General features: G+C 56.1%; 55 protein-coding genes and 1 other RNA gene (1 of these 56 cut by a window edge). 27 read left to right on the forward strand and 29 right to left on the reverse strand.

Annotation, left to right across the window (positions count from 1 at the left end):
• Window positions 1-139: 139 nt before the first annotated feature.
• The 5 genes from ABLV12_RS00005 to ABLV12_RS00025 are packed head-to-tail and all read right to left on the reverse strand — an operon-like array spanning window position 140 to window position 3189.
• Window positions 140-796, reverse strand: a complete 657-nt coding sequence (locus tag ABLV12_RS00005; RefSeq protein WP_004115325.1) for an ATP-binding cassette domain-containing protein — start codon at window positions 794-796, stop codon at window positions 140-142.
• Complete coding sequence (locus ABLV12_RS00010; RefSeq protein WP_032729251.1) at window positions 790-1467, reverse strand: ABC transporter ATP-binding protein; 678 nt, start codon at window positions 1465-1467, stop codon at window positions 790-792. The genes ABLV12_RS00005 and ABLV12_RS00010 overlap by 7 nt, the downstream gene beginning before the upstream one ends.
• Complete coding sequence (locus tag ABLV12_RS00015) at window positions 1455-2162, reverse strand: energy-coupling factor transporter transmembrane component T (RefSeq protein ID WP_064397237.1); 708 nt, start codon at window positions 2160-2162, stop codon at window positions 1455-1457. The genes ABLV12_RS00010 and ABLV12_RS00015 overlap by 13 nt, the downstream gene beginning before the upstream one ends.
• On the reverse strand, window positions 2163-2741 hold the full coding sequence (locus tag ABLV12_RS00020; protein ID WP_023321620.1) for an ECF transporter S component: 579 nt from the start codon (window positions 2739-2741) through the stop codon (window positions 2163-2165).
• Window positions 2742-2763: 22 nt separating this feature from the next.
• Entirely contained in the window at window positions 2764-3189 is a 426-nt protein-coding gene (locus ABLV12_RS00025; RefSeq protein ID WP_049101581.1) for a PPC domain-containing DNA-binding protein, read from the reverse strand.
• A gap of 378 nt (window positions 3190-3567) precedes the next feature.
• Between ABLV12_RS00025 and epd the strand changes: the two genes are divergently transcribed.
• The 7 genes from epd to ABLV12_RS00060 all read left to right on the forward strand — a co-directional run bounded on the left by epd (window position 3568) and on the right by ABLV12_RS00060 (window position 10673).
• Complete coding sequence (gene epd / locus ABLV12_RS00030) at window positions 3568-4587, forward strand: erythrose-4-phosphate dehydrogenase (RefSeq protein ID WP_064397240.1); 1020 nt, start codon at window positions 3568-3570, stop codon at window positions 4585-4587.
• A 51-nt stretch (window positions 4588-4638) separates the two neighbouring features.
• Window positions 4639-5802, forward strand: coding sequence for a phosphoglycerate kinase (gene pgk, locus ABLV12_RS00035; protein WP_004105627.1), 1164 nt, complete (start codon window positions 4639-4641; stop codon window positions 5800-5802).
• 97 nt (window positions 5803-5899) lie between these two features.
• Complete coding sequence (gene fbaA, locus ABLV12_RS00040; protein WP_004105626.1) at window positions 5900-6979, forward strand: class II fructose-bisphosphate aldolase; 1080 nt, start codon at window positions 5900-5902, stop codon at window positions 6977-6979.
• A 189-nt stretch (window positions 6980-7168) separates the two neighbouring features.
• The gene (locus tag ABLV12_RS00045; RefSeq protein WP_004115311.1) at window positions 7169-8026 is read left to right on the forward strand and encodes a small-conductance mechanosensitive channel MscS; all 858 of its coding nucleotides are present in this window, start codon (window positions 7169-7171) and stop codon (window positions 8024-8026) included.
• Window positions 8027-8174: 148 nt separating this feature from the next.
• Window positions 8175-8810 carry an arginine exporter ArgO gene (argO, locus tag ABLV12_RS00050; protein ID WP_016809856.1) on the forward strand — a complete coding sequence of 212 codons (636 nt, stop codon included), beginning with the start codon at window positions 8175-8177 and terminating at the stop codon, window positions 8808-8810.
• 90 nt (window positions 8811-8900) lie between these two features.
• On the forward strand, window positions 8901-9656 hold the full coding sequence (locus tag ABLV12_RS00055) for an oxidative stress defense protein (protein WP_004105619.1): 756 nt from the start codon (window positions 8901-8903) through the stop codon (window positions 9654-9656).
• A gap of 120 nt (window positions 9657-9776) precedes the next feature.
• Window positions 9777-10673 carry a LysR family transcriptional regulator gene (locus tag ABLV12_RS00060; RefSeq protein WP_004105617.1) on the forward strand — a complete coding sequence of 299 codons (897 nt, stop codon included), beginning with the start codon at window positions 9777-9779 and terminating at the stop codon, window positions 10671-10673.
• Here ABLV12_RS00060 and ABLV12_RS00065 read toward each other — a convergent pair.
• The 5 genes from ABLV12_RS00065 to argP form a co-directional block, all read right to left on the reverse strand.
• A complete protein-coding gene (locus ABLV12_RS00065) occupies window positions 10670-12136 on the reverse strand; it encodes an acetyl-CoA hydrolase/transferase family protein (protein WP_004105615.1) in 1467 nt (488 codons plus the stop codon). The genes ABLV12_RS00060 and ABLV12_RS00065 overlap by 4 nt on opposite strands.
• 23 nt (window positions 12137-12159) lie before the next feature.
• The gene (scpB, locus tag ABLV12_RS00070) at window positions 12160-12945 is read right to left on the reverse strand and encodes a methylmalonyl-CoA decarboxylase (protein WP_004105613.1); all 786 of its coding nucleotides are present in this window, start codon (window positions 12943-12945) and stop codon (window positions 12160-12162) included.
• A gap of 10 nt (window positions 12946-12955) precedes the next feature.
• Complete coding sequence (gene meaB / locus ABLV12_RS00075) at window positions 12956-13951, reverse strand: methylmalonyl Co-A mutase-associated GTPase MeaB (protein WP_348866699.1); 996 nt, start codon at window positions 13949-13951, stop codon at window positions 12956-12958.
• Window positions 13944-16088, reverse strand: coding sequence for a methylmalonyl-CoA mutase (scpA, locus tag ABLV12_RS00080; protein WP_004115300.1), 2145 nt, complete (start codon window positions 16086-16088; stop codon window positions 13944-13946). Before scpA ends, meaB begins: the two co-directional genes overlap by 8 nt.
• Window positions 16089-16286: 198 nt before the next feature.
• Window positions 16287-17180 carry a DNA-binding transcriptional regulator ArgP gene (gene argP, locus ABLV12_RS00085; RefSeq protein ID WP_004105608.1) on the reverse strand — a complete coding sequence of 298 codons (894 nt, stop codon included), beginning with the start codon at window positions 17178-17180 and terminating at the stop codon, window positions 16287-16289.
• A 169-nt stretch (window positions 17181-17349) separates the two neighbouring features.
• Here argP and rpiA point away from each other — a divergent pair, with 169 nt between their 5' ends.
• Complete coding sequence (rpiA, locus tag ABLV12_RS00090; RefSeq protein WP_004105606.1) at window positions 17350-18009, forward strand: ribose-5-phosphate isomerase RpiA; 660 nt, start codon at window positions 17350-17352, stop codon at window positions 18007-18009.
• A gap of 269 nt (window positions 18010-18278) precedes the next feature.
• Window positions 18279-19511, forward strand: a complete 1233-nt coding sequence (gene serA, locus ABLV12_RS00095) for a phosphoglycerate dehydrogenase (RefSeq protein ID WP_004115297.1) — start codon at window positions 18279-18281, stop codon at window positions 19509-19511.
• A 377-nt stretch (window positions 19512-19888) separates the two neighbouring features.
• On the opposite strand, the gene ABLV12_RS00100 is transcribed toward serA, so the two are convergent.
• From ABLV12_RS00100 to zapA, 3 genes are all read right to left on the reverse strand, one after another.
• Window positions 19889-20485 (reverse strand): 5-formyltetrahydrofolate cyclo-ligase, encoded by a 597-nt coding sequence (locus tag ABLV12_RS00100; RefSeq protein ID WP_016809852.1) that lies wholly within the window; start codon window positions 20483-20485, stop codon window positions 19889-19891.
• A gap of 100 nt (window positions 20486-20585) precedes the next feature.
• Window positions 20586-20769, reverse strand: a non-coding RNA gene (ssrS, locus tag ABLV12_RS00105) — 6S RNA.
• Between the two features lie 41 nt (window positions 20770-20810).
• The gene (gene zapA, locus ABLV12_RS00110) at window positions 20811-21140 is read right to left on the reverse strand and encodes a cell division protein ZapA (RefSeq protein ID WP_004105598.1); all 330 of its coding nucleotides are present in this window, start codon (window positions 21138-21140) and stop codon (window positions 20811-20813) included.
• Window positions 21141-21305: 165 nt separating this feature from the next.
• Between zapA and ABLV12_RS00115 the strand changes: the two genes are divergently transcribed.
• The 8 genes from ABLV12_RS00115 (at window position 21306) to ABLV12_RS00150 (ending at window position 31366) form a co-directional block, all read left to right on the forward strand.
• Window positions 21306-21884, forward strand: a complete 579-nt coding sequence (locus ABLV12_RS00115) for a YecA family protein (protein ID WP_016809851.1) — start codon at window positions 21306-21308, stop codon at window positions 21882-21884.
• Window positions 21885-21912: 28 nt separating this feature from the next.
• Window positions 21913-23229 (forward strand): Xaa-Pro aminopeptidase, encoded by a 1317-nt coding sequence (gene pepP / locus ABLV12_RS00120; RefSeq protein ID WP_004105594.1) that lies wholly within the window; start codon window positions 21913-21915, stop codon window positions 23227-23229.
• Window positions 23226-24404, forward strand: coding sequence for a 2-octaprenyl-6-methoxyphenyl hydroxylase (ubiH, locus tag ABLV12_RS00125; protein ID WP_064397242.1), 1179 nt, complete (start codon window positions 23226-23228; stop codon window positions 24402-24404). Before pepP ends, ubiH begins: the two co-directional genes overlap by 4 nt.
• A 10-nt stretch (window positions 24405-24414) precedes the next feature.
• A complete protein-coding gene (gene ubiI, locus ABLV12_RS00130) occupies window positions 24415-25617 on the forward strand; it encodes an FAD-dependent 2-octaprenylphenol hydroxylase (RefSeq protein ID WP_064372035.1) in 1203 nt (400 codons plus the stop codon).
• Window positions 25618-26037: 420 nt separating this feature from the next.
• Window positions 26038-27132 (forward strand): glycine cleavage system aminomethyltransferase GcvT, encoded by a 1095-nt coding sequence (gcvT, locus tag ABLV12_RS00135; protein WP_348866700.1) that lies wholly within the window; start codon window positions 26038-26040, stop codon window positions 27130-27132.
• 22 nt (window positions 27133-27154) lie between these two features.
• Complete coding sequence (gene gcvH, locus ABLV12_RS00140) at window positions 27155-27544, forward strand: glycine cleavage system protein GcvH (protein WP_004105585.1); 390 nt, start codon at window positions 27155-27157, stop codon at window positions 27542-27544.
• Between the two features lie 144 nt (window positions 27545-27688).
• Entirely contained in the window at window positions 27689-30562 is a 2874-nt protein-coding gene (gene gcvP / locus ABLV12_RS00145) for an aminomethyl-transferring glycine dehydrogenase (protein ID WP_004105583.1), read from the forward strand.
• A gap of 60 nt (window positions 30563-30622) precedes the next feature.
• Window positions 30623-31366 (forward strand): SDR family oxidoreductase, encoded by a 744-nt coding sequence (locus ABLV12_RS00150; protein ID WP_348866701.1) that lies wholly within the window; start codon window positions 30623-30625, stop codon window positions 31364-31366.
• A gap of 109 nt (window positions 31367-31475) precedes the next feature.
• On the opposite strand, the gene ABLV12_RS00155 is transcribed toward ABLV12_RS00150, so the two are convergent.
• The 3 genes from ABLV12_RS00155 to ABLV12_RS00165 all read right to left on the reverse strand — a co-directional run bounded on the left by ABLV12_RS00155 (window position 31476) and on the right by ABLV12_RS00165 (window position 34438).
• The gene (locus ABLV12_RS00155) at window positions 31476-31967 is read right to left on the reverse strand and encodes a protein disulfide oxidoreductase (RefSeq protein ID WP_348866702.1); all 492 of its coding nucleotides are present in this window, start codon (window positions 31965-31967) and stop codon (window positions 31476-31478) included.
• A gap of 188 nt (window positions 31968-32155) precedes the next feature.
• Window positions 32156-33589 carry a 6-phospho-beta-glucosidase gene (locus ABLV12_RS00160; protein WP_049128113.1) on the reverse strand — a complete coding sequence of 478 codons (1434 nt, stop codon included), beginning with the start codon at window positions 33587-33589 and terminating at the stop codon, window positions 32156-32158.
• 120 nt (window positions 33590-33709) lie between these two features.
• The gene (locus ABLV12_RS00165) at window positions 33710-34438 is read right to left on the reverse strand and encodes a MurR/RpiR family transcriptional regulator (protein WP_064352017.1); all 729 of its coding nucleotides are present in this window, start codon (window positions 34436-34438) and stop codon (window positions 33710-33712) included.
• Window positions 34439-34488: 50 nt separating this feature from the next.
• On the opposite strand from ABLV12_RS00165, the gene yqfB reads away from it, so the two are divergent.
• Both yqfB and ABLV12_RS00175 read left to right on the forward strand, forming a co-directional pair.
• Window positions 34489-34800: a N(4)-acetylcytidine aminohydrolase gene (gene yqfB / locus ABLV12_RS00170; protein ID WP_224313978.1), complete on the forward strand. Its 312-nt coding sequence runs from the start codon at window positions 34489-34491 to the stop codon at window positions 34798-34800.
• Between the two features lie 161 nt (window positions 34801-34961).
• Window positions 34962-35621 carry a hemolysin III family protein gene (locus ABLV12_RS00175; protein ID WP_004105569.1) on the forward strand — a complete coding sequence of 220 codons (660 nt, stop codon included), beginning with the start codon at window positions 34962-34964 and terminating at the stop codon, window positions 35619-35621.
• A 159-nt stretch (window positions 35622-35780) separates the two neighbouring features.
• Here ABLV12_RS00175 and ABLV12_RS00180 read toward each other — a convergent pair whose 3' ends face one another.
• The 8 genes from ABLV12_RS00180 to ygfZ all read right to left on the reverse strand — a co-directional run bounded on the left by ABLV12_RS00180 (window position 35781) and on the right by ygfZ (window position 44257).
• The gene (locus tag ABLV12_RS00180) at window positions 35781-36524 is read right to left on the reverse strand and encodes a 2-dehydro-3-deoxy-phosphogluconate aldolase (protein WP_016809672.1); all 744 of its coding nucleotides are present in this window, start codon (window positions 36522-36524) and stop codon (window positions 35781-35783) included.
• Entirely contained in the window at window positions 36511-37620 is a 1110-nt protein-coding gene (gene dgaE / locus ABLV12_RS00185; RefSeq protein WP_064397248.1) for a D-glucosaminate-6-phosphate ammonia lyase, read from the reverse strand. Before dgaE ends, ABLV12_RS00180 begins: the two co-directional genes overlap by 14 nt.
• Window positions 37621-37623: 3 nt before the next feature.
• Window positions 37624-38484, reverse strand: a complete 861-nt coding sequence (locus ABLV12_RS00190; RefSeq protein WP_348866703.1) for a PTS system mannose/fructose/sorbose family transporter subunit IID — start codon at window positions 38482-38484, stop codon at window positions 37624-37626.
• Window positions 38481-39230, reverse strand: a complete 750-nt coding sequence (locus ABLV12_RS00195) for a PTS sugar transporter subunit IIC (RefSeq protein WP_348866704.1) — start codon at window positions 39228-39230, stop codon at window positions 38481-38483. Before ABLV12_RS00195 ends, ABLV12_RS00190 begins: the two co-directional genes overlap by 4 nt.
• A gap of 25 nt (window positions 39231-39255) precedes the next feature.
• A complete protein-coding gene (locus ABLV12_RS00200) occupies window positions 39256-39741 on the reverse strand; it encodes a PTS system mannose/fructose/N-acetylgalactosamine-transporter subunit IIB (RefSeq protein WP_004854068.1) in 486 nt (161 codons plus the stop codon).
• Between the two features lie 12 nt (window positions 39742-39753).
• Complete coding sequence (locus ABLV12_RS00205) at window positions 39754-40179, reverse strand: PTS sugar transporter subunit IIA (protein ID WP_348866705.1); 426 nt, start codon at window positions 40177-40179, stop codon at window positions 39754-39756.
• Window positions 40180-40299: 120 nt separating this feature from the next.
• A complete protein-coding gene (gene dagR, locus ABLV12_RS00210) occupies window positions 40300-43098 on the reverse strand; it encodes a transcriptional regulator DagR (protein ID WP_142448279.1) in 2799 nt (932 codons plus the stop codon).
• A gap of 175 nt (window positions 43099-43273) precedes the next feature.
• On the reverse strand, window positions 43274-44257 hold the full coding sequence (ygfZ, locus tag ABLV12_RS00215) for a tRNA-modifying protein YgfZ (RefSeq protein ID WP_004115279.1): 984 nt from the start codon (window positions 44255-44257) through the stop codon (window positions 43274-43276).
• A 243-nt stretch (window positions 44258-44500) separates the two neighbouring features.
• Here ygfZ and sdhE point away from each other — a divergent pair, with 243 nt between their 5' ends.
• Together sdhE and ABLV12_RS00225 are read left to right on the forward strand one after the other, a co-directional pair.
• On the forward strand, window positions 44501-44767 hold the full coding sequence (sdhE, locus tag ABLV12_RS00220) for an FAD assembly factor SdhE (protein WP_004105561.1): 267 nt from the start codon (window positions 44501-44503) through the stop codon (window positions 44765-44767).
• Window positions 44748-45158 carry a protein YgfX gene (locus ABLV12_RS00225; protein WP_004105559.1) on the forward strand — a complete coding sequence of 137 codons (411 nt, stop codon included), beginning with the start codon at window positions 44748-44750 and terminating at the stop codon, window positions 45156-45158. The genes sdhE and ABLV12_RS00225 overlap by 20 nt, the downstream gene beginning before the upstream one ends.
• A gap of 8 nt (window positions 45159-45166) precedes the next feature.
• Here the strand turns inward: ABLV12_RS00225 and fldB are convergent, their stop codons facing one another.
• Window positions 45167-45688, reverse strand: a complete 522-nt coding sequence (fldB, locus tag ABLV12_RS00230) for a flavodoxin FldB (RefSeq protein ID WP_004105557.1) — start codon at window positions 45686-45688, stop codon at window positions 45167-45169.
• Window positions 45689-45809: 121 nt separating this feature from the next.
• On the opposite strand from fldB, the gene xerD reads away from it, so the two are divergent.
• The 5 genes from xerD to lysS all read left to right on the forward strand — a co-directional run bounded on the left by xerD (window position 45810) and on the right by lysS (window position 51892).
• Window positions 45810-46706, forward strand: coding sequence for a site-specific tyrosine recombinase XerD (xerD, locus tag ABLV12_RS00235; RefSeq protein WP_004105555.1), 897 nt, complete (start codon window positions 45810-45812; stop codon window positions 46704-46706).
• A 22-nt stretch (window positions 46707-46728) separates the two neighbouring features.
• Entirely contained in the window at window positions 46729-47442 is a 714-nt protein-coding gene (dsbC, locus tag ABLV12_RS00240) for a bifunctional protein-disulfide isomerase/oxidoreductase DsbC (RefSeq protein WP_004105554.1), read from the forward strand.
• A 5-nt stretch (window positions 47443-47447) separates the two neighbouring features.
• On the forward strand, window positions 47448-49181 hold the full coding sequence (gene recJ / locus ABLV12_RS00245) for a single-stranded-DNA-specific exonuclease RecJ (RefSeq protein ID WP_024274698.1): 1734 nt from the start codon (window positions 47448-47450) through the stop codon (window positions 49179-49181).
• Between the two features lie 85 nt (window positions 49182-49266).
• A protein-coding gene (gene prfB, locus ABLV12_RS00250; RefSeq protein WP_097365639.1) for a peptide chain release factor 2 occupies window positions 49267-50365 on the forward strand; the annotation gives its coding sequence in 2 pieces (ribosomal slippage) (window positions 49267-49341 and window positions 49343-50365; 1098 coding nt in all).
• A 9-nt stretch (window positions 50366-50374) separates the two neighbouring features.
• Window positions 50375-51892 (forward strand): lysine--tRNA ligase, encoded by a 1518-nt coding sequence (lysS, locus tag ABLV12_RS00255; protein ID WP_004105551.1) that lies wholly within the window; start codon window positions 50375-50377, stop codon window positions 51890-51892.
• A 106-nt stretch (window positions 51893-51998) separates the two neighbouring features.
• Here the strand turns inward: lysS and idi are convergent, their stop codons facing one another.
• From idi to ABLV12_RS00275, 4 genes are read right to left on the reverse strand one after another with little or no spacing between them, the layout of a single operon-like run.
• Window positions 51999-52547 carry an isopentenyl-diphosphate Delta-isomerase gene (idi, locus tag ABLV12_RS00260; RefSeq protein WP_004105550.1) on the reverse strand — a complete coding sequence of 183 codons (549 nt, stop codon included), beginning with the start codon at window positions 52545-52547 and terminating at the stop codon, window positions 51999-52001.
• Window positions 52548-52599: 52 nt separating this feature from the next.
• Window positions 52600-53316: a DUF554 domain-containing protein gene (locus ABLV12_RS00265; protein WP_004105549.1), complete on the reverse strand. Its 717-nt coding sequence runs from the start codon at window positions 53314-53316 to the stop codon at window positions 52600-52602.
• A gap of 14 nt (window positions 53317-53330) precedes the next feature.
• Window positions 53331-53909, reverse strand: coding sequence for a UbiX family flavin prenyltransferase (locus ABLV12_RS00270; protein WP_049591568.1), 579 nt, complete (start codon window positions 53907-53909; stop codon window positions 53331-53333).
• Between the two features lie 12 nt (window positions 53910-53921).
• Complete coding sequence (locus ABLV12_RS00275; RefSeq protein WP_064397256.1) at window positions 53922-55415, reverse strand: UbiD family decarboxylase; 1494 nt, start codon at window positions 55413-55415, stop codon at window positions 53922-53924.
• A gap of 215 nt (window positions 55416-55630) precedes the next feature.
• Here ABLV12_RS00275 and ABLV12_RS00280 point away from each other — a divergent pair, with 215 nt between their 5' ends.
• A protein-coding gene (locus tag ABLV12_RS00280) for a LysR family transcriptional regulator (RefSeq protein WP_016809684.1) crosses the window boundary here: on the forward strand, window positions 55631-56506 show its 5' portion. 21 nt of this gene lie beyond the right edge of the window; the window shows 876 of its 897 coding nt (coding positions 1-876); its start codon is at window positions 55631-55633; its stop codon lies off the right edge, out of view.

The raw sequence follows: 56506 nt of genomic DNA on the forward strand, positions 1-56506 counted from the left end.
TAGTCCGGACCGGTGCGCGGCACCGCCAGCGGGAAAAGCATCTGGTATCACCGTGGAAAACGCGGTTGCCAGAGCGGAAGCACTGCTGTGATTATTCTCACAGCCTGATAAAACGGGTCGCTCAGGCGGCCCGTTTTTTTTAAACCACTCGCAGCAGTCTGCCTTTTTCCATGCGCACCTGGCGGGAAAAGTGCCGCTGTGTAAAAGCCGCGTCATGGCTGATAGCCACTACGCTGGTTCCTCTTTTGCGGCAAACTGTCAGCCATGCTTCAAATATTGCCAGCCAGTGCCGATCAAAATCGCGGCTGGGTTCGTCGAGCAGCAGAATCTCTGGCGCCATGGCTTCCAGACAGGCAACGGCGACCATACGGCGCTGGGCGGTATGCAAATCCAGCGGATGCGCATCAGCTACGCTCTCCAGCCTGCATAAACGCAGCGCCGCCGCGGTGCGTTGCGCAACTTCCGCTGCCGGTAATTTCTGTAACCGCAGCCCATAGGCGACCTCTTCAGAGACTTTGCTGTGGAAGAGCTGGTTTTCGGCCTCCTGAAACAGGACGCCGATAATTTTGGCGCGTTGACGATTTTTATACTGCGCCATCGGCTTATTCAACAGATTGACGCTACCGGACGTTGCCGACAGCAGCCCGGCCATTACCCGCAGCAGGGTGGATTTTCCCGCGCCGTTATCGCCGGTAAGCGCCAGCCATTCGCCCTGGCCGAGCGTCAGGGAGATATTTTGCAAACAGTCATCCGCCGCGCCGGGCCAGCGCCAGGTTACCTGATTCAACGTTAACATAGCGGGGAAAGCGCTCCATCATGTAGTCGCCATCCCTGCTGACACCAGGCTAGAAAAGGCGAAGGGGTGCGTTCAAAAAGGATGATCAGTGAATGCTGCGCCAGCGCCCTGTCCCGCAGACGTGTCAGAAGCATGGCGGTAGCTTGCGCCGTCAGGCGGCTAAAGGCTTCATCAAGGATCAGTAGCGTTGGCTGCATAGCCAGCGCGCAGGCGATCGCCACGCGCTGGGTTTCTCCACCGGAGAGCGTGGACGGATGGCGGTGACGTAACTCCTGGCACTCCATCAGCGAGAGCGCCGCGTCAACACGACGCATAATCTCGTCTTCGTGAAGGCAAAGATTTTCAGGGCCAAAAGCGACCTCTTCTTCGACGCTGAAGGTACAACCGGAAAGCTGGAGATAGGGGGATTGCTGGACCAGCTGGATGGTCTGCGCCCGTTCGACCAGCGATTGCTGTCCAATAGGGATGCCAAGCAGAGTGCCATGACCTTCGATATCGCCGGGCAGAAAATCCGGATACCAGCCCGCCATGATCTGCGCCAGAGTGCTTTTCCCGCTGCCGTTATCGCCAAAAATCGCCACCATGCCGGGCTGCGAATAATGGAAATCAAAGCATGATGAAGGACCCGTTGCCCGGGTCGGGTGATAACGGAACTGTTCTAACGTAACCATAGCCAGGCTCCCGCTTCAGCGACCATCGCCAGCAGCATGCCGTAACGCGCCAGACGTTGTAAGGTGCTGTCTTTCGGCGCCCAAAGCGTAGTGCGCCGACGATGTAAACGAAATGCCCGCATATCCAGCGCCGCCCCGCGTATCGCCAGATCGTTAAGCGCGTTATGGGTCAGAGGGATAATGAGCGCAGGCATTGCGCGCAGCCGCTGATATCCATTCTCGTCCAGCGGTACGCCGCGGGCGCGTTGGGCTTCGTGGATAATCGTCAACTGGCGCTTTAGCTGTTCGACAACCAGCAGCGGGCCAGCGAACAGATAAGCGACGCCCGGCGGCAGGCGTGAGGCAAACAGGGCGCGAATAAAGCGCTGTACCGGTACGTACTCCATCCAGAGCTGTGACGTGGAAACAATCGCCAGAATTCTCAGCCACAGCGTGATGGCGTTCGCCCAGCGCTGCGGGTCGCGGGGCTGGCCGCTCAGCCACTGGGTAAACCAGCCGCCGTGGACCAGCCACAGGCCAATGCCCAGCGAGAGTAGTAGCCAGGCGACATATTTTGCCCGCCGTCGCGTTGCTTTTAGCAGCACTAAACTGAGAAACGCCGCGGTGCTATACACCGGCAGCACCGTATCCGTCGGTAGCAGCAGCGTGGTCACTGCCGCCAGCGCCCAGAGCGTTAAGGAGGTAAAAGGGTGCATTTAGCGTACGGCGGACATGGCAGGAAAATGGCGCAACGTACGCAGCGGCAGCTGGCGCAACAGGGTCCAGACGATAATCGCGGTAAGAATTTTATCCACCAGATTGGCGCCTAAGACGGTAATCGCCACCGACTCCAGCAGATTCTGACCTACCGAATGCATCCAGGCGACGAACAGATCCGCACCGCTTCCCGTCACGCCGCCAAACAGCGCCGTCCGCAGCGGCACGGCAACCGCGGTCACGGCGAGGGTAATGACAACCCCGCTAATGATCACCTTAGGTAAAGTGCGGAACCATCCCGCTCTCGCCAGCCATCCGGCAACCAGGCCAATCACCATAGCCACTGGCGCAAAGGCGGCGGCAATCGGATCGGTCAGCAGACCCCACAGAAGATTGGTCAGTAAACCGGTCAACATGCCAATGACCGGTCCGAGTAGAACCGCGCTGATTAAGGTGCCGATTGAATCGAGAAAAATGGGAAGTTTTAACATACTGATGAGCTGTCCGCCGATCATGTTGATGGCGACGGCGATCGCAATCAGCACCAGGGACTGGCTGGTAAATTGGCGACGAGCCATAGAAACCTCTTTAAGGGAAAAGTTATCGGGATGAGATGACCAGTTCGTCATAGCCGGAAAGTGCGCACGGCTGACGGCTAAATGCCAGGGAGGTCAGTTCGCCTATCACCAGCTCAAGGGTGGTGCGGACGGTACAGCCGGGCATCATATGGCCGCCGAGCATCGCGCCTTGCGGATCGGATATCGCTAAATGAAGATGTTCTCCTTTCAATTCCAGCGTGCCATTCAGCGAGATAACCTCGTAGGTTCCGTTCAGTAAGGTGGTCTCATCCTGGCCGGCAAAACGTAGTGCCGCATTGCTTAAGCTACCGGTACAGCCGGCGATCCAGGCTGACTGAATATGGTGCAGTTGCAGGAAGGCGCGCAGGCGTGAAAAAACCTCCTCGCCCGGAAGTAAGCGAAGCGCATAGTAACGTGCCGCAGAGGGCTGCAAGTGGGGAATGGTCATCTTTTTCGAGGGACTCCGAGACTCGGACGTAGCGGCAATAATATCGCCGCTGTTCAGTATGGTTTCTGATATAAATCAGTAATTGCGGCACGACAACGAAAAGATCTTGCTACGCTTATTCGTAATTCTGGAATGTGGAATAAATGCCGCCCCAGAAGGGGTGAAAAGTGTGATGTAAGTCAGATAAATGGTTTCTCCAGCTGGACAATCATTCCTTTTATTCCTCGTTTGGCTTATTCTAGCTGAAGCGTTTCAGTCGTCTAAATGTTCGACAATTAATCAATCAGTCGCAGTTTGCGACAGGTAAGGTTTCCCTTAGAGCGTTGCTGCATTACTCTGTCAGCCACCTCATATCATGGATAGCCTTGCAGGAGACCTATGACCATACGCATTGCGATTAATGGCTTCGGTCGCATCGGGCGTAACGTGGTTCGTGCTTTGTATGAATCCGGACGTCGTGCGGAAATCACCGTGGTGGCAATCAATGAACTGGCGGATGCTGCCGGCATCGCGCATTTATTGAAATATGACACCAGCCATGGACGCTTTGCCTGGGATGTGCGCCAGGAGAGAGAGCAGCTGTTTGTCGGCGATGACGCCATCCGTCTGCTGCATGAATCTTCCCTTGAGGCGTTGCCCTGGCGGGAACTGGCGGTTGATGTGGTGCTTGACTGCACCGGCGCTTATGGCAGCCGCGAGCATGGCGAAGCCCATCTGCGGGCCGGCGCGAGGAAAGTGCTCTTTTCACATCCTGGCGGCAACGATCTCGACGCGACGATCGTGTTTGGCGTCAACCATGATGAGCTGCGCGCTGAGCACCGTATCGTCTCCAACGCCTCCTGCACCACCAACTGCATTATTCCGGTCATTAAGCTGTTAGATGATGCCTACGGCATAGAGTCAGGAACGGTAACCACGATTCACTCCGCGATGCACGATCAGCAGGTTATCGATGCTTACCATCCGGATTTGCGCCGGACGCGAGCGGCCAGTCAGTCGATCATCCCGGTTGATACTAAGCTTGCTGCGGGGATCACGCGTATTTTCCCTCAGTTTAACGATCGCTTTGAAGCTATCGCGGTCCGTGTTCCGACGATTAATGTGACGGCGATCGACCTTAGCGTCACGGTGAAAAAACCGGTAAAAGCGAGTGAAGTCAACCAGTTGCTGCAAAAAGCAGCACAGGGTGCATTTCATGGTATAGTTGACTATACGGAATTGCCGTTAGTCTCGATAGATTTCAACCACGATCCGCATAGCGCCATCGTCGATGGCACGCAAACGCGGGTAAGTGGCGCGCATTTGATCAAAACGCTGGTCTGGTGCGATAACGAATGGGGCTTTGCTAACCGGATGCTCGACACCACGTTAGCGATGGCCGCACAAGGTTTCAGGTAAGGCGCTCAGGCGCCTGCAAAACTTTATCAAGAATCAACGAGAGGATTCACCATGTCTGTAATTAAGATGACCGATCTGGATCTGGCTGGTAAACGCGTTTTTATCCGTGCGGATCTGAACGTACCGGTTAAAGAAGGGAAAGTAACCAGCGATGCGCGTATCCGTGCTTCTCTGCCGACCATCGAACTGGCCCTGAAACAGGGTGCGAAAGTGATGGTCACTTCCCACCTGGGTCGTCCTACCGAAGGCGAGTACAACGAAGAATTCTCTCTGCTGCCGGTTGTTAACTACCTGAAAGACAAACTGTCTAACCCGGTACGTCTGGTTAAAGATTACCTGGACGGCGTTGAAGTCGCTGCCGGCGAGCTGGTGGTTCTGGAAAACGTTCGCTTTAACAAAGGCGAGAAAAAAGATGACGAAGCGCTGTCGAAAAAATACGCTGCGCTGTGCGATGTCTTCGTTATGGATGCGTTCGGTACTGCTCACCGCGCGCAGGCTTCTACTCACGGTATCGGCAAATTCGCTGACGTCGCTTGTGCAGGTCCGCTGCTGGCCGCTGAGCTGGACGCCCTGGGTAAAGCGCTGAAAGAACCGGCTCGTCCGATGGTAGCTATCGTCGGTGGTTCTAAAGTTTCCACTAAACTGACCGTTCTGGACTCCCTGTCTAAAATCGCTGACCAGCTGATCGTCGGCGGCGGCATCGCCAACACCTTCGTTGCCGCTCAGGGCCACAACGTGGGTAAATCCCTGTACGAAGCCGATCTGGTTGACGAAGCTAAACGCCTCCTGACGACCTGCGATATCCCGGTTCCGACTGACGTTCGCGTAGCGACCGAGTTCTCTGAAACCGCAACCGCTACCCTGAAATCTGTTAACGACATTAAAGATGACGAGCAGATTCTGGACCTGGGCGATGCTTCCGCAGAGAAACTGGCTGAAATCCTGAAAAACGCCAAAACCATCCTGTGGAACGGCCCGGTCGGCGTGTTCGAATTCCCGAACTTCCGCAAAGGGACTGAAATCGTGGCTAACGCCATCGCAGATAGCGAAGCGTTCTCCATCGCAGGCGGCGGCGACACCCTGGCAGCAATCGACCTGTTCGGCATTGCTGACAAAATCTCCTACATCTCCACCGGCGGCGGCGCATTCCTCGAATTCGTGGAAGGTAAAGTTCTGCCGGCAGTAGCCATGCTCGAAGAGCGCGCTAAGCAGTAATTCAGTTCAGGCGGGGTGACCCGCCTGTTTTTCAGCGCGCGTAAAAGCTCGCGAACCTTCTTCAACGGTCGAAGATACAGATACAGGACTACGTAACATGTCTAAAATTTTTGATTTCGTAAAACCGGGCGTCATCACTGGCGACGACGTTCAGAAAGTGTTCCAGGTAGCTAAAGAAAACAACTTTGCCCTGCCAGCGGTAAACTGCGTGGGTACTGATTCCATCAACGCCGTTCTGGAAGCAGCTGCAAAAGTTCGTTCTCCGGTTATCGTTCAGTTCTCTAACGGCGGCGCAGCGTTCATCGCGGGCAAAGGCGTGAAAACTGACGTTCCTCAGGGCGCAGCCATCCTGGGCGCTATCTCTGGCGCGCATCACGTTCATCAGATGGCTGAACACTACGGTGTTCCGGTTATCCTGCACACTGACCACTGCGCTAAGAAACTGCTGCCGTGGATCGACGGTCTGCTGGACGCGGGTGAAAAACACTTCGCCGCGACCGGTAAACCGCTGTTCTCTTCTCACATGATTGACCTGTCTGAAGAGTCCCTGCACGAAAACATCGAGATCTGTTCTAAGTACCTGGCGCGTATGGCCAAAATGGACATGACTCTGGAAATCGAACTGGGCTGCACCGGCGGCGAAGAAGACGGCGTGGACAACAGCCACATGGACGCTTCCGCTCTGTATACCCAGCCGGAAGACGTTGATTACGCCTACACTGAGCTGAGCAAAATCAGCCCGCGTTTCACCATCGCCGCTTCCTTCGGTAACGTACACGGCGTTTACAAGCCGGGCAACGTGGTGCTGACCCCGACTATCCTGCGCGACTCTCAGGAATACGTTTCTAAGAAACATAACCTGCCGCACAACAGCCTGAACTTCGTCTTCCACGGCGGTTCCGGTTCTTCCGCTCAGGAAATCAAAGACTCCGTAAGCTACGGCGTGATCAAAATGAACATCGATACCGATACCCAATGGGCAACCTGGGACGGTATCCTGCAGTACTACAAAGCTAACGAAGCTTACCTGCAGGGTCAGCTGGGCAACCCGAAAGGCGAAGACCAGCCGAACAAGAAATACTACGATCCGCGCGTATGGCTGCGCGCTGCACAGACGTCCATGGTGACTCGTCTGGAGCAGGCATTTAAAGAGCTGAACGCGATCGACGTTCTGTAAGAAAGTTTCGTTTCTTACCCGGAAGCCCGCAGAAATGCGGGCTTTTTTATTATCTCAATGACATGAAATGTTGCTAAATAAATGTGATCAATTTGGCAAAACGGACTCTTTTTGTTTACCCTTAACCTGTTTGCAATTATCAGGTTTGGTTATTTTATTTCCCGTCCGGGTATCCATAAGGAAAGTTGAATGGAAGATTTGAACGTTGTCGATAGCATAAATAACGCCGGTTCATGGCTGGTGCGCAATCAGGCATTACTGCTGAGCTATGCCGTCAACATTGTCGCGGCCATCGCGATTATTATTGTTGGTCTGATCGTGGCGCGGATTGTTTCCAACACCGTCAATCGCCTGATGCGGGCTCGACATATTGATGCCACCGTTGCCGATTTTCTTTCTGCGCTGGTACGCTACGCCGTCATTGCTTTCACGCTGATCGCCGCCCTCGGCCGCGTGGGTGTGCAAACCGCTTCGGTTATCGCGGTACTTGGCGCCGCGGGCTTAGCCGTCGGTCTGGCGCTGCAGGGGTCGCTGTCTAACCTTGCCGCTGGGGTCCTGCTGGTCGTTTTCCGCCCATTCCGCGCTGGTGAATACGTTGACCTTGGCGGTATCGCGGGTACCGTGCTGAACGTGCAGATTTTCTCCACGACCCTGCGCAGCGCAGATGGCAAAATTGTGGTGGTACCGAACGGTAAAATCATTGCCGGGAATATCATCAACTTCTCTCGCGAGCCGGTACGTCGCAACGAGTTTATTATCGGCGTGGCCTACGATGCGGACATCGACCAAGTGAAGCAGCTGCTCACCAACATCATCGAATCGGATGAACGTATTCTCAAAGATCGTGAAATGACCGTTCGCCTGAATGAACTGGGCGCTTCATCTGTGAACTACGTGGTGCGCGTATGGAGTAAGAGCAGCGATCTGCAAAGCGTGTACTGGGACGTCCTGGAGCGTATTAAGCGCGATTTTGACGCCAACGGCATCAGCTTCCCGTATCCGCAGATGGACGTTCATGTCATTCGTCCGCAGGAAAAAGCAGAATAATTTCCCTTTTAATACAGGCCGGCATATCCGGCCTTTTTTGTACCCAGTATTAGTCGTCCTTATTAGCGATTAAAATTTTCAATTTCCTCTAATGATTTCTGCACGCTATATTCCCCGGCATTGACTCTTTCAGTGGAAATTCCTCTCGATGTTATCGTATTACTTTCAGGGCCTTGCCCTGGGAGCGGCTATGATTTTGCCGCTCGGTCCGCAAAACGCTTTTGTGATGAATCAGGGTATTCGTCGTCAGTACCATCTGATGATTGCTTTGCTATGCGCCATCAGCGATCTGCTGCTTATCTGCGCCGGAATTTTTGGCGGCAGCGCGCTGCTGATGCAGTCCCCGTGGCTGCTGGCGCTGGTGACCTGGGGCGGCGTCGCTTTTTTATTGTGGTACGGTTTTGGCGCACTGAAAACGGCCTTTAGCAGCAATCTGGAGCTGGCCAGCGCGGAGGTGATGAAGCAGGGGCGCTGGAAAATCATCGTCACCATGCTGGCGGTGACCTGGCTGAATCCTCACGTTTATCTGGATACGTTTGTGGTGCTTGGAAGCCTCGGCGGACAGCTGGAGATGGAGCCAAAGCGCTGGTTTGCCCTGGGCACCATCAGCGCCTCATTCTTATGGTTCTTTGGTCTGGCCCTGCTGGCCGCCTGGCTGGCCCCGCGCCTGCGCACGGCAAAAGCGCAGCGAATTATCAACGTGCTGGTCGGTCTGGTCATGTGGATCATCGCGCTGGAGCTGGCGAAAGACGGCTTCGCTCATGTGCAGGCGCTGCTTAACTAAGCCTTGTCCGATGGACTTTCTCCGCGTAAGCGCTAAGCTTGCAGGCATGCGTCTGCGTATAGACGACCAATGTAAGATGGAGAAACGACAGTGAAGTTAAAAGTCATGGCCCTGGCGGCGGCACTCGGATTTAGCGCAATGGCAGTTCAGGCCAATGAATTGCCAAACGGCCCACATATTGTTACTTCAGGTACCGCCAGCGTCGCTGCGGTTCCTGATATCGCCACGCTGGCGATTGAAGTTAACGTCTCCGCGAAAGATGCGGCATCCGCTAAAAAACAGGCAGATGAACGCGTGGCCCAGTATCTCTCCTTCCTGGAGAAGAGCGGCATTGCGAAGAAGGATATTAACTCTGCCAACCTGCGTACCCAGCCTGATTATGATTATCAGAACGGCAAAAGCATTCTTAAGGGCTATCGCGCGGTGCGTAGCGTTGAAGTCACGCTGCGCCAGCTGGATAAGCTCAACGGGTTGTTAGATGGGGCATTAAAAGCCGGTCTGAACGAGATCCGTTCGGTTTCACTGGGCGTGGCGCAGCCGGACGCTTACAAAGATAAGGCGCGAAAAGCGGCGATTGACGATGCGATTCATCAGGCTCAGGAGCTGGCTAGCGGATTCCACGGCAAACTGGGGCCGGTTTATAGCGTTCGCTATCATGTCTCCAATTACCAGCCGAGCCCGATGGTGCGGATGATGAAAGCCGATGCGGCGCCGGTATCTGCTCAGGAAAGCTACGAGCAGGCGACCATTCAGTTTGATGACCAGGTGGACGTGGTGTTTGAGCTGCAGCCGACCCAGCCTGCGTCGCCAGCGAAACCGGCTGAAGAGCCAAAAGCAGCGCAGTAATCCTCCCGCCCGGCCTTCGCGCCGGGCTTTTTCTGTGACTATCTGTAAAAATGAGAGCGCAGCACAAGTCTTTTCCCTGAATGAGGTAAGGATAGATCCCTGTTTTCCTGTGAGGTGAGCATGGATATCTTTATTTCTAAAAAGATGCGCAATTTCATTCTGTTGGCGCAGACCAATAACATCGCCAGAGCGGCGGAAAAAATCCATATGACCGCATCGCCCTTTGGCAAAAGCATTGCTGCGCTTGAGGATCAGATCGGCTATACGTTATTTACCCGCAAAGATAACAGCATCAGTCTCAATAAAGCGGGGCAGGAGCTCTATCAGAAGCTGTTTCCTATTTACCAGCGCTTATCGGCCATCGATAACGAAATACACTATTCCGCGCGCCGCTCGCGCAACGTTGTTATCGGCATCGACAACACCTATCCGACGATAATTTTCGACCAGCTCATCAGCCTGGGCGATAAATACGATGGCGTGACCACCCAGGCCGTGGAGTTCAGCGAGAATGGCGTGATTGATAATCTTTTCGACCGTCAGCTGGATTTTATTATTTCGCCGCAGCATGTTTCGCCCCGCGTGCAGGAGCTGGAAAATCTGACCATCAGCGAACTGGCGCCGCTGCGTCTGGGGTTTCTTGTTTCTCGCCGTTATGAAGATAAGCCGCCGCAGGATCTGTTACGTGAACTGCCCTGGCTGCAGATGCGTTTCCAGAATCGGGCCAATTTTGAGGCGATGCTGGACGCCTATATGCGCCCCTGCGGAATCAACCCGACGGTTATCTATCGCCCCTATAGCTTTATGGCGAAAATTAGCGCCGTAGAGCGGGGGCAGTTTTTAACGGTTATTCCTTACTTCGCCTGGCGTCTGGTAAATCCGGCGAAGCTGAAGTACTTCGACGCGCCCGGTAGCGCCATGTATATGCAGGAGTATCTCTATTCGCTGAAAAACCATCGCTATACCGCCACGATGCTTCAGCACATAACTGAAGATCGCGACGGTACGGAGGGCTAACCGAGCATTGAACCGTGCTCAAGCAGATTACGATGCAGGTCGAAGGCGTGGGTGAGGTCGTGGTGAATATGCCCGCCGGGAGCGCTCTGCAGATAGCGATGTAAATAGTCCCGGTAGAGCGGATGCGCGCAGTTATCAATGATAGCGCGGGCGCGCTGCAGCGGCGACAACCCGCGCAGATCGGCGATACCCTGCTCGGTAACGATCGCCTTCACGCTATGCTCGCTGTGATCGACATGGCTGCACATCGGCACGATAGTGGAGATCTTCCCGTCTTTGGCGATGGACGGCGCCATAAAGATAGAGAGCCAGGCGTTGCGTTCAAAATCGCCGCTACCGCCGATGCCGTTCATCAGATTCACCCCGGCTACGTGCGTGGAATTGGCGTGTCCGTAGATGTCAAACTCCAGCCCCACGTTGAGGGCAATAACTCCCAGACGGCGGATAATTTCCGGATGATTGGAGATCTCCTGCGGGCGCAGGACAATGCGGCTGGCGAAGAAATCCATATTGGCGTAAATCTTGCGCAACGAATCGGCGGATATTGTCAGGCTGGAGGCGCTGACGCCGGTGACTTTCCCTGTTTCCAGTAGATGGACTACCGACTCCTGTAAGACCTCGGAGTACATCATAAAAGAGGGAATATCCGGATTCTCACCCAGCCGCGCCATGACCGCGTTATTGATATTACCCACGCCGCTTTGCAGCGGCAAAAATTCAGGCGGGATGCGCCCGCGAGCCATCTCTTCCAGCAGAAAGGTGACCACGTTATCGGCAATTTTCTGACAAACCGGATTATTTTTATCGAGCAGGTTTCCGGCGTCGGGCAGTTCGGTCTCCACGACCGCGACAATTTTTTTCGGATCGATTTGCACGTACCGGCTACCCACGCGATCCATCGCATGAAAGATGGCGATGCTGTTGCGCCGCGGCGGGGCGCCGGGGAGCACGATATCGGCCAGCTCGGCAACCCGAGGGCTGTGATAATGATTGAGTTCGATGATCACTTTCTTCGCCCGTAGCAGCCAGGTGGGCGCGTTGCCGATACCGCTGGTGAGCCAGACCCGCCCGTCCGGCGCGATAGCCGAGGCTTCGATCACCGCGACATCAATCTCACCAAAGAAGCCGTAGTTAACCATTTGCGCCACTTCGCTCAGGTGCAGATCGACAAACTTCACCTTCCCCTGATTGATTTTTTGCCGCAGGCCCGACGCGGTCTGATACGGCGCGCGCCACGAGACGGCATCGGCTGCCGATAATGCATCATCGGCGGCGGCGCTAATTGACGCGCCGGTCAGCAGGCGGATCTGGAAAGGCTTCTGCGCCCGATGTAACTCACCGGCGCGGCGAGCGATAGCCGCGGGCAGCGCTTTGGGCGAACCGGCGGGAGTGAAGCCGCTGAACGCCACCATCTGGTCGTGCTGGATAATCTCCGCCGCTTCATCGGCGCTCATCCGTTTCATTTTGCACTCCTTAACCGGGATGATTAATGGCCGACGAATTCAGGTTTACGCTTTTCCATAAACGCGCTCATGCCTTCCCGATAATCCTCACTGTCGTAGACGGCGCGGCGCATTCCCTGAATACGTTCGAACTCATCGGAATTCATGGTGTGCGCCTCGCCAAGCACGCGCAGCTCTTCCTTAATGACCGCTATCGCCAGCGGCGCTTTCTCGGCAATGTGGTGCGCCATCTGTAAGGTAAAATCTTCCAGTTCGCCAGCGTCCACCACGTGATTGAGAATACCGACCGCCAGCGCGCGCTGGGCGGTAATCGGCAGGGCGGTGAAAATCAGCTCTTTCACGATATGAAAGCCAGCGTCACGGGTCAGATTGTGAATGCCGACCAGGTTGTAGGGCACGCCGAGATTCACCGGCGTCATGGAGAACGTTGACGTACTGGCGGCGATGATCAGATCGGAGCTCATGATCATCTCAAACGCGCCGCCCCAGACGCTCCCTTCGACCATGGAGATCACCGGTTTCGGATATTTTTGGATCATGCGGGTAATCTGGCGCAGCGGATCGTCATACGAAAGCGGATCGCGGCGTCCGCCGGGTAATTCGTGGATGTCATGGCCGGCGGAGAAAACTTTTGATCCGCCAGGCGCGCGTAAAATGACGCAGCGAATTTCCGGCCTGTTGAGGTCGCTCAACGCCTGCATCAGGTCGTCGATAAACACCTTGCTTAAGGCGTTAAGCTTGCGGCTATAGTTGAACTCAATCACCGCAACCTTCTGGATAATTTCGACGTTAACATATTGATAAGACATAACTATCCCTTTATGCAAAGTAATGATTCTGGAGGAATTCGCTAATCTGCCGCAGGCCGGTGCGCGGCGAGAGGCCATTGTTTTTCACCGCCTGTAGCGTTTGCTGGAAGTAGCGATCAAAGTCCGCTCGGGCAAACAGCAGATGCAGCGCCTCGGTTTCGGTCTGCTTTTGCAGCCACTCCAGCGCCTGACGCTGGCGCAGCTTTTCAAGATCGCCGCTGTCGGTGAGGGTGGTTTTGAAGTTAAGGATAGCGAGCCAGACGGCTTCGATACCGCGCTGCTCCAGCGCGCTACAGCTCAAAACGCGCGGCTGCCACGCGGCGTGCTTGCGGCGCAGAATATGCAGGGCGGATTCATACATATGGCGGGTGATAGCCACGCTGGCGCGGTTCTCGCCATCATCTTTATTGATAACCACGATATCCGCCATCTCCATGATCCCTTTTTTAATGCCCTGCAGATCGTCACCGCCGCCGGCGATCTGCAGTGAAATGAAGCAGTCCACCAGGCGGGAGACCTCCGTTTCCGACTGGCCGACGCCGACGGTTTCGACAATGACCACGTCATAGCCCGCCGCTTCGCACAGCAGTATCAGCTCCCGCGTGCGCAGGCTGGTGCCGCCCAGATGGCCGCTCGAGGGCACCGGGCGGATAAATGCCGAGTCCGAGCGCGCCAGTTCGATCATGCGCGTCTTGTCGCCAAGAATGCTGCCGCCGCCGATTGGGCTGCTTGGATCGACCGCTATCACCGCGACCCGCAGGCCATGGCGAATCAGCAGCATGCCGAAGGCTTCCAGAAAGGTACTCTTTCCGGCTCCCGGCGTGCCGGTGACGCCGAGGCGCAGGGCGTTGCCGGTGAAGGGCATAATCGCATCGACCAGCTGGGCGCTCAGCGCCTGGTGGCGGGGATGCTGACTCTCTACCAGCGTCATGGCCTGGGCGAGCGTGGCCCGCTCGCCCAAACGTAATCGCCGAATGGCGTCGCTCAGGGTGGATGAGTTAATCATGATGCTGGCTAATCCTCATCAGGACGTCGCGTACGCTCTCCAGCATCGGCGTGCCGGGGCCATAAATAGCGGCCACGCCGCGCGCCTGCAGAAACGCGTAATCCTGCGGCGGAATGACGCCGCCGGCGATGACGCAGATATCTTCCCGTCCCCATTTTTTCAACGCATCGACCAGCTCGGGGATCAGCGTTTTGTGGCCTGCCGCCAGCGATGAGGCGCCAACCACGTGTACGTCGTTCTCCACGGCGAGGCGGGCGATCTCCTCCGGGGTAGAAAACATCGGGCTCAGGTCAACATCGAAGCCAAGATCGGAATAGGCGCTGGCGATCACTTTGGCGCCGCGATCGTGACCGTCCTGACCCATTTTGGCGATCAGAATGCGCGGGCGACGGCCGCGTTCCGCGAGGAATTTTTCGGTTTGCGCAACAATGGCGTCAAACTCGCAGGCGGCTTTATCTGACTGATGGTAGCTTTGCGCAATCACGCCGGTGACGCACTGGCTGGGCACCAGATAGCGGTCAAAGGCCACCTCCAGTGCGTCGGAGATTTCACCCAGCGTAGCGCGCACGCGGGCGGCGTTGATGGCGGCGGCCAGCAGATTTTCATCATGCTGCGCGGCGTGGGTGAGGGCGTTCAGCGCGGCTTTTACCGTCACATCGTCCCGACTGGCCCGTATTTTTTTCAGCGAGGCGATCTGCTCGTTGCGTACCTTGACGTTGTCGATCTCCAGCACTGCCGTTTCATCTTCTTTTTCCAGCTTGTACTTATTGACGCCGACGATGACGCGCTTGCCCTGGTCGATCAGCGATTGCTCGCGGGCGGAGGCCTCTTCGATCATCCGTTTCGGCAGTCCGGCTTCGATCGCCTTCGCCATCCCTCCCGCTTCGTCGATCTGCTGCATAATGGCTCGCGCCTGCTTAACGATTTGATCGGTCAGCGACTCGACGTAATACGATCCCCCCAGCGGATCCACGGTGCGGCAGATCTCCGACTCCTCCTGAATGATGATCTGCGTATTACGCGCGATACGTGCGGAAAAGTCGGTGGGCAGGCCGAGCGCCTCATCAAAGGCGTTAGTATGCAGCGACTGGGTGCCGCCGAGCGTGGCGCCGAGCGCTTCAATGGTGGTGCGGATCACGTTGTTATACGGATCCTGCTCGGTGAGGCTCCAGCCGGAAGTCTGGCAGTGGGTGCGCAGGGCTAACGATTTTGGATTGGTGGCGCCGAAGCCGCTCACCGCTTCGCTCCACAGATAGCGAGCGGCGCGCAGCATCGCGACGTTCATAAACAGATCCATGCCGATGCCGAAGAAGAACGACAGGCGCGGGGCGAAGTCATCGATTTTCAGACCGGCGGAGAGCGCGGCCTTAATGTATTCGATACCGTCGGCCAGGGTAAAGGCCACCTGCTGCACGCAGTTGGCTCCGGCTTCGCCCATGTGATAGCCGCTGATGCTGATGGTATTAAAGCGCGGCATATTGCCCGAACACCAGGCGATGATGTCGGCAATAATGCGCATTGAGGGCTTCGGCGGGTAAATATAGGTATTCCGGCACAGATACTCTTTCAGAATATCGTTCTGGATCGTGCCGGTGAGCCGTTCCGGCGCAACGCCTTGCTCTTCCGCCGCGACGATATAAAATGCCATTACCGGCAGCACCGCGCCGTTCATGGTCATCGACACGGACATTTCATCCAGCGGGATGCGATCGAACAGAATCTTCATATCTTCGACGGTATCGATCGCTACCCCCGCTTTCCCCACGTCGCCCGCCACGCGAGGATTGTCGGAGTCATAGCCCCGATGGGTCGCGAGATCGAAGGCGACGGAAAGCCCTTTCTGCCCGGCAGCGAGGTTGCGGCGATAGAAGGCGTTGGACTCTTTCGCGGTAGAGAAACCAGCGTACTGGCGGATGGTCCACGGCTGGGCGGTATACATGGTGGCGCGGGGGCCGCGGACGTAAGGCGGCAGGCCGGGCAGGGTGCCGGTCACTTCCAGATTATCAATATCGGCTTCGGTATACAGCGGTTTAACGGCAATCCCTTCTGCCGTCTGTTTTACCAGAGCATCGACGGTTTTTCCCCGCCGGCTAAGCTCCTTGTTGGCGAGCGTTTGCCACTCTCGTAACTCTGACATTTTGTGCTCCGTATGCGCAATAAAATAGGGTATTGCAAATACGGTGAGCCTTTTAAGCCGCTCTGTCGCCAGCAAAAAATAGCCATCAGCGCGTCGTTTTTTGCCGCATGAAATGTTCTATTTTGTGATGAATTTCAAAGATATGAATAGAAGAAGGTGGGTCATGCAGGCCGGACGGCGCCGACCTGCCTGGGAGGCTTAATCTTGTCTCAACACTTTATGGCCATAATCGATCAGCGCATCGGTCACCCGGCGCATCATACGGCTTTCCGGCGCAAAACGGTGCCAGTAGAGCATCCGGCGCTGGAACAGGCCCGGCGTGAGATTAATAAGTTCGCCGCTGTTCAGCTCTCGCTCAATTTGCAGATGCGGAATCATACAGCAGGTTGTCCCCTGGCGGGCTAGCTGCACAAAGGCTTCCGAAGAGTTCACGATATGGCAGGGAACGCTGCCCGGCGGCAAATCGAAGTTCTGCTGTAAAAAGGCCTGGTGCATATCATCGAGATGATCGAATGCCACCACCGGCGCTTTGAGCAGCGCCGAGCGGGTCACCCCATTGGGGAAATAGCGCTGGGCAAACTCTTTTGAGGCGACGAACAGATAGTCGAGGGCGCCGAGCTGATCAACCAGGCAGCTTGGCAGCGCCTGCGGCTGGATACTGACCGCGCCGACGACTTCACCGCGGCGCAGGCGTTCCTGGGTTCGGGTCTCGTCCTCCACCTGTAGGTTCAGGCGAATAGGGGAGTCGGAAAGCACGCTGGAGAGCGCGGGCAACAGCCAGGTGGCGAGACTGTCGGCGTTGACCGCCAGCGACAGCAGCAGCGGCGTTGAGCCGGTTTGTTCATCGCCCAGCCACTCCTCTTCCAGCAGTTCAACCTGGCGCAGCAGGGCCAGCAGCTTTTGCCCCTGTTCGGTGGGACGCGGCGGTACGGTGCGTACCAGCAGCGGTTGTCCAAACATGTTTTCCAGCTGTTTGATGCGCTGAGAGACGGCGGACTGCGTAATACAAAGCTTCTGCGCGGCGCGCTCAAACCCTCGTTCCCTGATTACCGCGTCCAGCGCCTGTAGTGTTCTGTAGTCCGGTCGTTTCATTGCTCTGGCGTGCCCCCTAATACTTTTCGTTAACTCGCACTATGACATAAATTTGTTTTTGATGAAGATGAAAAAATGGCGACTGCGTTGTGTGATCGCCGTCGCAGGGACAATGACCCCCCTGATGTTCTATAATGCGCCACAGGAATTCACATCTCGGACCATAATCATGACGCAAGATGAACTGAAAAAAGCAGTAGGCTGGGCGGCATTGCAGTATGTACAACCGGGCACCATCGTTGGGGTCGGCACGGGCTCCACGGCGGCGCATTTTATTGATGCGCTGGGCACCATGAAAGGTCAGATTGAAGGCGCGGTTTCCAGCTCTGATGCCTCTACTGAAAAACTGAAAAGCCTCGGTATTACGGTTTTTGATCTTAACAGCGTTGACCGTCTTGGCATCTATGTCGACGGCGCTGATGAAATCAACGGCCATATGCAAATGATTAAAGGCGGCGGCGCGGCGCTGACGCGCGAGAAGATTATCGCTTCGGTCGCTGACAAATTTATCTGTATCGCTGATGCTTCCAAGCAGGTGGACATCCTGGGTAAATTCCCGCTGCCGGTGGAAGTGATCCCGATGGCGCGCAGCGCCGTGGCGCGTCAGCTGGTTAAGCTGGGCGGCCGTCCGGAGTACCGCCAGGGTGTCGTGACCGATAACGGCAACGTGATCCTCGATGTGTATGGTCTGGAAATCCTGGACGCTATTGCGCTGGAAAATACCATTAACGGTATTCCGGGCGTCGTGACCGTCGGCCTGTTTGCGAATCGCGGTGCGGACGTCGCGCTGATTGGCACCGCTGATGGTGTAAAAACTATCACTAAATAGTCTGAACCGAGGGAGCGAATGGCTCCCTCGCAAATATTTTTTCTCCAGGCCTATTTTGGTGACTTCTGTCACATTTATGCGCCTTGTCTTAGTAACAATCTACCTTTCTTTTACTTTCTGGTGTTTTGTCCTGCTATTTCCCGCTGATTGATATTTCTTCAGGTTGTCGACGCAAACGTTCATATTGCCGCAATAGTTTTTTTTGATATGTTGCTGAGAAGAACTTTCGTTCCGCACGACATCAGTTAAGACAAAAACAGGACGGGGAAATGGCTAAGGTATCACTGGAAAAAGACAAAATTAAATTTCTGCTGGTTGAAGGTGTGCATCAAAAAGCGGTGGACAGCCTCCGCGCAGCAGGCTACACCAATATCGAATTTCACAAAGGCGCGCTGGACAGCGAAGAGCTGAAAGCGTCCATTCGTGATGCCCATTTCATCGGCCTGCGTTCCCGTACTCATCTGACTGAAGAGATCTTCGCGGCGGCGGAAAAACTGGTTGCGGTTGGCTGCTTCTGTATCGGTACTAATCAGGTTGACTTAAATGCGGCGGCAAAACGCGGTATTCCGGTATTTAACGCCCCGTTCTCTAATACCCGTTCCGTTGCGGAGCTGGTGATCGGCGAGCTGCTGCTCATGCTACGCGGCGTGCCGGCGGCAAACGCCAAAGCGCACCGCGGCGTATGGAACAAGCTGGCGGTTGGCAGCTTTGAAGCACGCGGCAAAAAGCTGGGTATTATCGGCTATGGTCACATCGGTACGCAGCTGGGCATTCTTGCCGAATCGTTGGGGATGCACGTCTATTTCTACGATATTGAAAGCAAACTGCCGTTGGGTAACGCGACTCAGGTACAGCATCTCTCCGATCTGTTGAACATGAGCGATGTGGTAAGCCTGCACGTGCCGGAAAATGCCTCAACGAAGAATATGATTGGCGCGGAAGAGCTGGCGCTGATGAAACCGGGTGCGCTGCTGATCAACGCCTCCCGCGGTACCGTGGTAGATATTCCGGCGCTGTGCGATGCGCTGGCGAGCAAGCACCTGGCGGGCGCGGCGATCGACGTGTTCCCGACCGAACCGGCGACCAACAGCGATCCGTTCAACTCTCCGCTGTGTGAGTTCGACAACGTTATCCTGACCCCGCATATTGGCGGCTCAACTCAGGAAGCGCAGGAAAACATCGGTCTGGAAGTGGCGGGCAAGCTGGCGAAGTATTCTGATAATGGTTCAACGCTCTCTGCGGTGAACTTCCCGGAAGTGTCGCTGCCCCTGCACGGTGGGCGCCGTCTGCTGCATATCCATGAAAACCGTCCGGGCGTTCTGACCGCGATTAACCAGATTTTCGCCGCGCAGGGCATTAACATTGCGGCGCAGTATCTGCAGACCACTCCGCAAATGGGCTACGTGGTCATTGATATTGAAGCCGAAGAAGATGTCGCCCAGAGCGCGCTGCAGGCGATGAAGGCTATTCCTGGTACCATCCGCGCCCGTCTGCTGTTCTAACTCCTTTTATGCCAGCGGGCAGGTCATCGACCTGCCCCTTTTCTCCTGCTAGACCCTTCTGCAATTTCCCGTCGCCACCCAAACGCTTTGCGAGTCTTGCCGCAAACGGCGATTAAAACCGTCGGATGTCGTTGTGCCTGAAAGAAAGGGATTTACGATAAAGACTCAGCGTGGGGCTGAAACGGGAAAGCCCCTACCGAGGCAGGGGCTCTAAAAGGAAAGGGACGATGATGAGACTCTTCATCATGCTGCTTATCCTGTTAATCATCGCCTGGCCAGCATATTAACAGAGAGAATGCAGGAGGGAGGTTCGCCTCCCTCACCCTTTACCCAGGAATTTAGGTGAAAAAAACAGCAATGTCAATTGTTCGGACGTTTTACCAGAGCCAGGTTTTTGACGGCGTGATGACCGCTGGCAGCGGGATATCCCACTGCTCCGTCGGCAGCGCGTCGACCTGCTGGCAATCATGAGCGTAGCCCACCGGCTGCAGACGATGCTGCCGCCAGTTTTGCAGCGTCCGGTCGTAAAATCCGCCGCCCATACCCAGGCGCTGTCCGGCGGCATCAAATGCTACCAGCGGCGTTACCAGCACATCCAGCTGGCTAAGTGGGAGGACATCGCGCACGTCGAGTTTCGGTTCGCGGATTTTCAGACGATTCACCACCAGCTCGCTGCTTGGGTGGTAGTGCAGAAACAGAAGATTGCCGGGGCTGAACGGATGAAGCACGGGGAGATAAACCCGTTTGCCTGCCCGCCAGAGCTGGTCAATAAGCGGCAGCGTATCCAGCTCGCCATCAAACGAAAGAAATACCGCGACCGTCTGCGCGAGCAGAACCGGCGGATAAGCCATCATTCTGTCCGCCGCCTGGAGGGCGAACTGCGTTTGCTGCTCCGGCGTTAACGCGCGTCGGCGCTGGCGGATCTGCTGGCGAATTTGCTGTCTGGTATAGGGGGCATCTGGCAATAGGGTCATACCTGAGTCTCATCGGTGAGCAAACGATACAAACAGGCGTAGTCTAATACACGACGGTAAAAGCCGAAAATTAACTTATGGGGGATAAAACGAAAGGAAGGGAATCTCCGAGATGCCGCCGCAGGCTGTAACCCTTGAACCCTTGGTTCAAGGTGAATGTGTCGTCACAGTTTTAAGGCTTCTCGGACGGACCGAGCATGCTCACCAACCGTGGAGCGCCACATTCTTGTGGTATGAAATATCGGCTCAGGGGACTGGCCCGCTTGCAAACATCTCAGAGAAATTTTGTTCTTGCGATTACTCTAACACAGTTAAATGCAAAGTGTTATTCAAACTTCTGCCCGGGTCTTTCGCTTATGCGACCTTGCTCAAGCAATGCTTGCTCGATGGTCTGCTGAAGCATCCGAATACGCTGTTCCATGCTGGCGGCGTAGTCGCGGGTTTTCGCTTTTTCCTGAGTCAACTCATAGCTGATGTTCAACGCGGCGATGAAGACCAGCTGCTCAGTATTTGTGACTCTAGTGCGTTCTTTTAAATCTTGCAACCGCTGATTCAGGTCGTCAGCTGCCTGGTTCAGGGCATCCCTTTGTTCAGGCGGGCAATTCACTCGCAGTGAACGGCCAAAAATTTGGAGATCTACGGGTTGTGCAGACATGCCACCTTCCTGCTGATTGACTGCGCGGCCTTCACGCCCTGGGAGGGTCTGCGAAGGGGCGACACTATAGCTACCCTGGTTCTAAGATACAAGCCCTATTCTGGTTCACCAGGGTCCAAAGTGGTAGCATATCATGAATATTCCTCCCAACGATGACGAATGCGCATGTCTATACAGAACGAAATGCCTGGTTACAACGCTGTAGACCAGTTACTGAACCAACAAGGGGTAGGATTAACCCCTGCCGAAATGCACGGTCTGATCAGCGGGATCCTGTGCGGCGGCAATAAAGACAGCAGCTGGCAGCCGTTGGTGCACGACCTGACCAACGAAGGCCTGGCTTTTGGGCATGAGCTGGCGCAGTCGCTGCGTAACATGCATTCCGCCACCAGTGATTCGCTGGAGGACGACGGCTTCTTATTCCAGCTCTACCTCCCGGATGGCGATGAGGTGAGCGTGTTCGATCGCGCCGATGCGCTGGCGGGTTGGGTGAACCATTTTCTGCTTGGGCTGGGCGTAACGCAGCCCAAGTTGGATAAAGTCAAAGACGAAACGGGTGAAGCCATCGACGATCTGCGCAATATTGCTCAGCTCGGGTATGACGAAGACGAGGATCAGGAAGAGCTCGAAATGTCTCTGGAAGAGATTATCGAATACGTACGCGTTGCCGCGTTGCTGTGTCACGACACTTTCTCTCTTCAGAAACCCACTGCGCCGGAAGTGCAAAAACCGACGCTACACTAATTAATCATTAAATCGTTCAGGGGGCGTCATGACTCAGCAGGAATTTCTCTCTCGTCGCCAGGCTCTACTGGCGCAGATGCAGCCAGGCAGCGCCGCGTTAATTTTTGCCGCGCCGGAAGCGGTACGCAGCGCAGATTCGGAATATCCCTACCGCCAGAGCAGCGATTTTTGGTACTTCACCGGTTTTAATGAGCCTGAAGCGCTGCTGGTATTGATTAAAAGCGATGAGACGCATAACCACAGCGTGTTGTTTAACCGCGTGCGCGATCTGACTGCTGAAATCTGGTTTGGCCGACGCCTTGGGCAGGATGCCGCGCCTGAGAAGCTGGGCGTCGATCGCGCGCTGGCATTTAGTGAAATCAATCAGCAACTGTTCCAGCTCCTTAACGGCCTCGATGCTATCTATTTTGCGCAGGGCGAATATGCCTACGCTGACGAAATCGTGTTCAACGCGCTGGAAAAACTGCGCAAAGGCGTGCGGCAGAATCTGCAGGCGCCAAACTCGGTCATTGACTGGCGGCCGATGGTGCATGAGATGCGCCTGTTTAAGTCGGCGGAAGAGCTGGAGGTGATGCGCCGCGCAGGCGAGATCTCCGCCCTTGCGCATACCCGCGCCATGGAAAAATGCCGTCCGGGGATGTTTGAATATCATCTGGAAGGCGAGATCCTTCACGAGTTCAACCGTCACGGCGCGCGCTATCCCTCTTACAACACCATCGTGGGCAGCGGCGAAAATGGCTGCATCCTGCACTACACCGAAAACGAAAGCGAACTGCGCGATGGCGATCTGGTGCTGATTGACGCAGGCTGCGAATATCGCGGCTATGCGGGCGATATCACCCGAACTTTCCCGGTAAACGGCAAGTTTAGCCCGGCGCAGCGCGAGATTTACGATATCGTTCTTGAGTCTCTGGAAACCTCGCTGAAGCTTTATCGCCCCGGCACCTCCATTAACGAGGTTAATCAGCAGGTAGTGCGGATCATGATTACCGGCCTGGTGCGTTTGGGGATCCTGAAAGGTGAAATTGATGAGCTAATTGCTAATAACGCTCATCGTCCTTTCTTTATGCATGGCCTGAGCCACTGGCTGGGGCTCGACGTACATGATGTCGGCAACTATGACGTCGACCGCTCGCGTATTCTCGAACCGGGAATGGTGCTGACCGTGGAACCGGGGCTGTATATCGCGATGGATGCCGACGTCCCGGCCCAGTACCGCGGCATCGGCATTCGTATTGAAGACGACATCGTCATTACCGAAGACGGTAATGAAAACCTCACCGCTGGCGTAGTGAAAAAAGCGGATGATATCGAGGCGCTGATGGCGGCGGCGCGCCAGCTATGAGCGTACTGATCGCTGGCGGCGGAATGACCGGCGCGACGCTGGCGCTGGCAATATCTCGTCTGACCGGCGGTAAGCTGCCGGTGCACCTGATTGAAGCAACAGCGCCGGAATCTGCCCGGCATCCGGGCTTTGACGCCCGGGCAATCGCACTTGCTGCCGGCACCTGTCAGCAGCTGGCTCGCGTTGATATCTGGCAGGAAATTGCCGACCGCGCCACGGCTATTCAGCGCGTTCACGTCAGCGATCGCGGTCACGCGGGGTTTGTGACGCTCGAGGCTAAGGACTATGGGCTGGCGGCGCTGGGTCAGGTGGTTGAGCTGCACGACGTCGGCCAACGCTTGTTTGCCCAGCTGCGTAAAGCGCCGGGCGTGACGCTACACTGTCCGGCAAAAGTGGAAAATGTTAGCCGCCGCGAAGAGAGCGTAAGCCTGGTTCTGGACAACGGTAATACGCTGAGTGGCAAACTCCTGGTCGCGGCCGATGGCTCGCGCTCAACGCTCGGGGCCCGCTGCGGTATCAGCTGGCAGCAAGAGCCCTATGAACAGCTGGCGATTATTGCCAACGTCAGTACCGCTGTGCCGCACAACGGGCGCGCCTTCGAGCGTTTTACCCAACACGGTCCGCTGGCGATGCTGCCCATGTCTCAGGGCCGCTGCTCCCTGGTGTGGTGTCATCCGCAGTCGCGGCAAGAAGAGGTCCTGAGCTGGTCGGACGAACGCTTCTGTCATGAACTTCAGCAGGCATTCGGCTGGCGTCTTGGCCGGATCGTCCAGGCAGGCAAGCGCAGCGCGTATCCGCTCTCGCTCACCCGAGCTACCCGCACCATTGCCCATCGTCTGGCGCTGGTCGGCAATGCGGCGCAAACGCTGCATCCTATTGCCGGACAGGGTTTTAACCTTGGCCTGCGCGACGTGATGAGCCTGGCGGAAATGCTGGCGCAGACGCATGCCGAAGGAGAGGATCCGGGTGGCTATTCGCTACTGAGTCGCTATCAGGCCCGCCGCGCCGCAGATAAAGCCGCCACCGTCGGTGTGACCGATGGGCTGGTGCATCTGTTCGCTAATCGCTGGGCGCCGCTGGTGGCGGGGCGCAACGCAGGCCTGATGGCGATGGAATTATTTACCCCGGCGCGCGATGCGCTGGCGCAGCGTACCCTCGGTTGGGTCCCCCGTTAAGGAGTGAAACGTGCAAAGTGTTGATGTCGCTATTGTTGGCGGTGGAATGGTGGGGCTGGCGGTTGCCTGTGGTTTGCAGGGCAGTGGATTGCGCGTCGCCGTGCTGGAGCAGGCCGCGCCGCAGCCGTTAAGCGCGGATGCGCCGCCGGCGCTGCGGGTGTCGGCAATTAATGCCGCCAGCGAGAAGCTGCTGAATAAACTGGGCGTCTGGGAGGACATAGTCGCCCGGCGCGCCAGCTGCTACCACGGTATGGAAGTGTGGGACAAAGACAGTTTTGGCCGTATCAGCTTTGATGACCAGAGCATGGGCTTTAGCCACCTTGGGCATATTATTGAAAACGCCGTGGTGCATCATGCTCTGTGGCAAAAAGCGCAGCGCTGTGCTGACGTCACGCTACTGGCCCCGGCGCAGCTGCAGCAGGTCGCGTGGGGCGAGAATGAGGCCTTTCTTAGCCTGCAGGACGGCAGCATGTTAACCGCCCGGCTGGTGGTTGGCGCCGATGGCGCCAATTCGTGGTTGCGTAATAAAGCCGATATCCCGCTGACCTTTTGGGATTATCAACATCATGCGCTGGTTGCCACTATTCGCACCGAAGAGCCGCACGAAGCGGTGGCGCGTCAGGTATTTCACGGCGATGGTATTCTGGCGTTCCTGCCGTTAAGCGATCCTCATCTCTGTTCTATTGTCTGGTCGTTGTCTCCTGAAGAGGCGGAACGAATGCGGCAGGCAGACGAGGCCGCTTTTAATCAGGCGCTGAATATTGCCTTCGATAACCGTCTGGGTTTGTGTTCCGTAGAGAGCGAACGTCAGGTTTTTCCGCTCACCGGCCGCTACGCGCGGCAGTTTGCCGCCCACCGTCTGGCGCTGGTTGGCGATGCCGCCCATACCATTCATCCGCTGGCGGGGCAGGGCGTTAATCTTGGCTTTATGGATGCCGCCGAACTGATTGATGAGCTGAAGCGCCTGCATGCGCAGGGCAAGGACATCGGCCAGCATCTCTATCTGCGTCGCTATGAGCGCAGCCGCAAGCACAGCGCTGCGGTGATGCTCGCGGGGATGCAGGGCTTCCGCGACATGTTCTCCGGCAGCCATCCGGCGAAAAAGCTGCTGCGCGATATTGGACTCAAGCTGGCGGATACTCTCCCTGGCGTGAAGCCGCAGCTTATTCGACAAGCAATGGGGCTAAACGATCTCCCGGCCTGGTTACGTTAAGTACGTCACACTTCTCTTTCCCGGCCTGCGCGCCGGGTTTTCCCTCTCATTTGAAATAATCTAATTTCACCTCTTTTTTCGCATTAGTTTTATTAATGTCACCTTTTTTTTGTTATAGAAATTAGGCTCATCTTTTCGCAGAAAATATCATCATTCTCTGCTTTTTTAACGCTGTTGTTTGTTTTTGTGCGGGCTTAATCGCTTTTTTGTAGGTAAAAATTCTGTAGCCTCTTCGGATGATTTTGGTCATAAGCTAATGTGATGTCCTGACCGGGCTTATGGTTTAGTGCGGATATCGGTGGTAAGTTCAGGCCAAAGAGAACGTTTGCGTCGGCATCCGTTTGCGATGCTGGCGGCGCGTTTCGTGGCGCAATATTGGCAAAAATAGTGGCTGGTTCCGTTTTATTCGATGAGGAAAAGATGGCTCAACAGACTCCGTTGTTTGAACAACACACGCTATGCGGCGCGCGCATGGTGGATTTCCATGGCTGGATGATGCCGCTGCATTACGGATCCCAGATCGATGAGCACCATGCGGTGCGCGGTGATGCCGGAATGTTCGATGTGTCGCACATGACCATCGTTGATTTTCACGGCAGCCGAATTCGCGAGTTCCTGCGCTATTTGCTGGCTAACGACGTGGCGAAGCTCACCGTCCCGGGCAAAGCGCTCTATAGCGGCATGCTGACCGCCTCTGGCGGCGTCATTGACGACCTGATTGTTTATTTCCTTTCTGAAGATTATTTCCGCCTCGTTGTTAACTCCGCCACCCGTGAAAAAGACCTCGCCTGGATCACCCAGCAGTCTGAATCCTATGGTCTTGAAATGACCGTGCGTGACGATCTTTCCCTGATCGCTGTACAAGGTCCAAAGGCAAAAGAGAAAGCGGCGACGCTGTTTACCGACGCGCAGCGCCAGGCTGTAGAAGGCATGAAGCCTTTCTTTGGCGTGCAGGCGGGCGATCTGTTTATTGCAACCACCGGCTATACCGGCGAAGCGGGTTATGAAATCGCGCTGCCGAACGAGCAGGCGGTGGATTTCTGGCGCGGCCTGCTGGACGCGGGCGTTAAGCCGTGCGGCCTTGGCGCGCGCGATACGCTGCGTCTGGAAGCGGGAATGAATCTTTATGGCCAGGAGATAGACGAAGGCGTCTCTCCGCTGGCGGCTAACATGGGCTGGACCATTGCCTGGGAGCCTGCTGACCGTGACTTTATCGGGCGTGAGGCGCTGGAACTCCAGCGTGAAAAAGGCACCGAACAGCTGGTCGGTCTGGTGATGACCGAGAAAGGCGTTCTGCGCGGCGGCCTGCCGGTACGCTTCAGCGATGCCGAGGGCAATCAGAAAGAAGGCATTATCACCAGCGGGACCTTCTCCCCGACGCTGGGCTACAGTATTGCCCTGGCGCGCGTACCGGAAGGCATCGGTGAAACCGCCGTGGTGCAGATTCGCAACCGCGAAATGCCGGTCAAAGTGACGAAACCCGTTTTTGTACGCAACGGCAAAGCCGTGGTGTGATTTCCCATTTGGAGATGAATTAATGAGCAACGTACCAGCAGAACTGAAATACAGCAAAGAACACGAATGGCTGCGTAAAGAAGCGGACGGTACCTATACCGTCGGAATCACCGAGCACGCGCAGGAGCTGCTTGGCGATATGGTTTTCGTTGACCTGCCTGAAGTGGGCGCCGCCGTTGAAGCGGGCGCCGACTGCGCGGTGGCCGAATCCGTCAAGGCGGCTTCCGATATCTACGCGCCAATTAGCGGCGAAATCGTTGCCGTCAATGAAGAGCTGAACGACTCACCTGAGCTGGTCAACAGCGAGCCGTACACCGGCGGCTGGATTTTTAAAATTAAAGCCAGCGATGAAGCTCAGGTTGCCGCGCTGCTGGATGCGACCGCATACGAAGCTCTGTTAGAAGACGAATAAATACGCATCTTCCTTCACGTAGCAGTGGCGTTGGCTTCCTGCAACGCGAATGATTTTGCATATTCTGGCCCGGTAAGCATCAGTGCTCGCCGGGCAAACCAGTCAGACAATCACGATTCACCGCACGTTCAGGAACCATCGCTCATGACCCAGACTTTAGGCCAGCTTGAAAACCGTGACGCCTTTATTGAACGTCACATCGGCCCGGACGCCCGACAGCAGCAGGAGATGCTGAATACCGTTGGCGCCGATTCGCTTAACGACCTGATTGGCCAGATTGTGCCGCAGGATATTCAGCTGGCGACGCCGCCGCAGGTGGGCGAAGCAACCACAGAATTCGCCGCGCTGGCGGAGCTGAAGGCGATTGCCGGTCGTAACAAGCGCTTCAAGTCGTACATTGGCATGGGTTACACCGCCGTGCAGCTGCCTCCGGTTATTCAGCGCAATATGCTGGAGAACCCGGGCTGGTATACCGCCTACACGCCTTATCAGCCGGAGGTTTCCCAGGGTCGCCTGGAATCACTGCTGAACTTTCAGCAGGTGACGCTCGACCTGACCGGTCTGGATATTGCTTCGGCCTCGCTGCTGGACGAAGCCACTGCCGCCGCGGAAGCGATGGCAATGGCCAAACGCGTGAGCAAACTGAAAAACGCTAACCGTTTCTTTGTTGCCGCCGATGTTCATCCGCAGACGCTGGACGTGGTACGTACCCGCGCAGAAACTTTCGGTTTCGATGTGATTGTCGATGATGCCGAGAAAGCCCTCGACCATCAGGACGTCTTCGGCGTGCTGCTGCAGCAGGTAGGGACGACCGGCGAGGTTCATGATTACAGCAAACTGATTGCTGATCTGAAAGCGCGCAAAGTGATTGTCAGCGTCGCAGCCGATTTTATGGCGCTGGTTCTGCTGACAGCTCCGGGCAAGCAGGGCGCGGACATTGTGTTTGGCTCCGCCCAGCGCTTCGGCGTACCTATGGGCTACGGCGGCCCGCACGCGGCGTTTTTTGCCGCAAAAGATGAATTCAAACGTTCCATGCCGGGCCGTATTATCGGCGTATCGAAAGATGCGGCGGGCAATACCGCGCTCCGCATGGCGATGCAGACCCGCGAGCAGCATATCCGCCGCGAGAAAGCGAACTCCAATATCTGTACCTCCCAGGTACTGCTGGCTAATATTGCCAGCCTGTACGCCGTGTTCCACGGCCCGGCCGGCCTGAAGCGTATCGCCAGCCGCATTCATCGCCTGACCGATATTCTGGCCGCAGGTCTGCAGAAAAAAGGCCTCAAGCTCCGCCATGCGCACTACTTTGACACCCTGTGCGTGGAAGTGGCTGATAAAGCGGCTGTGCTGGCGCGGGCGGAAGCGCTACAGATCAACCTGCGTAGCGATATTCATCACGCCGTCGGGATCACGCTCGACGAAGCCACCACTCGTGAAGACGTTCTGAACCTGTTCCGCGCTATCGTTGGCGACGATCGTGGCCTGGATATCGACGCTTTGGATAAAGATGTGGCCCTGGACAGCCGTTCAATCCCGGCTAGCATGCTGCGCGACGATGCGATCCTCACTCATCCGGTGTTCAACCGCTATCACAGCGAAACCGAGATGATGCGCTATATGCACGCGCTGGAGCGTAAGGATCTGGCGCTGAACCAGGCGATGATCCCGCTGGGCTCCTGCACGATGAAGCTGAATGCCGCCGCCGAGATGATCCCTATCACCTGGCCGGAATTTGCCGAACTGCATCCGTTCTGCCCGGTCGATCAGGCCGAAGGCTATCACCAGATGATCGCTCAGCTCTCCGACTGGTTAGTTAAGCTGACCGGCTATGATGCGGTATGCATGCAGCCGAACTCCGGCGCGCAGGGTGAATACGCGGGCCTGCTGGCGATTCGCCATTACCACGAGAGCCGTAACGAAGGGCATCGCGATATTTGCCTGATCCCAAGCTCCGCACACGGTACCAACCCGGCTTCCGCGCAGATGGCGGGGATGCAGGTGGTGGTGGTCGCCTGCGATAAAAACGGCAATATCGACCTGGCGGATCTGCGGGCCAAAGCCGAGCAGTATGCGGCGAACCTCTCGTGCATTATGGTCACCTATCCTTCCACCCACGGCGTCTACGAAGAGACCATCCGCGAAGTGTGCGAAGTGGTGCATCAGTTTGGCGGCCAGGTTTACCTTGACGGCGCGAACATGAACGCCCAGGTCGGTATTACCTCTCCAGGCTTTATCGGCGCGGACGTCTCGCACCTTAACCTGCATAAAACCTTCTGCATTCCGCACGGCGGCGGCGGTCCGGGGATGGGACCTATCGGCGTCAAATCGCACCTGGCGCCGTTTGTACCGGGCCACAGCGTGGTGCAAATTGAAGGCATGCTGACCCGTCAGGGCGCAGTTTCCGCCGCGCCGTTCGGCAGCGCCTCCATTCTGCCGATCAGCTGGATGTATATCCGGATGATGGGCGCAGAAGGGCTAAAACAGGCAAGCCAGATGGCGATTCTGAACGCCAACTACATTGCTACCCGTCTGAAAAACGCGTTCCCGGTGCTGTATACCGGCCGTGACGGTCGCGTGGCGCACGAATGCATTCTGGATATTCGTCCGCTGAAAGAAGAGACCGGCATCAGCGAGCTGGATATCGCTAAGAGACTGATCGATTATGGTTTCCACGCCCCTACCATGTCCTTCCCGGTCGCCGGCACGCTGATGGTGGAACCGACCGAATCGGAAAGCAAAGTGGAGCTGGACCGCTTTATCGATGCGATGCTGGCGATTCGCGGCGAGATCGACCGCGTGAAAGCCGGCGAGTGGCCGCTGGAGGATAACCCGCTGGTGAATGCGCCGCATACTCAGGGTGAACTGGTGAGCGAGTGGAACCATCCGTACGCTCGTGAACTGGCGGTGTTCCCGGCCGGGCTGAACAATAAATACTGGCCGACCGTTAAGCGTCTGGACGATGTTTACGGCGACCGCAATCTGTTCTGCTCCTGCGTACCGATGAGCGAATATCAGTAATCTGCTGATTAGGCTATTTTTTAAAGGCGCTGCGGCGCCTTTATTTTTTGGGAGAATGGTATGACGATAGCATTGGTGACGGGCGGTAGCCGCGGAATAGGTAAAGCAACGGCGCTGCTGCTGGCGCAGGAAGGCTATACCGTGGTAGTGAATTACCATCAGAATAGCGCTGCCGCGACCGACGTGGTGAATGAGATTCGCGCCTGCGGCGGCAACGCCGTTGCGCTCCGGGCGGACGTCAGCGATGAAGCACAGGTGATGGAGATGTTCGTCGCTATCGACCGCCTCGGTGAACCGCTTTCCGCGCTGGTCAATAACGCCGGGATTTTATTTACCCAGGGGACGATTGAAAGCCTTTGCGCCGAGCGAATTAACCGGGTGCTGGCCACCAATGTTACCGGCTACTTCCTTTGCTGCCGGGAGGCGGTAAAGCGGATGTCGCACAAGCATGGCGGTAAAGGTGGGGCGATTGTGAATGTTTCATCCGCAGCATCGCGCCTCGGGGCGCCGGGAGAGTACGTGGATTATGCCGCTTCAAAAGGCGCGGTTGATTCCCTGACCACCGGATTGTCGCTGGAGGTCGCGGCGCAGGGCATTCGGGTTAACGGCGTGCGCCCCGGATTAATCTATACCGATATGCACGCCAGCGGCGGCGAGCCGGGACGCGTGAATCGCGTCAAGTCGATGCTGCCCATGCAGCGCGGCGGGCAGCCGGAAGAGGTGGCGCAGGCGATCGTCTGGCTACTGAGTGATAAGGCCTCCTACGTTACCGGCAGCTTCCTCGAGCTGGCGGGCGGGAGATAGCAGGCAATCCATTTCCCGGGGCGCGGCTAACGCCTTGCCCAGGGAACAAAATCGGTATATCGCAGCGAACGGGTAGCCCTGCTAAGCGCAGCGCGAGCAGGGAAATACGCTATGACGCCAGCCATAGCCGCAGGCGCATTCCCCAGTTGCTGGTCCAGCCGGTGGTGACTGGCTTCACCTCGCCGCGCGAGATAACGATAAGGGTCGGCGTGACCTGTACCTCCCACCCTTGGGATAGCTGACCGCTGGCGTCATTGATCGTCGGCAGCGCTATTTTTTTATGCGCCAGCCAGCGCGCCAGGGTGGCGTTATCGCCCGAACGTAACGCTACCGTCATAACATTACCGCCATCGTCGGCTAAAGCAGCCACCGACGGGGTGGTATAGCGGCATACGCTGCACCAGGTTGCCCAGATGTATAGCAATAAGGGACGCTCCTGGCTCATTGCCGCCAGATCGACCGTTCGGCCATCAAGCGTTTGCAGCGGCATGCTGGAGAAATTCTGCGGCAGCGCGGGCCTGCGTAGATAATCCACCGTCAGACTGACGGCGGCAACAATCAGGATCCATGTCAGGAGCTGTCTGAAGACTTTAAGCATCATTTTTCTACATTGTAATGCGCCGTAACGGCCGGCAGCGTGCGGCGTTGATTCACTGAGTAAACGTCAGCAGCTCAACGATTGTTGCGGTTTATCTTATCGGTTGAGGGCGCGTAAGCAACGCTAATGCTGTAAAGAAGTGTCTGTTTTGTGGGAAGTTTTGCCCCTCCCTAGGGGAAGGGGCAAGATGATTACAGTTTCTCGCCGTTGCTGGCGATAACCTCTTTGTACCAGTTAAAGCTCTTTTTGCGCGAGCGGGACATATCCCCGGTGCCGTCGTCATGCTTGTTGACGTAGATGAAGCCGTAGCGCTTGCTGTACTGACCGGTTGTGAAGGAGACGCAGTCGATGCAGCCCCACGGGGTGTAGCCCATGAGTTCAACGCCATCGTAGGTCACCGCTTTGATCATCTCTTCAACGTGAGCGCGAAGATAGTCGATGCGGTAGTCGTCGTTGATGCTGCCGTCTTCTTCTACTTTATCGTACGCGCCAAAGCCGTTTTCGACGATGAACAGCGGTTTCTGATAGCGTTCATACAGTTCGCACAGCGCATAGCGCAGGCCAACCGGGTCAATTTGCCATCCCCAGTCGGAGGCTTTGACATGCGGATTGGGCACGCTGCCTTCAAAGCCGGAAATTGCGTCGCCGGTGCCGCCTTCCGCTCTCACCGCGTTGGTCATGTAGTAGCTGAAACCGAGATACGCACAGGTGCCTTCACGCAGGATTTGCGCATCGCCTTCATCCATTTTGATATTGAAACCGCGGCGTTCCCACTCGTTCAGGACGTAGCTCGGGTAGTAGCCGCGCAGCTGTACGTCGGTAAAGACGTAGCGTTCACGCATCGATTCCTGCGCAAACATCACATCTTCCGGCTTACAGGAGTACGGATAGAGAGGAACCATCGCCAGCATGCAGCCAACCTGCATTTCCGGGTTGATTTGACGCGCCGCTTTCACCGCCAGCGCGCTGGCGACGAATTGATGATGCAGCACCTGGTACATGGTCTCTTCCGGGTTTTCATGTTCGGTATAGACTACGCCGGAGCAGCAGTAGCCAAACAGCGGCGCGCGCCAGTTACGCTGGTTGTTGATCTCGTTGAAGGTCATCCAGTATTTCACTTTGTGCTTATAGCGCTCGAAGACCGTTTCGGCAAAACGCACAAAGAATTCGACCACTTTGCGGTTGGTCCAGCCGCCGTACTGCTGAACAAGATGCAGCGGCATCTCAAAGTGGGAGAGGGTGATAACCGGCTCGATGTTGTACTTCAGCAGTTCATCGAACATGTCATCGTAAAATTTTAGCCCTTCTTCATTTGGCTGGGTTTCGTCGCCTTGCGGAAAGATGCGCGTCCAGGCGATGGAAGTACGGAAGCACTTGAAGCCCATCTCGGCGAACAGCTTGATGTCTTCTTTATAGCGGCCGTGGAAGTCGATGGCTTCGTGGTTGGGGTAGTATTTACCCGGCTCGACCTGCTGGGTTATCTCACGCGGTACGCCGTGCGCGCCGCCGGTTAGCACGTCGCAGATGCTCGGGCCTTTGCCGTCTTTATTCCAGCCGCCTTCAACCTGATGTGCGGCGACCGCACCGCCCCATAAAAAGTCTTTTGGTAAAGGGATTTTTTTCATCTTTGCTCATCTCGTCATAATGGCTGTTGGCTGCGAGTCTAACAAAGGGAATATAAATGTCACGATATAACAATTTGCCTGAAATGGAATTTGTTACATCGGAAAAACACCCTGTTATTTTCAGACGAGTTTGCGCGCTAATTTACGGCCCAGCGTTTCCAGAATATAAATAACCGGGATCTGCGTGGTAATATCGTAGACGCCGCCGATGCGCGTTTGCGGAACGTGCCAGGAGAGATTGAAGTCGGCGAGCTTTGCCAGCCGCGAGTGCTCGTGGCTGGTGATGGACATCACTTTACAGCGATGCAGGCTGAACTGGCTGGCAAAGCGCAGGATTTCTTCGGTTTCACCGGAGACCGACAGCACAATAGCCAGAGCATTACGCGCCATATCATTGGTCACCGGAAAATAAGGATCGTCGATATGATTGCTGAATTTTCCGACGTTAGAAAAGAAACGTGCGCCATATTTTGCCAGCGCGCCGGAGGTGCCGGCGCCGACGAAAATAATTCTTTCCGAAGCGAGTATAATATCAACCGCCTGCTCGAGCAGTTGGTCAAATTCATCGTTATTGATGCTTTTAAAAAAGCTCATTATTTCGCTGGCGCCGATATTTGCCTGTTGAGGCTCATTCTGCTCCAGATATAATTTAAAGCGTACGCGAAACTCCGAGTAGCCTTCGCACTGCAGCTTGCGGCAGAAGCGCAGAACGGTAGTCGTGGAGACTCCGGCCGCTTCCGCCAGCTCGCGGATGGTCATGTACATCACTTTGTCGCGATTTTTAATGACGTAGTGATAGACCATCATCTCAAGATTATTGAGACTGGCGATAGCGGCGTGGGAGAAGATACTCACAGTGGCAAACTCACAATTCATAATGACCAGGACGGAATGATATCATGCAGCCAAATGACATAACCTTTTTTCAGCGTTTTCAGGACGACATTCTCGCCGGACGCAAAACGATTACCATCCGCGATGCTGCTGAATCGCACTTTAAAATGGGCGATGTGCTGCGCGTTGGCCGCTATGAAGATGACGGCTATTTTTGCACTATTCGCGTGGTGGCCACCTCAACGGTAACGCTGGATACGCTGACCGAACTGCATGCGCAGCAGGAAAACATGACGATGGCGCAGCTGCGTGAGGTGATTGCGGAGATCTATCCTGAAGAAAAGCAGTTTTATGTTATTGAATTCGAAAAGCTTTAATAAAATAGTGAACGTCTGTTAGTTGAAATTTTTATGTAAGCTTTTGATTTTATACTGTTCATAAATATTCACCTTTTTATTTTAGCGAACAGGTGTTCACTGGAATCATTCTCAGTTAACCTAAGTGTGCATTGAAAGCGTACGGGTTTTCGGAGTCAAATATGGTTCGCAAATCGTTAATCACACAGGGATATTCTCTGGCAGAGGAAGTTGCCAACAGCATCAGTCACGGGATCGGGCTGGTGTTCGGTATCGTTGGTCTGGTGCTGTTGTTGGTGCAGGCGGTAGATAGCAACGCCGGCGCAACGGCTATCACCAGCTACAGTCTGTACGGCGGCAGCATGATTTTGCTGTTCCTCGCCTCGACCCTCTATCACGCGATTCCGCATCAGCGGGCTAAGCTGTGGCTAAAAAAATTCGACCACTGCGCCATCTACCTGCTGATTGCCGGAACCTACACGCCGTTTCTGCTGGTGGGGCTAAATTCGCCGCTCTCGCGCGGGCTGATGATCGTCATCTGGAGCCTGGCGCTGCTGGGGATCCTGTTTAAGCTGACGATTGCGCATCGTTTTAAGATCCTCTCTTTAGTGACCTATCTGACTATGGGCTGGCTGTCGCTGATCGTCGTTTATCAGCTGGCGATTAAGCTGGCGATTGGCGGCGTGACGCTGCTTGCGGTGGGCGGGGTCGTCTATTCGCTGGGGGTTATTTTCTACGTTTGTAAGCGTATTCCGTACAACCACGCTATCTGGCACGGCTTTGTGCTGGGCGGCAGCGTGTGCCACTTCCTGGCGATTTATTTGTACGTCGGGCAGGCTTAAATTTTGAGAAATCTCCCGGCTCGCGCTACGCTTAGCCGGGCTACAGGTTCACCGTCGTCTGAGGGCTGGTAGCCCGGACATGGCGCGCCAGCGCCGCCTCCGGGACATTCTCCGTTGGTGATGGCTTGCCTGCCTGGGCTACGGCCTGGTGTTTTTTATTCAGACCACGGCTTTCACGATATCCATTAATCTGCGGATATCTTCTGGCCGGGTATTGCCGGTTTGCGGGTCGATTATCGAGCTGTAAACATGAGGCATCACGCGAGGTACGCCTGCTTCCAGGCAGCTTTGCAAAATAATGCCAAAGTTATCGAGATCGATTCCGCCGGTTGGTTCGATTAACGTCATCCCGTTACGAGCTGCCGTGGTCGCCAGCATATACAGCTCCGGTAACGACTTTTCGCCGCCCATGGGGAAAAACTTCGCCGCATGGGCCCCCATGTCCTGCATCATGCGTACCGCCGCATCGCAGGAGACGCGTGCCGGCGTACCCTGACAGCTGCTGACGCCGGTGGAGATAAGAACCTCGCCAGGGGTTCCCGTTGGGCTGACCAGCGCGTTAATGCAGGTTTGCTGCCCGCCCGTAGCTGCCAGCGCTCCTGCGGCAAACCCGCAGCCGGTAAAGGTCTGATTAACATGCGCCGGGTGAAGCGCTGACGCGATCATCGCCGCTTTGTAATACTGCGCAGGATCGCCGGCGCCCAGGCCTACGGAGATGGAGGGTATCTCCGCCATCCAGCGTTTTACCTCCTGAACACCTTCTTCTACGGAGGCAAATTGTGCAGAGAGGACGCCAATCGCCGCATGGCCTTCGGCGGCATCATAAATTTCCCGGGCGTTAGCGATATCTTTCGCCAGTACGTTAATTGCCACTCGTTGGCGATAAAAATTAATTTGCTGCATGGTTTGCAATCTCCTTTAAGCGCGCCACGATCAGGGCCATCTCCCCTTCAGCCACCGTTCGTGGGTCCAGACTAAAAACCCCCTGATGGAGGTTATAGCGCCGGGCGTAAATGGCGATATCGCCATTGCGCAGCTGTGCTTCGACTTCGCGGGCATCCAGGCCCAGCGCCTGGGCATTCACCTGAATGCGGATACGCCAGATAGCGCGTCCGGCTTCATCCTGCTCAATATCGGCTTGTAAGCCGTTTATCGCTGAGATCGCTTTTGCGACGGGCAGGAGTTCCTCGGCAGTGACCACCTTCTGCCCCTGATGATAGTGTTCCAGCGCATAAACCAGACCGACCATATTCTCCTTGCCGATTTTCATCGCCCGGGCAATACCGTGATGCTGCGCCTTACACGCCGCTATCCACTGTTTTTTCCCGGTGATGAATCCGGAGGTGGGCGCGTTAAACGCTTTTGCCCCGCTATAGATAACCATGTCCGCTCCGCTTGCCGCCCAGACGCGTAAATCCTCCTCGGCGGCGGCATCAACAATCAGCGGCAGGTTGTGAGTCTGTGCGACCTGCACGAAATCCTCGATACTCAACATCCCTTTTTGCACGCAGTGGTGTGATTTCACATACAGCAGGGCGGCGGTACTGGTAGAGATCGCGCTCTCCAGCTGCCAGCGCGCCGCCAGATTGCTTGAACCGACCTCCACGACGCGCCCACCGCCTAAGCGAATCGCGCTGGTGATGGGCGCGCCGTAATCGACGTTATGCCCGCGGAGCATGACGACTTCGTTGGCCATACCGCGACTGTCCGGCATCTGCATCACTCGCGCCTGGTCGCCATGGGTAATCGCGGCGGCCACGGCGATGGCGATTCCCGCCGAGGCGCAGGAGGTGATATAGCTGTCCTCCGCACCGGTAAAGCGGGAGACCCGCTCGCCGGTGCTGTCTACCAGCCTGTCGATTTCCACAAAGGCCGATGCCGCCCGCGCCGTTGCCTGCATCACCTCCGGCGCCACGCTGGAAACGCCCAGAATTGTCATTTTGCCGCAGGCGTTAATCACCTGTTTTAACCCCAGCTGTTGATAGATATTCTGCGTCATGGTTTACAACACTCCCAGCAGCGAACAGACCACGCTGAGCGCGACAATTGACAGCAGAATGGTGGTGTAGCGCGGCCCTTTCTTCACCAGATAGAAGTAGATGGCAAACACCGCCGCCAGCGGCAACAGGCCGGGCGCGATAGAGTCGAGGATTTGCTGGACCACCACCTCCGAGCCCTTCAGCGCGCTGAGCTTTAAGGGAGTCGTTATTTTGACGTAGCTTGCGGAGAGCGCGCCCATCATAATCAGGCCCAGCACGTTCGCGCCATAGATAAGCTCCTTAATTCGCCCTCCCTGGAGCAGGCCGATGATTGAGTCGCGTCCCAGGGTGTAGCCTTTGTGCACCATGCCGTAGCTGATCGCCAGCGTAATGGCCGGATAGAGAATTAAAGGCACAATACCGCCCATCGCGCTGCCGCTGGCGGCGAACGGGATGAAAATTGCAATCAGCAACGGCATGATGGCCGCCCAGATGATCGAGTCCCCCATTCCGGCCAGCGGCCCCATCAGCCCGGTCTTAATCCCGGTGATAGACGCGTCGCTAATCGGTTCACCGCGGGTTTTCTGCTCCTCCATCGCAATCGAGATCCCCTGAATCACCGCGCCAAAGGTCTGCTCAGAGTTGAAGAAGTTCAGATGGCGTTTTAGCGCCTCCACCTGCTCTTCTTTTTGCGGGTAGAGTTTTTTGATAATCGGCGTCATTGAGGCGCAGAAAATCAGGCTTTGTAAACGCTCATAGGAGCTGGAAACTTCCGCGCCCAGCCAGTAAATAAACCAGGCTTTGGTGATGTCCGCTTTGGTCAGCGTGCCGTTCTCCCGCGCGCGCTCCACCAGTTCATGCTGCATTACATCGCTGCTCATCATGCTGCTCCTTCATTTTTCGCCAGGCCCTTAATCAGGAAGGCCACGCAGGTACCAAAGATTGCCATCGCCATGATGTCCACCTTCAGGTAAAGCACCGCAAAGAATCCGCCGATAAACCACGGCAGCAGGCTCTTCTTACCGATCACCATGATGGTGATGGCAAAGCCCAGCGCCGGCAGAATGCCGCCCATAATTTCAAAGGAGTGAGTCAACCAGTGCGGCATCAGCTTGAGGAAACTTTCCACCACGTCCTGGCCAAAATAGTTGGCAGCAAACACTACCGGGAAACGCAGCACCAGGCCGAGCAACGCCGGGTAGAGGAACGCGCAGCGCATAATGCCGCCCATGTTGGCCGTTTCCGCGTGTTTATCCGCCATATGGACCCACGCGGCGTTCAGCGTGCGTCTGAGCTGGTCAAGGAATACGCCGATCACGCCAAACGGGATGGCCAGCGCGATGGCCAGGTTCGGATCCATTCCGGCTTTTACGGTAATAGGAATCGAGATGCAGGCGGCCAGCGCCGGATCTGACGGCACGTTACCGCCGGGCGTTGAGGTCACGCCGAGGTAAACCAGCTGCATGCCAGCGCCAATAATCATCGCTGTTTCCATGTTGCCCAACAGCAGGCCGACAAAAACGGCGATCACCACGGGTTGAAGCAGCATGGCGGAGAAGGTGTAGCCAAGGCGTAAGCGGGCAAACCAGTAATACAATCCCATCAGGCTTGCAAAGACTAAAGTATCCATAATTATTTACCCTGTTATCAGAGGATTAGAATTTTTTCAGGATATCGTCCAGCGACTGCGGCTTATCTTCCGGGATAGTCTGGAAGACCGCCTTAATCCCTCGACTTTTCAGGTCGTGAAGAATGCCAACGTCTTTTTCATCCAACGTGATGTTCTGGAAAACGACCTTGCGGTTCGGCCCGCCGCCTAAGCCGCCAACCTGAATGGCGGAAACATCAAACCCGAGCTGTACGGCCTCCTGAATCGCCGCGAGAGAGGGGAACAGCACCAGCACGCTGCCGTCGCCAAGCTGGTTTTCTTTCCACGATGCGGCAAAGCTCTGATTGCTGTAGCAATCCACTTTGATGTTTGGCGGTGCCGCCATCAGATAGATATTTTTCATAAACGGATCGGCATCCAGCTCATCACTCACTACCGCAATCCGGTTGGCCTGGGATTGTCCGACCCACTTCGTCACCACTTGTCCATGAATGAGGCGGCTGTCGATGCGACATAACACGATGTTAGCCATGATATTTTTTCCTTATTGTGATTGTTGTAATTGACGCACGTGGGCGACAACGTCCAGACAGCTGCTGCGCGCGGCTTCGACCAATTCAGCTACGCAGGCGGATAGCGGCCCCTGTTCCCGCTTGTCCAGGGCCTCCAGCAGCAGCGAGGCATTCAGTCCGGAAATCACCGCCACCGGATAATCGGCGCTTAGCCGCGCGGCCACGTTAGAGGTGGTCCCGCCAATAAAATCGGTCAGAATAAGCGAGCCTTCGGGCAGGGTTTTCACGACAGCTTCTACGCGCTGATAAAACTCGCCCAATGTATCGAGGGGCATCAGGGCGATTTCCGTTACGCCTTTAATTTCGCCCGTCACCATGCACAGGCTGTTGCAGAGTTGTTGTCCCCAGCCGCCATGGGTCAGCAGCAGGATCTGGGACAAAGGTTCAGTGGTAATCAAAATGGCCTCCTGGCGCTATTACGTTGACATACGTAATAAGAGCAAAGGCTGTGCCAGAATTTGTGTCACATGGGGGGAGAAGAGGGGCAGGCGCGGCGTAAAGCCACGCCAGTTAAGGGATCAGCGATATAGCAGTTCGTAGATATAAAAATATTCCGCGTCGGATAAACGAATGGCATAAGCCTCTTCGATCGGCTGGAAGGCGGATTTAATGACACTAAACGCGCGGACGTCCAGCGCGGGCTGGCTCTCCAGCGACATCTGTAACGGTTTCCGGTTAATCACGATACGCTCGACCATGCAACAGCAGTGGATCAGGAAGCGCAGTGTCACCTGGCGGCTGGGTTTCAGCGAAAGCGAGGTGGTTAAATGGTTAAACACGCCCTCCATTTCTTTGAGAATGCGCTGGGGATTGAGTACCGAAATATGGTTGATGATACTTTCCATGGTCAGCGCGCTGATGAAGCGCATCGCGCTGCGCTCCATCTCCAGACGGCGCTCACTGCTTGATAGGTCCGGCGTGAGCAGGCTGAGCACCAGTTCCGGCCCCTGCTCGGAGAACAGCTCTTCAAGTGAGATAAACGGAATGTCCGGCAGCCCCGGCTGGAAGGTGCCGACAATCCCCGCCAGTCGCTCACCGGCCAGCAGCGACTGCTGAACGCGCTCCAGGCTGCGAACCTCGTTGTAATCAAGGATCACCATTCGCGTATCCTGCGACATCAGCTCGCCAAAACTTTCCTCCAGCACTTTTTTGATTTTCTCTGCGGTTCCCATGCCGGTAATGCAGGAGATCACCAGCACCTTACCGCCGTTCTCCTGCTGCGGAGTACAGAGCTGACAGGGGATATTTTTACTCTGCAGTAATTCCGCCAGCTGCGGTAGCTCGCTGGTTTCATAGCTTAAATCCAGACCCAGCTCCAGCAGACTGGTCAGCGTAATATTGGGCATTAACAGGACGTCAATCTGGAATAGCTTGCTGATGGTGCTGCCAAAATGCACCAGCGAGCCGATATCCACCATCAGAATCAGCCGCCGGTAGCGTTGGGTCTGGATCCGCTGGGTTAGCGTTTCCAGCGTGTCATGCACCGACTGCTCAAAGGGCATATCGATGGCGCTGAACAGCTCGCGCTCCAGTACCCGGTTGACGTACTGCGCCTGACTGGTCGCCGTCGTCGCGCCGTGGGCGATTAAAATGACGCCGCAGTCGGGACTGGCGTCGATCCGCTGGCGATAATGGCGACACTCTTTCAGGAACAGACAGAGCCAGACGACCTCCGTCGCCGGGCACTGAATATGCAGCAGTTCGTTGATTTTCCGGCACAGTAGAGTCGCGTTTTCATACTCGTCTTTGCAGCGGTCGAGGATCAGGCTGGAGGAGTAGAGCTGCGGGATCAGCCCGCGCTGCACGTAGCCAATTAGCGCCAGAAAGTGTTTACGCAGCGGATTCATCAGGTTTTCTGGCAGCGTAAAGCCCAGCACCTGTTCCACACAGCCAATCAGCAGGGTCACCCGCTCTTCAATCCGATCGCCATAGCGCGGCGGATGGGCCACGCTGTCGCGGCTGTAGAGGCCATATTCGAAGATGGAACTGAGTTTGTTTTTGAGGATCGCCAGCGTTTCAGCCGGTGGGACGTTGCTGTTGCGCAGGTTGACGTATTCGCGGGTCAGGAAGCTGTAAAACAGATCGCTTTCTTCGATCTCCGCTCCTGTCGCCAGAGAGGTTTTCAATGCGGGTAACGTGCGCGCATCAACGCTTAGCCGATCCTGGCCGTCAAACAAGGTATCGATCAGCAGACGCTGTTCCGGGGTGGCGTTGAACGGCACTTCTACCAGCCGTTTATCCAGCCGGAGCGTGTCGTTATGCTCGGTCATTCCCGCAGCCCACGCCTGGGCGCAAAGAAACTGGATATCGCTTTTGAGCTGGCCGATATTGCCTTCCAGCGGTTTATTCAGCAGCCAGAGCAACAGCGTTTTGTCGATACTGACCGTACGCTCAATTTTGCGGCTCTCGCGCTGGAGAAAACCGACAATAAGTTCCACCTGTTCTTCCACCGAGCGCTGACGGATCCCGGGGAGATCGATACAGACCTGGATGCGCCTCTGGAAGGTTCGCAGCAGCGCTGAGCTGACCGGTTCGGTGGTGGCGCAAATCAAGCGTACCGTGATCGACCGCGCCGTGGCGCTTGAACCGAGCGGGCGATATTGGCCTTTGTCGAGAATGGAGAAGAGTTTTTCCTGTCCTTCATACGGCAGGCGGTGCACCTCATCAAGCAGCAGATATCCGCCGTCCGCCTGCTCCACCAGACCGGCTTTATTCTCACTGGCGCCGGTAAATGCGCCCTGTCGATGGCCGAACAAATGCGAAGAGAGCAGCTCCGGGTTATGCGCATACTCGGCGCAGTTAAAGTAGACCAGCGGCGGGGGGGAACCCGCCGCATGCTCGCAGGCAAAACGGTGCATCAGTTCGGCAAAGAAAGTTTTACCTACCCCGGAGGGGCCGGTCAGCAATACATGGAGCCCGTGAGGATAAAGCACCGCTGCGCGGCCTTTTTCTACCGCATCACGGAGGCTGCGATCGTAGCCAATCAGGCTGCTGAAGGGATCATCCGTTGAGCAACCTTCCTGATGCGGCAGAAGGTCGGCAACCGTACGCACTTCACATTCGGTATCATTCAGTCTGCGCCCCAGCAGCGTTTCCATTGCCTGGCGGTGCCAAAAGAACACGGGGCGTCCTTTGCTCTTAATCACCAGGCCGTCGTTCCATAATTGATTGAGATCTTTGCTGACCGAGTTGCGCGCAAGCCCGAGGTTAAAGCCGATGGCTTCCGCCGTAAATGCCGTTTCCTGTTCCAGATCCGCAAGATTCAGCCCGCGAGTTAATCGCTCCAGTTCCCCCAGTATGACCTCAATCCGTCTCATCTCTTTTACCGCTTAAGAAATAAATGATTGTTCAGAACATACACTATTCTTCTACGCATGAAAGTGGCCTGGGCCAGAGATGGCGCATTTGCGCAAAGCGCGCGGTCGCGGGTGTTTCGTGGTTTGCGGGTGGGGTAGCGCCGCCTCCAGGAAGAAGGCGGCGGGGAATATCGCTTTAACTCTCTTCCAGCGAATACGGCAGCGGCTCAATGCTCAGGCTGCCGGCATCGTCGCGCACGCGGAATACGCTGCCCGGCTCCATATCGTTATTCATCACTACCTGCACCAGCAGGCGACCATCATCCAGCTGCACGGCCGCTAAAACGGTACCGGTACGACGCCAGTTGTCACCCATCTTCATTTCCAGGTCTTCCCCGGCTTCAGGCACGCGGCTGGCGGTCCCGGCCAGATACCACAGGGCGCGCTTATTGGCACCGCGGAATTTAGCGCGGGCAACCATCTCCTGACCGGTATAGCAGCCTTTTTTGAAGCTGATGCCGCCCAGCGCCTGCAGGTTGGTGGCCTGCGGAATAAACTGCGCGCTGTTGGCGCTGTCGATGACCGGCAGGCCAGCTTCAATATTCAGCGCCAGCCACTGCTGGCTATTGTTTAGCTGTGCTTCGCCGCGCAGCGCGTCGGTGATGCGGGTGGCGGTTGCCACATCGGTCACCAGCAGGAAGCGCTCGGCGGGATGCTCAAACCACAGCACGCTGGTGGCACCTTCGCTGACAACCTGTTTATCGGCATTTGGCAGCTCGTTAAACAGCGGCGTCAGCGCAGCGCGTGCCTGGAACCCGGCAACGCCCAGCAGCACGGATTCATCGTCGGCGGCGATGGTCACTTTAGAGAACACCGCATACTTTTTCAGTTCAGTCAGCTGCGCATCGCGCAGGCTGCGGCGCTCAATCCACGCAAAACCCTCGTTGCGACGGAAAACGCGCAGATTGCTCCACATCTTGCCCTTGGCGTCACAATGCGCGGCAAGCAGATGCTGCTCGTCGGTCAGGTGGCTGACGTCAGCGGTGATCTGCCCCTGCAGATATTTCTCGCCATCCGGCCCGGTAATCGTCGCCAGCGCCCAGTCATCCAGCGTCATCAGCGTTAACGGCAGACGAGCGGAAGAGGAGGGCTGACGCGGAGGAAAAGGTGTAAAAGCCATAGTCATATCCTGAATAGCTTAACGCAGAGTGTGTGACTAATGGTAAAAGAGCTATGGTGCAATGCAAGCGCTTTTGCCAGGCCATTCGTGCCCTCAAAACTGGGCGCTAACGCGAACGAAATTATCAATAACCTGATTATTTTAGAGATTTCATGGAATAGCGCTCGTGAATCTTGATATTCCAGTGAAGTCAGCGGCGAAAACGGGTTAAACTAAGCAATATTTATAAGCAGGAAGTAAAACATGGATATTAACAATAAAGCTCGCATCCACTGGGCATGCCGCCGGGGAATGCGTGAACTCGATATCTCCATCATGCCGTTTTTTGAGCATGAGTACGATACGCTCAGTGATGACGATAAGCGGTTGTTCATCCGCCTGCTGGAAAATGACGATCCGGACCTGTTCAACTGGTTGATGAACCATGGCGAACCGGCTGATGCAGAACTGCAGCGGATGGTAAAATTAATTCAGACACGGAATCGGGAACGTGGTCCTGTGGCAATCTGATTTACGCATCTCGTGGCGAGCGCAATGGTTCTCACTGTTGATGCACGGCGTGGTGGCGGCGCTGGTGCTGGTGTTGCCCTGGCCGCTGAGCTATACCCCGCTGTGGCTGATACTGCTGTCGCTGGTGGTGTTCGACTGCGTGCGCAGCCAGCGGCGGATCCATGCCAGACAGGGGGAAATAAAGCTGCTGATTGACTCTCGCCTGCGCTGGCAAAAAGCGGAGTGGGATATCGTCGGCACCCCGTGGGTAATTAATAGCGGAATGCTGCTGCGCCTGCGAAATACGGAAAACCAACGCACTCAGCATCTATGGGTGGCGGCGGATAGCATGGACGCGGGCGAGTGGCGCGATCTGCGTCGGCTGGTGTTACAGAAACCGACGCAAGATTAAGCCTGGACTCAGGCGAACTGCTCAGCCATTTCGCCGAGGATTTGCTCGCACCAGTTCTGAATACGCTCATCGCTCAGGTCATACTGGTTGGTTTCATCGAGCGCCAGACCAACGAACAGCTGGCCGTCGGCGATGACCGGTTTCGGGCTGGTAAATTCATAGCCTTCGGTTGGCCAGTAGCCGATGAACTTAACCCCTTTTGTTGCCAGCTTATCGTGCAGCATGCCGAGCGCGTCAAGGAACCATTCGCCGTAGCCTAGCTGGTCGCCCATGCCATAGAGCGCGACGATTTTACCCTGCAGATCCAGCGTATCAAGCTGCTGCCAGACCGCCTCCCAGTCCTCCTGGATCTCGCCAAAATCCCAGGTTGGAATGCCGAGAATCAGCACATCATATTGGGTCATCAGGGCAGGGGAATCATCTTTCAGGTTATGCAGCGTCACCAGTTCAGGGCCGATGATATCGCGGATTTTTTCCGCCGCCATTTCTGTGTAGCAGGTGCTGGAGCCGTAAAAAAGACCTATGTTCATCGCGGAAACGTCTCAATTCTTGCTGTGACTTTGCGCTTAGTGTACCAGAAAGGCCGCGCCCGCCTGCAACTCGAATTATTTAGGGTATAATGGCGCCGTTTTAATATACAAAGAGGCCGGAGTGGAACAGGATCTCGCACAAATCGAGCAGTTTCTTGATGCCTTGTGGCTGGAGCGGAATCTGGCGGAAAACACGCTGAGCGCCTACCGCCGGGATCTGACGATGGTCGTGGAATGGCTGCATCATCGTGGCCTGTCGCTTGCCAGCGTCAGCGGCGAAGATCTCCAGTCGCTGCTGGCGGAGCGGCAAACCGGCGGTTATAAAGCCACCAGCACCGCGCGCCTGCTAAGCGCCGTGCGTCGCTTCTTCCAGCATCTGTACCGGGAAAAAATTCGCCCCGATGACCCAAGCGCGCTGCTCGCATCGCCAAAGCTGCCGCAGCGGCTGCCGAAGGATCTGAGCGAGGCGCAGGTTGAGCGCCTGCTTCAGGCACCTTTGGTTGAACAACCGCTGGAACTGCGTGATAAAGCGATGCTGGAAGTGCTGTATGCCACCGGTCTGCGCGTTTCTGAACTGGTGGGCCTGACCATGAGCGATATCAGCCTGCGTCAGGGCGTGCTGCGCGTGATCGGTAAAGGAAATAAAGAACGTCTGGTGCCGTTAGGCGAAGAGGCGGTACTGTGGGTTGAGAATTACCTGGAGTACGGGCGTCCCTGGCTGCTGAACGGCGTGGCTTCCGATGTGCTTTTTCCCAGCCAGCGCGCGCAGCAGATGACGCGCCAGACGTTCTGGCATCGAATTAAGCACTATGCCGTACTGGCGGGAATTGACAGCGAAAAGCTCTCTCCGCACGTGCTGCGCCATGCGTTCGCTACCCATTTACTTAATCACGGCGCCGACTTACGCGTGGTGCAGATGCTGTTAGGACACAGCGATCTCTCCACGACGCAGATCTATACCCACGTGGCGACCGAGCGTCTGCGACAACTCCATCAACAGCATCACCCGCGTGCGTGAGTGCTGAAAAAAAGGACTGAGTATGAAAAAAGGTTTACTGATGTTCACTCTGCTGGCGACCACCTTATCCGGTGCGGCGCATGCCGATAGCGCGGCGATCAAGCAACTGCTGGCGAAGCTTGGCGTGCAGAGCTCGGACGTGCAGCCTTCGCCGGTCAAAGGCATCAGCACCGTGTTGACGGACAGCGGCGTGCTGTACGTCACCGATGATGGTAAACACATTATCCAGGGGCCGATGTACGATGTCAGCGGCGCGCAGCCGGTAAACGTTACCAATGCGCTGCTGGGGGGGAAGCTAAACGCCCTGGAAAAAGAGATGATCGTCTACAAAGCGCCGCAGGAAAAACATGTCATCACCGTCTTCACCGATATTACCTGCGGTTATTGCCACAAGCTGCATGAGCAGATGAGCGACTATAACGCGCTGGGGATTACCGTGCGCTATCTGGCCTTCCCGCGCCAGGGGCTGCAAAGCGAAGCCGAGCAGAATATGAAGGCTATCTGGTGCGCCAAAGATCGCAACAAAGCGCTGGATAACGCGATGAGCGGCAAAGGTGTGCAGCCAGCGAGCTGCGATGTTGATATCGCTAAACACTACACGCTCGGCGTGCAGCTTGGCGTTAACGGCACGCCGGCGATGGTGCTGAGCGACGGTACGCTGATGCCTGGCTATCGCGATCCTAAAGACCTGAAAGCGCTCCTTGATGAGCATCAAAAACAGATAAGCGGTAACTGATTCGCGTGAAACAACAGATACAACTACGCCGCCGCGAGGCGGCTGACGGCGTCGATTTACCTGCCGATCTCCCTCCGCTGCTGCAGCGGCTGTACGCCAGCCGCGGCGTGCGTAGCGCGCAGGAGCTGGAACGCGGTGTAAAAGGTATGCTGCCATGGTCGCAGCTGACCGGCGTCGAAAAAGCGGTAGAGATGCTCTACGGCGCATTTAAGCAGGAGCTGCACATTGTGGTGGTCGGCGATTTTGACGCCGACGGCGCTACCAGCACTGCGCTTAGCGTTCTGGCCCTGCGGGGGCTGGGCTACGGCAACGTCTCGTACCTGGTGCCAAACCGTTTTGAGGATGGCTATGGCCTGAGTCCGGAAGTGGTCGATCAGGCTCACGCCCGCGGCGCGCAGATGATAATGACCGTGGATAACGGCATTTCCTCCCACGCCGGCGTCGAGCGCGCCCATGCGCTGGGTATTCCGGTGCTGGTGACCGATCACCATCTGCCGGGGGATACGCTGCCTGCCGCCGAAGCGATTATTAACCCGAACCTGCGGGACTGCGAGTTCCCGTCAAAATCGCTGGCCGGGGTTGGCGTGGCCTTTTATCTGATGCTGGCGCTGCGCACTTTTCTGCGTGATAAAGGTTGGTTTGATGAGCGCGGCATTGCGCCGCCGAATCTGGCGGATTTACTCGATCTGGTGGCGCTTGGCACCGTGGCGGACGTTGTTCCGCTGGATGCCAACAACCGTATTCTGACCTGGCAGGGGCTGAGCCGCATCCGGGCAGGTAAATGCCGTCCGGGCATCAAGGCGCTGCTGGAAATCGCCAACCGCGATCCGCAAAAGCTGGCGGCAAGCGATCTCGGCTTCGCGCTTGGCCCGCGCCTTAATGCGGCAGGGCGGCTGGACGACATGTCCGTCGGCGTGGCGCTGCTGCTGTGCGACAACACCGGCGAAGCGCGGGTGCTGGCCAATGAGCTGGACGCGTTAAACCAGACGCGTAAAGAGATAGAACAGGGGATGCAGGCGGAAGCGCTGACCCTGTGTGAAAAGCTGGAACGCAGCAGCGAGACGCTGCCCGGCGGCCTGGCGATGTACCACCCGCAATGGCATCAGGGCGTCGTCGGCATTCTGGCCTCGCGTATTAAAGAGCGCTTCCATCGCCCGGTTATCGCCTTTGCGCCCACCGGCGACGGTACGCTCAAAGGCTCAGGTCGGTCGATTCAGGGGCTGCATATGCGCGATGCGCTGGAGCGTCTGGATACCCTCTATCCCGGGCTGATTCTGAAATTCGGCGGTCATGCCATGGCGGCGGGTTTGTCGTTAGAAGAGGCGCGTTTTGAGGAGTTTCAGCAGCGTTTCGGCGAACTGGTGACCGAGTGGCTCGATCCTGCGCTACTGCAGGGCGAAGTGGTCTCCGACGGCCCGCTGGCGGCGGCAGAGATGAGCATGGAGGTCGCACAAATGCTGCGCGACGCCGGGCCATGGGGGCAGATGTTCCCTGAGCCGCTGTTCGATGGCCGTTTTCGTCTGCTACAACAGCGTCTGGTCGGCGAGCGTCACCTGAAGGTGATGGTTGAGCCGGTCGGCGGTGGCCCGCTGCTGGACGGTATTGCGTTCAATGTGGATACTTCCATTTGGCCGGATAACGGCGTTCGCGAAGTTCAGCTTGCCTATAAGCTGGATATCAATGAGTTCCGCGGCAACCGCAGCCTGCAGCTGATCATTGACCACCTCTGGCCAAATTGAGAACAGTATATTAATGAGAGCGCGAATCCGGTAGAATTCCGCTCTTATCACCGCATTTTGACGAATCCATTAAAAGAAACCGACCATGTTTGAAATAAATCCGGTAAAAAACCGTATTCAGGACCTCACGGAGCGCTCGGACGTTCTTAGGGGGTATCTTTGACTACGATGCTAAGAAAGAGCGTCTTGAAGAAGTAAACGCCGAGCTCGAGCAGCCTGACGTCTGGAACGAACCAGAACGTGCGCAGGCGCTGGGCAAAGAGCGTTCCTCGCTGGAAGCCATCGTTGATACGCTGGATCAGATGTCTCAGGGACTGGAGGATGTTTCCGGTCTGCTGGAGCTGGCCGTTGAAGCCGACGACGAAGAGACCTTTAACGAAGCCGTTGCTGAGCTTGATGTGCTGGAAGAGAAGCTGGCGCAGCTTGAGTTCCGCCGCATGTTCTCCGGCGAATACGACAGCGCCGATTGCTACCTCGACATCCAGGCCGGTTCCGGCGGTACGGAAGCGCAGGACTGGGCGAGCATGCTGATGCGCATGTATCTGCGCTGGGCCGAAGCGCGCGGCTTCAAGACCGAGATCATCGAAGAGTCTGAAGGCGAAGTGGCGGGCATTAAGTCCGTGACCATCAAGATTATTGGCGACTACGCTTACGGCTGGCTGCGTACCGAAACCGGCGTTCATCGTCTGGTACGTAAGAGCCCGTTCGATTCCGGCGGCCGCCGCCATACCTCTTTCAGCTCCGCGTTCGTTTATCCGGAAGTGGATGACGATATTGATATCGAAATCAACCCGGCGGATCTGCGCATTGACGTTTATCGCGCATCCGGCGCGGGCGGTCAGCACGTTAACCGTACGGAATCCGCGGTGCGTATCACCCATATTCCGACCGGCTTAGTGACCCAGTGCCAGAACGACCGTTCGCAGCACAAGAACAAAGACCAGGCCATGAAGCAGATGAAAGCGAAGCTTTATGAGCTGGAAATGCAGAAGAAAAATGCCGAGAAGCAGGCGATGGAAGATACCAAATCCGACATCGGCTGGGGCAGCCAGATCCGTTCTTACGTGCTGGATGACTCCCGCATTAAAGATCTGCGTACCGGGGTGGAAACCCGCAACACTCAGGCGGTGCTGGACGGCAGCCTGGATCAATTTATCGAAGCAAGTTTGAAAGCAGGGTTATGAGGAACCAACATGTCTGAACAACAAGCACAGGGCGCTGACGCGGCAATTGACCTTAATAATGAACTGAAAGCCCGTCGTGAGAAGCTGGCTGCGCTGCGTGAGCAGGGTATCCCGTTCCCGAATGATTTCCGTCGTGACCACACCTCTGACCAACTGCACGCTGAATTCGATGCCAAAGAAAACGAAGAGCTGGAAGCGCTGAACGTTGAAGTCGCCGTTGCTGGCCGCATGATGACCCGCCGTATCATGGGTAAAGCCTCCTTCGTTACGCTGCAGGACGTTGGCGGCCGCATTCAGCTGTACGTCGCCCGCGACGATCTGGCGGAAGGCGTCTACAACGAGCAGTTCAAAAAATGGGACCTCGGGGACATCATCGCGGCGCGCGGTAAGCTGTTCAAAACCAAGACCGGTGAACTCTCCATCCATTGCACCGAGCTGCGCCTGCTGACCAAAGCCCTGCGCCCGCTGCCGGACAAATTCCACGGCCTGCAGGATCAGGAAGCGCGCTATCGTCAGCGCTACCTGGATCTGATCTCCAACGATGAATCGCGCAACACCTTTAAAGTGCGTTCGCAGATCCTGGCCGGCATTCGTCAGTTCATGGTCGGCCGCGGCTTTATGGAAGTGGAAACCCCGATGATGCAGGTGATCCCCGGTGGCGCTTCCGCCCGTCCGTTCATCACCCATCACAACGCGCTGGATCTGGATATGTACCTGCGCATCGCGCCGGAACTGTACCTGAAGCGTCTGGTGGTTGGCGGCTTCGAGCGCGTGTTCGAAATCAACCGTAACTTCCGTAACGAAGGTATCTCCGTTCGTCATAACCCAGAGTTCACCATGATGGAACTCTATATGGCCTATGCGGACTATAAAGACCTGATCGAGCTGACCGAATCCCTGTTCCGCACCCTGGCGCAGGACGTTCTCGGCCATACCGAAGTGCCTTACGGCGATCAGACCTTTGATTTCGGCAAGCCGTTTGAAAAACTGACGATGCGCGAAGCGATCAAGAAGTACCGTCCGGAAACCGAGATGGCCGATCTGGATAACTTCGATTCTGCAAAAGCCATTGCGGAAAGCATCGGCATTCACGTTGAGAAGAGCTGGGGTCTGGGCCGCATCGTGACCGAGATCTTCGAAGAAGTGGCGGAAGCGCATCTGATTCAGCCAACCTTCATCACCGAATATCCGGCAGAAGTCTCTCCGCTGGCGCGTCGTAACGACGAGAACCCGGAAATCACCGATCGTTTTGAATTCTTCATCGGCGGGCGTGAAATCGGTAACGGCTTTAGCGAGCTGAACGATGCGGAAGACCAGGCGCAGCGTTTCCTCGATCAGGTTAACGCGAAAGCCGCCGGTGACGACGAAGCCATGTTCTATGACGAAGACTACGTCACCGCGCTGGAGCACGGCCTGCCGCCGACCGCGGGCCTCGGTATCGGTATCGACCGTATGGTGATGCTGTTTACCAACAGCCACACTATCCGCGACGTGATCCTGTTCCCGGCGATGCGTCCGGTAAAATAAGTTCTGAACCCTGAATCATTCGAGTTGCATGAAAGCCAACGCACATGCAACCTGAAGTATGGCGGGTAGACTGTAATAAACGAAACCCCAGCGCTGCTGGGGTTTTTTATGCCTGGCGGCTAAAGCTTATTAAGGCATTACGCGCATTATCATCCGCAGCCTGCATGACCATCCACGGGCTAAAAGCCCAGGGCGTCGCGCGAATTGCGCTTAAAACATCCTCAAGATGGCTCCACTGAAAATCCATCACTTCGTCAGGATTTATCCGTAACGCGCTGGCTACTCGTGCCGCATAGACCGGACAGACCTCGTTTTCGACAATGCCATTCGGCGCGACGGCCCGGTAACGGAACCCCGGAAAGACCGGGACGATACGGGTTATCTCGACGCCGAGCTCAAAGCGGCAGCGGCGCTCAACGGCCTGTTCAAAGGTTTCGCCGGTTTGCGGATGCCCGCAGACTGAGTTCGTCCATACGCCTGGCCAGGCTTTTTTGCCCAGCGAGCGGCGCGTGACCAGCAGTTGGCCTTGTTCATTGAACAGCCAGCTGGAAAACGCGAGATGCAGAGGGGTATTGAGGGTGTGGGCGGCATACTTCTCCAGCATACCTGTAGGCTTATCTTGCTCGTCCAGCAAAATGACATGTTCCCCGGCCATGACAACTCCTGAAATAGAAAATGACCCGGCACAAACCCGCCGGGTCATGTACTCAGGCCACTAGGGTAGCCCATAAATGGGACAAAGGCATTACCAAAACAAGCCCTGGCAACATGTTGGCTACCGGAAAGAGCTTAATGTTACAGATACGCAACCCGGTCGCCACCATCAGCAGCCCGCCGGCGCAGGAGAAATCCGCCATCATATCAGGCGAGATCGACGGCAGAATAACCACCGCCAGCATCGCCAGCGCCACCTGAATAATGACCTGCGGGATAGCAATGGTCATCACCGCGTAGCCCAGCAGCGTCGCGAAAATCCCGGCGGTAAATAGATCGAGAATCGTTTTGATATACAGAATTGACGGATCGCCGCTCATGCCTTCGGTCATCGCGCCGAAAATACCGGTGCCGCTGGCGCAAAACAGAACCAGGATGGCGACAAATTTCTCGGTAAACTCTTCATGGCCGAGGCCATTGACCGGCGGCAGCACTTTGTTGATCAAACCGCGGGTGGAACCTGCGGCTTTACCGATGCCCTTTTCCAGATGCAGCAGTTCGCCGAGGATGGCGCCAATCACCATTGCCAGCACGACGGCGGGCATATATTTCACTTTGAGCACCAGCGTAATACCAAGACCAACAGAGCACAGGCCGAAGGTCATCGGCAGCGCCGTTTTGACGCGCTCGGGGAGCTTGCCGCCCGCCGCAGCGCCGATGAGTCCGCCGATAATCACGGCGGCTCCGTTTACATATGGGCCGATTAACATTGAATAATTTCCGGTTAATTAAAACGTAGCTCGCCTTCACCCCAGCGGGGGATGTTGTTGACCTGCAGGTCAAACAGATCGAGCGCGCGATTGACGCTATGGGTAACGATGTCGTCCGCCGTTTGCGGACGCTGGTAAAGCGCCGGGACCGGCGGAAAGATAATTCCGCCCATTTCGGTTACGGCGGCCATATTGCGGATGTGGCCGAGGTTCAGCGGCGTTTCCCGGGCCAGCAGCACCAGGCGGCGACGTTCTTTCAGCACCACGTCTGCCGCGCGGGTGAGCAGGTTGTCGGTCAGGCAGTGGGCGATGGCGCCTAAAGAACGCATTGAACACGGCGCGACCAGCATCCCCAGCGTTTTAAATGAACCGCTGGAGATAGCTGCGCCAAGATTGGCGATGGGATGCACCACGTCGGCCAGCGCCATCACCTCGTCCAGGCGGTAATTCGTCTCCAGCTCGCAGGTTTTTTCCGCGCCTTTAGAGACGACCAGGTGGACTTCAACGGGATGCGGGCGCAGTAGCTCCAGCGCCTTAACGCCGTACTGAAACCCGGATGCGCCGCTGATACCAATGATGATGCGTGCCGTCATGAGGTTCTCCTTTTATTCGAAATCCGGCAGGAAGCGCTTCACGTCCACTTCTTTAAATCTGGAGCGCTGGAAGTTGTGCTTCAGATGGAACGGCACCGTGCAGTCGAATATCGTTTTGCAGGACATTCCCTGCTGCAGGATGCTCGGGCTGTATTCCGGTACCTGCGACGGATCGAGCGGATGGCAGCGAACGCCGGGAATAGTGATTGTATCGACATCGCCCTGGTAGCGGGTTTGCATGGCCCAAAGCACGTCGTCGCTGTCGAAAATATCGACGTCTTCATCAACCAGAATGACGTGCTTCAGTTCCGGGAAGGCTGAGAACGCCAGCAGAGCAGCCTGACGCTGGCGCCCTTCGTCCGCCGGGGAGGATTTTTTGAACTGCAGCACCGCCAGCAGCTTGCCGCCGCCAGCCGAATGGGCAAAGACGTTCAGCAGTTTGCCAGGCATCGCGCGTTCGACCATATCCAGAATGCTGGCTTCGGTCGGGATACCGGCCATATTGACGTGTTCTTCGCCTGGTCCTACGGTGGTGCGCCAGATAGGATTGATACGGTGAGTGACGGCTTTCACTTTGATGACCGGAATCGCCTCTTTAGCTTCGCCGGTATAGCCCGGAAACTCAGGCATCGCGCGGCCGGTATGGGTGTTCTGATCTTCTCGTACGCGCGCGTTGGGCAGCAGTTCGCCTTCAATCACGATCTCAGCGTGGGCGATCGCTTTCTCGTTAATGGTTTTACACTGCGTCATCTCCACCGCTTTGCCGCGCAGCGCGCCGGCGATGCTTAACTCGTTGAAGCCCAGCGGGGTGGTCGGCGGCTCGAAACAGGCGGCAATTTCAATGGCCGGATCGACGCCGATACTGATTGAAATCGGCAGCGGCTGGCCTGCCGCTTCCGCCTTCATGCGAAAAGCATCGATATGGCGGCCGGGCGTTAGCCACATGGAGAGTTCGTCGCGGCTCTGGACGCACAGGCGATGAATGGTGATATCGGACTCATGCGTTTCTGGATCGGAGGCGTAGCACAGGCCCATCGTAATATAGGGGCCGGCGTCTTCTTCGGTATTCGTCGGTGCCGGCAGCAGCTTGCGCAGATCGAAATCGGCATCGCTTGCCAGATGGACCACTTGCTGGCATACCGCTGCGCCCTGGGTCATCACCGGGGCTATTGCGTTTTCTACTGAATCCTTCAGCAGATGCCCCAGTTTAGCCGGTTCACACTGGAGAAAATGGCTGACGCGCTGGCGGGAGCCATTCAGGCCAATCGCCACGCTGATATTTTCAAAACCTTTGATTTTATTGAAGACCATGACCGGGCCATTCTTGCGGGTCGGACGCTGGCAGGTCCCGCCGGCGCCTACGTAACGATAGACGCCGGAGAGTTCGGCGTGCGGGTTGACTTCGGTATTGGTTTCAACATACTCGCCGGGAAGCGTTTTCAGCAGCTCCAGCGCGGAGCGTAAATCATGTACCGATGAGGGTGTTTTGTTATCACTATTTGTCATGGGATATTCCTTCGGAAAAGAAGCTTTGCTCCCGGCACAATATTTTCCCTGGCGCGGATAAACAAATACCGTTTACCGGATGGTCAGTAGATCAAAAAAGTTTATTTTAACAAGGTGTTAAATAATGATTAATTAATATGAGGAGCAACGCTGCGGCTTTTTATTTCTCCGGCTAAGTGTGATACTGGTGATAAATTACACTGCGGATAATGATGATGGATTTAAAGCGCTTACGCTATTTTTGTCGGGTGGTGGAACAAGGTTCGGTGAGCCAGGCGGCGAAGTCGCTGAACATGGCGCAGCCGCCGCTCAGCAAGCGAATTCAGGAGCTGGAAGAGGAGCTTCAGGTATCGCTTTTTGTTCGCCGGGGAAACCGCATTGAGCCTACGGAAGCCGGTTTTTTTCTCTATCGAAAAGCGTGTGAAATATTACGCCAGGTAGAGGATACGGCGCGGGAAACGACGGATATTGCGCACAAAAACAGAACTGAATTGAGAATCGGCTTAACTCATCTCTATCAGAATTATTTTAAAGCATTGCTGATGGAGGTATATCGACGTCATCCCGACACTTCCATAAATATTTCCGTTACTGACTCCAGCCATCTCGAAACGTTATTAACCGAGGGCGCAATTGATTTAGCCTTAATCCAGCGCCCCTACCGTAGCGAAGGCTTTGATTATGTCTCTTTTGACCCGATTAAGCTGGTCGCGGTGATCAATAAAAGCTGCCTGCCGGAGCCGCCGTCTAATCCGTATAGCTACACATCGCTGGCGGCGCTGCCGCTGGTATTACTTCATAGAGCAAAAGATTCAGGGACTTACGAGATGCTAATGGAGCTGTTTCGTAAGTCCGGGGTCAACGCGAAGGTGATTATGCACATTACGCAGCCGGGCGTAATTCTCGACTGGCTGGAGTCCGGACTGCAGGCTGCGACGCTGCTACCTTCTTCTGAAGTGGATGCTGATAAGCTTAACCAGTGCTACGTGGTCGATGTTTTCCCCTCGCCGCAAATATTCTACCCGGCGCTGGTAAAATTGCCGTCTATGCCTTATCTGCCCGCGTTGATGGATATTATTACGCATGGCTAT

This window comes from Klebsiella sp. CN_Kp100 (genome assembly GCF_040065315.1).
Taxonomy (GTDB): Bacteria; Pseudomonadota; Gammaproteobacteria; order Enterobacterales; family Enterobacteriaceae; genus Klebsiella; species Klebsiella oxytoca.

Coding starts and splice junctions, on each gene's coding strand:
- ABLV12_RS00005 (WP_004115325.1), bottom strand. CDS start 796: ATGTTAACGTTGAATCAGGTAACCTGGCGCTGGCCCGGCGCGGCGGAT.
- ABLV12_RS00010 (WP_032729251.1), bottom strand. CDS start 1,467: ATGGTTACGTTAGAACAGTTCCGTTATCACCCGACCCGGGCAACGGGT.
- ABLV12_RS00015 (WP_064397237.1), bottom strand. CDS start 2,162: ATGCACCCTTTTACCTCCTTAACGCTCTGGGCGCTGGCGGCAGTGACC.
- ABLV12_RS00020 (WP_023321620.1), bottom strand. CDS start 2,741: ATGGCTCGTCGCCAATTTACCAGCCAGTCCCTGGTGCTGATTGCGATC.
- ABLV12_RS00025 (WP_049101581.1), bottom strand. CDS start 3,189: ATGACCATTCCCCACTTGCAGCCCTCTGCGGCACGTTACTATGCGCTT.
- epd (WP_064397240.1), top strand. CDS start 3,568: ATGACCATACGCATTGCGATTAATGGCTTCGGTCGCATCGGGCGTAAC.
- pgk (WP_004105627.1), top strand. CDS start 4,639: ATGTCTGTAATTAAGATGACCGATCTGGATCTGGCTGGTAAACGCGTT.
- fbaA (WP_004105626.1), top strand. CDS start 5,900: ATGTCTAAAATTTTTGATTTCGTAAAACCGGGCGTCATCACTGGCGAC.
- ABLV12_RS00045 (WP_004115311.1), top strand. CDS start 7,169: ATGGAAGATTTGAACGTTGTCGATAGCATAAATAACGCCGGTTCATGG.
- argO (WP_016809856.1), top strand. CDS start 8,175: ATGTTATCGTATTACTTTCAGGGCCTTGCCCTGGGAGCGGCTATGATT.
- ABLV12_RS00060 (WP_004105617.1), top strand. CDS start 9,777: ATGGATATCTTTATTTCTAAAAAGATGCGCAATTTCATTCTGTTGGCG.
- ABLV12_RS00065 (WP_004105615.1), bottom strand. CDS start 12,136: ATGAAACGGATGAGCGCCGATGAAGCGGCGGAGATTATCCAGCACGAC.
- scpB (WP_004105613.1), bottom strand. CDS start 12,945: ATGTCTTATCAATATGTTAACGTCGAAATTATCCAGAAGGTTGCGGTG.
- meaB (WP_348866699.1), bottom strand. CDS start 13,951: ATGATTAACTCATCCACCCTGAGCGACGCCATTCGGCGATTACGTTTG.
- scpA (WP_004115300.1), bottom strand. CDS start 16,088: ATGTCAGAGTTACGAGAGTGGCAAACGCTCGCCAACAAGGAGCTTAGC.
- argP (WP_004105608.1), bottom strand. CDS start 17,180: ATGAAACGACCGGACTACAGAACACTACAGGCGCTGGACGCGGTAATC.
- rpiA (WP_004105606.1), top strand. CDS start 17,350: ATGACGCAAGATGAACTGAAAAAAGCAGTAGGCTGGGCGGCATTGCAG.
- serA (WP_004115297.1), top strand. CDS start 18,279: ATGGCTAAGGTATCACTGGAAAAAGACAAAATTAAATTTCTGCTGGTT.
- ABLV12_RS00100 (WP_016809852.1), bottom strand. CDS start 20,485: ATGACCCTATTGCCAGATGCCCCCTATACCAGACAGCAAATTCGCCAG.
- zapA (WP_004105598.1), bottom strand. CDS start 21,140: ATGTCTGCACAACCCGTAGATCTCCAAATTTTTGGCCGTTCACTGCGA.
- ABLV12_RS00115 (WP_016809851.1), top strand. CDS start 21,306: ATGTCTATACAGAACGAAATGCCTGGTTACAACGCTGTAGACCAGTTA.
- pepP (WP_004105594.1), top strand. CDS start 21,913: ATGACTCAGCAGGAATTTCTCTCTCGTCGCCAGGCTCTACTGGCGCAG.
- ubiH (WP_064397242.1), top strand. CDS start 23,226: ATGAGCGTACTGATCGCTGGCGGCGGAATGACCGGCGCGACGCTGGCG.
- gcvT (WP_348866700.1), top strand. CDS start 26,038: ATGGCTCAACAGACTCCGTTGTTTGAACAACACACGCTATGCGGCGCG.
- gcvH (WP_004105585.1), top strand. CDS start 27,155: ATGAGCAACGTACCAGCAGAACTGAAATACAGCAAAGAACACGAATGG.
- gcvP (WP_004105583.1), top strand. CDS start 27,689: ATGACCCAGACTTTAGGCCAGCTTGAAAACCGTGACGCCTTTATTGAA.
- ABLV12_RS00150 (WP_348866701.1), top strand. CDS start 30,623: ATGACGATAGCATTGGTGACGGGCGGTAGCCGCGGAATAGGTAAAGCA.
- ABLV12_RS00155 (WP_348866702.1), bottom strand. CDS start 31,967: ATGATGCTTAAAGTCTTCAGACAGCTCCTGACATGGATCCTGATTGTT.
- ABLV12_RS00160 (WP_049128113.1), bottom strand. CDS start 33,589: ATGAAAAAAATCCCTTTACCAAAAGACTTTTTATGGGGCGGTGCGGTC.
- yqfB (WP_224313978.1), top strand. CDS start 34,489: ATGCAGCCAAATGACATAACCTTTTTTCAGCGTTTTCAGGACGACATT.
- ABLV12_RS00175 (WP_004105569.1), top strand. CDS start 34,962: ATGGTTCGCAAATCGTTAATCACACAGGGATATTCTCTGGCAGAGGAA.
- ABLV12_RS00180 (WP_016809672.1), bottom strand. CDS start 36,524: ATGCAGCAAATTAATTTTTATCGCCAACGAGTGGCAATTAACGTACTG.
- dgaE (WP_064397248.1), bottom strand. CDS start 37,620: ATGACGCAGAATATCTATCAACAGCTGGGGTTAAAACAGGTGATTAAC.
- ABLV12_RS00190 (WP_348866703.1), bottom strand. CDS start 38,484: ATGATGAGCAGCGATGTAATGCAGCATGAACTGGTGGAGCGCGCGCGG.
- ABLV12_RS00195 (WP_348866704.1), bottom strand. CDS start 39,230: ATGGATACTTTAGTCTTTGCAAGCCTGATGGGATTGTATTACTGGTTT.
- ABLV12_RS00200 (WP_004854068.1), bottom strand. CDS start 39,741: ATGGCTAACATCGTGTTATGTCGCATCGACAGCCGCCTCATTCATGGA.
- dagR (WP_142448279.1), bottom strand. CDS start 43,098: ATGAGACGGATTGAGGTCATACTGGGGGAACTGGAGCGATTAACTCGC.
- ygfZ (WP_004115279.1), bottom strand. CDS start 44,257: ATGGCTTTTACACCTTTTCCTCCGCGTCAGCCCTCCTCTTCCGCTCGT.
- sdhE (WP_004105561.1), top strand. CDS start 44,501: ATGGATATTAACAATAAAGCTCGCATCCACTGGGCATGCCGCCGGGGA.
- fldB (WP_004105557.1), bottom strand. CDS start 45,688: ATGAACATAGGTCTTTTTTACGGCTCCAGCACCTGCTACACAGAAATG.
- dsbC (WP_004105554.1), top strand. CDS start 46,729: ATGAAAAAAGGTTTACTGATGTTCACTCTGCTGGCGACCACCTTATCC.
- lysS (WP_004105551.1), top strand. CDS start 50,375: ATGTCTGAACAACAAGCACAGGGCGCTGACGCGGCAATTGACCTTAAT.
- idi (WP_004105550.1), bottom strand. CDS start 52,547: ATGGCCGGGGAACATGTCATTTTGCTGGACGAGCAAGATAAGCCTACA.
- ABLV12_RS00265 (WP_004105549.1), bottom strand. CDS start 53,316: ATGTTAATCGGCCCATATGTAAACGGAGCCGCCGTGATTATCGGCGGA.
- ABLV12_RS00270 (WP_049591568.1), bottom strand. CDS start 53,909: ATGACGGCACGCATCATCATTGGTATCAGCGGCGCATCCGGGTTTCAG.
- ABLV12_RS00275 (WP_064397256.1), bottom strand. CDS start 55,415: ATGACAAATAGTGATAACAAAACACCCTCATCGGTACATGATTTACGC.